Below are 57,671 nucleotides of genomic sequence, written 5' to 3' on the forward strand. Positions count from 1 at the left end.
GGGCATACGATATTGTTTCAAGTATCCGGTGTCTTTGAGTTCTTTCCAAGCGGCATCAAAAGCTTTTGAGCCTTCTTTGCATTTCAACTTGATTTTCCATATTCGTAAGTCAGCACCGGGTATAGTGATAATACTTTGAATCAGCGAGTAAAGCCCTTTGGCCTTCAGGGATAGTTTGTCATCATGTAGAGCAACATTCGATACCTGTGCGAATTTTGTTCTCCGCGGCCGGAACCGGCCCTCATTTTTCTCTATCATCGTTGTATTCCTTTCCTGATTGTATCTGATGCGTTTCTACGGGCTTGCAACCGTCCGGATGATCCGGGCCGCATTAACGGAGCCGGTCAGCTCCGTTGCTCTGCGTCTTTCTTTTCAATTCGACCTATGATGCATAGCTTTTTAATTTCAACGCTACCATACATACTGCCGATTTCTGTGGGACTAAAAAAAGGACGATACTTACTAGATCGTCTTTACTAGAAATACTCTCTGAAATGGAGAAATATCTTATTCTGCTTTTAAATAAGGCAGAAAGCTCTAAGTATGATATTGAAGAAGAGTTGATTCTTTCAATTAATGTAACGAGATTTGATATAAATCGTCGATATTCTAATTTGTCCCAGATTTGAGTGAATTCTACAAAAATAAAGAAATATATAAGTACAGCCATAAACGTGAATTCTGGATACATAGTAGTAAGGATATTAATATAAACTCCTGTCACCACAATCAATATCAAGATAATTGGGTTTATAATTGAACTTAAATGTTTAGTGATTGTCTTTTTCATATTTACATACCCTTTCTTAAACATGGAGCCGATCAGCTCCGCTGCTCTGCGTTATGCTTTAATGAACCTCTCTTACACTATCTATTCATCGCGGCGGCAATACCCACCCCAATAAAAGTGCCAATAATAGTCACCAAAATCGATATACACGGGTCAACCGACGGATAAGAATCTAAAAGGTGTTTAAGCACATTGATTACACCGGTATCTCGCAATGCCTCAAAACAGATGGCAAAAAGAATCAATAAAACAATTACCATTACAAACTTTTTTAAGATCAGCTTTTGACGAACATCTTTATCCATCGAACCACCCTTCTCCATAAATAAGCAGCCCTCCTGAATTCACCACTCAGGAGGGCTATCTTTCATCTAACATATCTTGGTACAGCTCGTCCAGCGGGATGCCGAGTACCTTTGCGATGTCACAGACCGTCCGAAAGCTGGGGTTTTGGTTGTCTCCATTTTCAATTCCGTGAATTGTGGAAACTGCATGACCTGAGCGCCGGGCCAGCTCAGATTGTGACAGGCCCTTCTTTTGCCGCTCTTGGCGTATTTTGTCGGATAACATATTAACTTTCCTTTCGGTATATGGTAAAATGAATTAATTCATAATGATGGGAATAAGAAATTGATGTCTGATTACAAAAGAGAGCATAAAAATAATGTGAAATTTTGTATTGAAAAGGTTGCCGTATCTCTCTTAAGAGATGCCGCATTTTGTGCGGTAGTTATAGCCATAGGTAATTCCCTTTTTGATAATGAAATTATTACAGCATTACATGAACCAAATGTTCAAAGGGTTCTTATAGCGATCTCTACGATCGTAGTATTGTATGAAATTAAATATGGGCGCAAACTTTGTTTTGCTCTTGATAATATGGATGTTCTAAGAGAATTGGAATATTCCGCAAATGAGAAAAGTTTATTAACTTGTGCTAGATTGATAAGGAATTTCGAAAAGCAAGTGGAGATATATAAACAGAAAATCGATATAATGAAGTCATTATCACCGATCCCGCTCACGGTTCTTATTATTGGATTTCTTATAGATAAGAATAAATCCACCGATTTGCTTTGGAATTACTACACTATTCTATTAATTGTGGTTTGTCTGTTCTATGCGATTGAATTGTATCGCTCATTTGACAAATATAAAACTAGTCAATTCCAACTCAATGATGTTCAAAATTGCAGAGATGAAATTAATTTTCAACTTGAAGGTAAGAAATGACGCCTATCCAATACTTGACGAAACACATGGTTACCATTATTCGTTTATAACGAAATTTGTTATAGCTAAAATCCCTAACATCACACAACATGTCAATTTCCAATTCTTTTTGGTGAACGGCGTACGCTTGACACATTTGATAAAGACGACTCTTTAAATCATCAATTGCATATGCAGGTGAATTTTTACATAATCGTTCAAATTCGTTTAAGAGATCTGTTGCTAAATCGTATTTAATTTGATACTTATAAGAAAGAAACCGTCGTATTTTACAGTTGGATTTCATGTCCGAAATCAGCAGAGATTTGAGTTGAGAATTTTTTTGATCTATCATTGTTGATTATTCACCTGCTCAACAGCTCCTTTTTACAAGAAATGCAGGCCGTTGTTTGGCCTGCGTTTCCTCTCTATATTCACTCCACCAGCTGTGGACCAACATGCCAATCATCATAAACATTGCCCTTGATGGTTACATAGTCACTTAGATTAGCCACAAGCATTCCGGCGGGAGTCCAGGCATCAAAAGCATAGACAGAAACTTCATACTTTCCATCTGGATACCAGAGCGGTGTAAAATGCACCCTGCGGTTATAGGTGGAGTATTTGTTGGCCTTGAATTGCAGAGTTGAGGGGTTACCGGATCGCGTCAGATCGAGTAGCCGCCAGTAGCTTTTGTACTGCCATTCAGGAAAATAGGCAACAGCGGTCTGCAGGCCGGTAATGTGTGAATTAGGAGCAGAGCCGTCCACGTCGCCAGTGACTGATACTTTTACACCATATCCAGAACGCATGGTTTTGCCGTTGGCTGTCGGAGCTTTGTCATCCGGCAGCAGGCTCATGTTGGCGGTCAGGGAAGCCGCGTAACGGTTAAACGTCCAATCCCACCAGCCTTCATCCACCCATTTTCCTTTATCCACCCATTCGCCTGTGCCATCCTCATGTGTGCGCCATACCCAATGTTCGTGCCAAACCAGGTATTCATGCCAACGCGCGCTCCAAACACCCCACGATCGGGAAAGATATTCTGGCTTGTCCGGTAACGCCGCCGCCGAAAAGCTATCATTACGATCTCTGGCAGTTGGATTCGGTGGTTCATGGGTATCCAGGTTCTCGACCTTGGCTGCGATGCTGGTAACACTCAAACTGCCTTTATTGGAGCTTACGGAAATATTGACCGTCTGTGGGGTAGAGGGGGTATGCCACTTTACCCATACCAGCTGGCTTTCATCTTCGGGGATTACTATGTTGGTCACATTGTAGGTGCTGCCGCCAACGCGGAATGTGACCTTTGCTGGACTATCCGGATCGATTTCTGAACTGGTATTTAGCTCAACCGATGTAACGACATCCGTGTCAACACGGTAAGTATAATTGGCTGTGATCACAGGATCGTCCGGCTCTTCGCCAGCATCCTCACGAAACTTGACAACACCAAGCCCAAGGGAAGAAATAATCGTGCTGTTGGATTGGGCCGATGTGCGGCTCCCGGTATATGCAGGGTACCCAAGATCAGCTTTTTCGAGAAACATCGCCAGCGGGAGGTTTTTATGCGACAGGTCTTTCATTTTTGCTCGCAGACCTCCGCTGAGCTTTTGATCATATAAGGCAGCTTCGTTTGCCGTCATGGCGTAGCGCTGGCCGCCGAAAGTAATATAGGCGATAGGCTCAATGAGCAGCTTGTAATTGCCGTTGGTAATGGTCTCATATGACGCACCGACGATTTGGGAAATTTGTTTTATTGTTTCAGAAGAACAGAAATATGATCGAATCGCATCAATATTTGCATTTCCGTTGTCCTCAATAATTGTCGGAAGTCCTTTACTTGGAACTGTGTAAATGTATTTTGATGTACTAATAGCAAGTGTAGCTCCACTCTTGTAATGTAGCTTACTCTTCTTGCCAAAATGGAAATATATACTGCTTTCGTCTTTGTTTGTCAAATCAATGGGGGTAGTGACCGGTTTATTATCGCTGGCCCGAATGACCGTAACGCGACAACCGTCTTGACCGGGATTCCAAAAATTCTTTCCGGCTTCTCCATCTCCCATGCCACCGCCACCATTATCTACATTTCCCTCGCCTTCTGCAAAAACAAAGGTAGGAAAAGCAGAGAAAAGAAGGAACAGGCACATTAGAGCTGATATAATTCGTTTCATACTTCCTCCTTGCAAAAATGAAAGAGCATGACTTTTCAGTCATGCTCTTTCATTATAACGATATTAAATTTATTCCATGATCCCTACTTGATCGCCACCGCCCCAATCACCGCTGACTACAGTACCTTCACCGCCGCCGCCTTCGTCCTTAGTCCAACCGAAGCCATCGGCCCAAATCATTCCATCTTTTTTAGTACCATTAGCTGGTTTACTCGAGGAAGACTTACTGGAACTGGAGCTTGATTTACTGGAACTATTCGAGCCGCTTTTGCTGCTGCTGGAAGAACTGCTGTTTGAAGTCTTTTTGCCGTTATCAATCACAGGCGTTTCTTTGTAACTCGGTTTTTTGCTCGGATCGGTCAGCGCCGGATTCGTGGCCTTGGTATATCCGCTGCTTGTTTCGCTTCCGGCTCCATCAATGACTGGGGCCGAGGGAGCAGAAGAGAATTTAGGAGCTATGCTAGTTAGTTCCGATGTGGTCGTGTTCTTATCGGTGTTACTGGTTTCACCTGAACCGGCACCGGCAGAAGTAGTTCCGCCGATTGTACCTGTAGAATTGATTTCTCCAATAGTCAAAGAGACATCAGACGATGCTGTGCTCTCAGTCGGTGTGAGGGGATCATCTTTTCCTCCTGCCTGTACCGCAAATGCTGTAGCCACACACAGAAAAACCGCGACGGCCGCAATAGCAATCATGTATTTCTTTTTCATAAGTTCATCCTCCATTCGTTAATTTGAGTGTATTCTGGTTGGTAGTATTTGTCAAGAAAATTCCCCTTTGTAAAAAGGTTCCGCAAAGCTTAGCAATATATGCAAGGCCTATGTCTTTCGACCGTTACAATTCATGGCCGAAAAAACCAATATATCGATTGATTATTATAAATTATTAGCATATATGTAACCATTTTTTTCCTTTTATTACATATTTAAGCAATTTAAATTTGTATAATTAAAGTTAGATTAGAAATACAAAGAAAGAGGTGCAACAAAAAATGAAAAAAATTTTATCGGTTCTGTTAGCTAGTGCAATGGTTTTTTCAGCAATGTCAACTAATGTATTTGCTCAAGAAGTACATAAGAATACTGATAAAGAAAATATAATTCTTTATCAAGATTTTGCTGAGAAAACAAAAGAGAATTTTAAAAATGGATCTTCTGTTATAGGTCAAAGTAATGGGACTTCGGTATTCAAATTTCCATCGGACTCTGGCTCTAAATTAAATTCTACTAATGATGTTATTGTTCCTGGAATAGTAGAGTTGAATTGGACAGCAACTGATGACAGCAAGTTCAATTTAAAGATTTACAATAAGACAGTTAAACACCTTATTAGCTTTGACGCAACCATAAGTACAGGTAATACCACAGAAAAGTTAAGACTTACCAATTTAGCACCAGGATTAAATAATTGGTCTGTTTATGTTCCAATGCTTACATTTAAAGAGACCATCCGAATATATTATGGAGTAACAAATGCTGATGGCGTATCATATACTGGTGGGAATTCTACGGGACTAAGACAAATACCTAATCAATTGGCTGCTTTATGGCATAATGGGACTTTCGCTAGTGTTGAAATGTCTTTAAATTATCATTTTGGTAGGCATGGTTCTGAGCTTGGAAGTAAAGATATGCTCAATTATATTCGAAGTGCAGATACTTATAGAAAAAATTTAAAAGGGGCACGTACTATTAAGCAGAATGAACCGACTCCAGGATATCGCTATATTAAAAATGGAAAATATATTGATATTGCCGGAGATTCAACAAAAGGAAAAATATTAAGCTATGGAAAATCATCATCGTAGAGAGGAATATTTATAGTATGGCTCAGCATGAATTTGTTTTAATTAATACGGTATATCCGGAAATTTTTGATACAGGCGAATTTTATCTCGATTTGCTAAATAAAAAGGAAAAAAAAGATATTTATATCATTAAAGAAGTAGTGAGTATGGATATGGATATAATGTTCTATCTTTATGATTTTTTTAAATGGATTCCAATTCGGGATTGTTCAGTTAGAACTAACAAAAGCATTGATCCAAATGGTACTTGTGTTTTTGATGTGAAGTCCCATCCTGTTTTTGAGGCTATTGTTTCAGGCTTATCTACCATTTTTTCGGTTGCCCCGGAACAGATTACCTTGTATAGAGATATTGAAATGAAATATTCTAAGGCGTATCTCTCGAATCTCTTTTCTGAGTTGAAAACAGTAGTTTCCGCTTTGCAGAAGGAACATCACTACTTGGTTCATTTGGGGGTTTAAACAGGAAGAATCGCTTTGTATGCTCGTTTTATTCCAGAAAAGGCTCTGTGAGAATATCACAGAGCCTTTTTTTAACCAAAATGAAACAAAGAAAAGGTGGTTTAGAAGGAAAATCAAGTGAGTGACTATATTAAAATTTTAGCTAATGTTCTGAAGGAGAATATTAGCTAAAATGCACAAAACATTTCCCTTACAGATATGATTCCTGTCCGGCTGGAATCCTAGCCATTTAGATAAATTGCTCAGTTGATCAAGATGAACAACTAAGGAATTTCGACATTCAACAACCTCAATTCTCTACGATCTGGCGCTCCTGGAATGGAAGTAGAAATTACGGGGGAACTCCGTTTAACATACTGATCAATAGAAGGGTTTTCAGCCAATACAAGTTTTTTAGATTTGATACTCAATACACCTCATTCTTTTTTGTTAATAGACCGAAATAATTTGTAATCAGCAGGTCGGGGGTTCGAATCCGTCCACCAGCTCCACGCTTTGGCGTTCGGCTGAACGGGACGAGCACCGGACTGTTTGAGATAAAGTAAATATGGAGGAGTTCCCGAGTGGCCAAAGGGGGCAGACTGTAAATCTGTTACGTAATGTTTCGGTGGTTCGAATCCACCCTCCTCCACCAAAGTGAAAGCCTGCATGGTTCCCAGAGCCGTGCGGGTTTTGTTTTATGCTGAAATACTCTCAAACAGAACGGGAAAACATAGAGCGCCACGGAAACGACCCGCCTGTTTCAGTGGCTCCCCAGATTGACGGAGCGGCTTTCCGATCACGGATTTTTTTGCGCGGAACCATCAGCTGATCGTTTTATGATGAAAATGCCAGCCGTATTTTTCACTCTCTGTTGCGCCATCCGGGTATGCGCGCGTGCATTGATTTCAATTGTGGTAAAAACTCTTTTAACAGAGTGTGCTCTTCCACCGTTTTAACCGTTTCCGCACTGCGTTTCGTCCGAAGAAAACCCCCGGAGGCGTCCCGCTTTTTCCCATATCCCTTCGGGGAATCAAATCGGTTGGGGGCATGGCGGCAGGCTCCTGAAATCACCCTTGCGGCGGAGTCCTCCATCGAGCGCATGACCGTTTTCAGGTCTGTCTGATTTTTCGGCAGAGTACTGTAAAAGACATGGTGAAAACGGTACAATTTGAATTTCTTTCCCGCAGCCGTAACGTTCCTTCGCGCCGCCGGCGCCGGAATACCTCCAAGCGGATAAATTCGTAATTATCATAAATATCTTTGACATAGCGCATAAAATTCGATATAGTTACGGAAAAGACTTGTTTGCGTGGGGAGGCGGTCGTATCAAAAGCTACAGTACCAATGAAGTCTGTCAGATGTGCAACGTGAGCAGAAAGCAACTGCGTTATTATGAGGAGCATGGGCTGCTCAGCCCCGTTCCCAGAAACGACGCGAACAATTACCGCTACTATACCCAGCAGCACCTGTGCGCGATTGTAGCGGCCAAAGCACTGCGAAATATAGATATGTCGCTGGCTGAAATGAAGGACATCATCTATGGCCGAAATGTTGAGGCGATCCAGAGGTCGATTCGAAAGCAAATGACTGCTTCCCGCGAGGCCTTGGAGGAAAGCATGATCCGTTACGAACAGAGCACGCTGGAATATACCAAGCTGATGGAGGCCATTTCCGCTTTAAAAATTCACGACTTGAAGGCGGAAACGGATCATCATTATGAAGTGGTGGACCGCTCGGCCCAAAGCGTGATTTCGCTGCGGTATCGCACCGATTTTGAAGACGCGGATGGCTTGGACATGGATTACCTCCCTCTGATCCAGACCAAAGCGCAATCCGTCAATGCCGCGTCTCTCAGCATCAGCGCGCTGATGTATATTACCTACGACCATTTTGACAGTGATTCCTGTTCGTTCAACAACCAGGTTCATGACTTTAAAATTGCTGTTCCGGTTGCCGATGTAGGCCCGCATATCCAGCATTGCGATCATATCCCGGCGTTTCAGGGGGTATCGGCCATCCACATCGGTTCTCCCAAAAATGAACGGCTCTACCAGACCTACATGGATTTGCTAAAATGGGCGAAAACGCAGGGATACCGTCTGGAGAACTGGTCGGTGGAAGAGTGGCTGATCAGCCCGATGATTACCAACAACTCCGACCTCTGGATGATTCGGGTAATGATCCCATTCCGGGGCACACGGATCCAGGCTTGACTTGCAGGTCGGTCTTTCTCTCTGGATTTTCTTTTTATCCGGCGGTTTCTCAAAGGGAAACATGCCCCGTGGGGGCATGTTTTGAATTGTATTCCTGCATAATTTAGCATTTCTGCGGTGAAATTTAAGGTTTTTCTGTAAAATATGAAATAATTTTAATTTTAAAATTCAAATTATTTTGATACTTGACTTATCCCCGAGGGATACCTGTAAGATAAATCTCAAGGTCGCAGACCAGAAATAACAGCGTACGGCGGAACAGTTTCAAAACGAATCACAATAATGAAACTCCGTTCCGCCAAGAGCTGCCGCCGACGAAGCCGGTGGGAATACACGTAAGACAAAGGAGTCGCTTTTCTGTACAGTTGTTGTGCAGAAAAAGTGACTCCTTTGTTTTATCCGAAAGAGCACAGAAAAGTCGGACCGAATTAAATTGAAGAGAAGACAGGAGTGGACTTGACATGCAAGCGATCAAACAAGCGGAGAAGAAAACTTACCAGCGTGATCACCAACTGACAGAGACGGTGCTGGAGATCATCGATTCCGTGCGGAGCCGCGGTGACGCCGCTCTTCTGGAACTGGCCCAAAAGTTCGATCACACGGATTTGAAATGTGTGAAGGTGGACCGCCCGACGATTGAAAAGGCCTACACGCTGGTGGATCAGGAAACCGTGAAGCACATTACCTTTGCGGCCGACCAGATCCGCTGGTTTGCCCAGCAGCAGCTGCAGTGCATGCAGCCGCTGAACGTTCCAAGTCTCATAGCGGGTGTGGAGCTGGGGCATCGTCTGGTGCCGATAGAAAACTGCGGCTGCTATATTCCCAGCGGACGCTACCCTCTGCCATCCTCCGCGCTGATGAGCGTCGTTGTCGCGAAGGTAGCCGGGGTAAAGCATGTGGCGGCCTGTTCCCCCGCCTTTCATGGCTGCGGAACGATTCACCCCGCCGTGCTGGTGGCGATGGACATTGCCGGCGCCGATGACATTTACTGCATGGGCGGCGCGCAGGCCATTGCGGCTTACGCCTATGGCACGGAGACAGTCCGGAAGGTCGATTTGATCGTCGGGCCGGGAAACAAGTTTGTCACCGAGGCCAAGCGCCAGGTGCTTGGCGATGTGGGAATCGACAGTCTGGCCGGCCCCAGCGAGGTGCTGATTCTTGCGGATGAGACCGCCAACCCCACTTTTGTGGCCATTGATCTACTGGGTCAGGCGGAACATGACCCCAATGCCAAGCCTATTCTGGTCTGCACCGATGCGGGTGTCATTGAACGGTCCATGGCGGAACTGAACCGCCTGCTGGCGGCCCTGCCGACCCGGGACGTGGCCACCATATCCTGGGAGGACAACGGGGAGGTTTACCTGGCCGACAGCATGGAGGAAGCCATCGCGCTGGCCAACCAGGTGGCGCCGGAGCACTTGGAGGTACAGACAAAGGAAGAACGGCAGGTAGCCGCCCAGCTGTACAATTACGGTTCGTTGTTTGTAGGTCATTATGCGCCGGTGGCCTTCGGGGATTTTGTCTCCGGAACCAATCACATTTTGCCTACCATGTCGACTGCCCGCTATTCCAATGGACTGTGTGTTAAAACCTTTATTAAGACGCCCTTCCATCAGTATGTCAGTCAAGAGGGCTGCAGGAACCTCTCCGAGTCCTGCATGCATTTCGCACAGGTGGAGGGACTTTACGCTCATAGAGATTCCGTCCGTCTGCGTGTGGAGTAAATCGTACAGGCGGATCGGAAACAGAAGGGAGGAATGATTGTGGCAGAGGAGCAGACGGCTTTGGAATTGCGGCACGTTACAAAGCTGTACGCCGGAACTGTGGCGCTGGAGGACGTGAGTCTTACCATCCGGCGCGGAGAGGTTCACGGGCTTATCGGCAAGAACGGAGCCGGAAAATCTACACTGGTCGGTATCATCTCCGGGCTGGTTGCCCCCAGCAGCGGGGAAATTTGGATCAACGGGCAGAAATATACTTCCTTGTCTCCTATCACGGCCAAGCATCAGCGCATCTCGATCATTACGCAGGAGCCGCAGGTAATAGAAGAAAGCACCGTAATGGAAAACTTTTTTATGCCCGGTTATCTGGATAACAAAAAGGTCATCGACTGGAGCGAGATGCGGCGCAGGGCGGCCGAGATTTTGGATCAGGCGGGCTTTCCCATAGACGTATCCGTAAAGATGCGGAATTTGTCCATCAGTGAGCGCCAGCTGCTGCTGGTCATCAAGGCATGCTTTGTGGAAGACGCGGAAATCGTTATTATGGATGAGGTGTCCGCCTCTCTCAGCCAAAAGGATCAGGCGATTCTTTACCGCATTATCGACGACCTGATTTCGGCCGGGAAAACGGTTGTTTTTATCTCCCACCATACGGAAGAGCTCCTGCGTGTCTGCGACTGGGTAACGGTGATCCGGGACGGACACAATGTGGGCAGCGTCATGCGGGGGGATCTGGACAAAAAGAAGCTGGCCTCGCTGATTGTTGGCAGCACCAATTATGATGAACAGATCATGGAAGACATGTCCGCCATGATTCAGGAGGAAGAGGCGTTTGCACTGAAGAATTTTACCAGCTACGGAAAATTCCGGAATATCAGTATGTCCGTCCGAAAGGGCGAGATCGTGGGCCTTGCGGGCTTACGGGGCAGCGGGCGGACAGAACTGATGAAAAGCGTGGTCGGGATCGACACGTATGACGGGGGAACGGTCTGGGTCGCGGGAAGTCAAAAACATTACCGCTCTCCGGCGGCAGCCCGTGACGACGGTGTGCTTTACCTGACGGAGGAACGGGAGGCGGAGGGACTGATCCCCATCGCCTCCATTCAAAAAAACCTGACCATCAGCATATTGCCTAGGATAAGCCGATGGGGCGTGCTCCAGACCAAAAAGGAAGAACAGCTGGCAGACAATTTGATCCGCACACTGGATGTCAAGGCTTTTTCCAGAAAGCAGAATATCGGTCAGCTCAGCGGCGGAAATAAACAAAAGGTGCTGGTGGGTAAGATTATGGCTTATACTCCTCTGGTCTGCCTGCTGGATGAACCTACCCGCGGCGTAGACATCGAGGCCAAGGAATCAATCCTGAACACCATTCACCGTGAGCTTCGCAAGCAATCCTGCGTCATCATTACGTCCCCCGGAGTGGAGGATCTGATCAAAATTTGCGACCGCATTCTGGTTCTGTATGAGGGCGAGATCATCGATCGGTTCTCTCGGGAAGAGTTTTCCGAGAAACAGATTTACAGGGCAATGCAGGGCGAGGTTATTCATATTGACGAGGTGAAAAAATCATGAGACTCAGAACAAAAATACAGCTGGCCTTGCTGGATAATCTGGTTTGGGTTCTGCTTGCGGTGTTTTTTATTGCCAACGCCTTCTTTACCCCCGCGTTTCTCGGTATGAAGAACCAGTTGAATATTCTTTATCAGTCCGCGACGCTCGGCCTGCTGGTGCTGGGTATGGGCATTGTGATGATGGTGGGAGAGCTGGATCTGTCAATGGAGGCCACACTGGCCTTTGCGCCCGGTGTCACGATATTGGTGGCTCAGCAGCTGGGCCTGGGTCCCGCGGTGTGTATTTTTATGACGCTGGCGCTAGGCGTGGCGGTCGGCTTTTTCAACGGCTTTTTCGTAGCCAAGATGAAAACCAATTCTTTCCTGCTGACCATGTCCAGCCAGATTGTCATGCGGGGGCTGGTGCTTTTCCTGGTGCCTTTTTCCCTGGCCGGGCTTGACAAGGGCTATACTTTCCTGGGGCGTGGGCGTATCGGGTCGCTCCAAATCGCCATTCTGGCGCTAATCGTAATCTATATTATTTTCGAGTTTGTTTTTCATAAAACCGTCTTCGGGCGCAAATTCGCGCTGACCGGCGGCAACCGCCGCGCCGCTTACATTTCCGGTATCAATACCGACCGGGTTATCATCTGTGCTTTCGTGCTGGCGGGCCTGCTTTCTGCCGTGGCCGGGCTGGTCACCGCCGGACGGCAGAACGCCGTTTCCAACAGTATGGGTGAGGGTATGGTCATGATGGCCTTTGCCGGCGCCATTCTGGGCGGCTGCAGCTTCAACGGCGGCATGGGGAAGCCTGTGGGAATGCTGGGCGGCACACTGCTTTTGGGTATGATCGACAACGCGCTGAATCTCAACGGGGTAGATGTCAATCTGGTCAGCGCAACAAAAGGCGGACTGATCTTTCTGGCAATTATTCTGGATCGGCTGCGCTTTAAAATGAGCGCCGATATCATGCACAAAGAAAATATGCGAAAGCTGGTGCAAAGCAATTCCTGACCCGGTCATTCGGGCGATCTTACCGCCTTGATTTTGTAATACGAACGATATCTGTGAATGGAGGAAGAACAACATGACAAAAAAGATGCTCACGATTTTGCTCGCCTTATCCATGCTGCTCTCTGTACTGACCGGCTGCGGCTCCGGGGGAGCTGGTTCCGGGAGCACTGCGTCCGGCCAGAGTGCTGCCGGTTCCGGCGGTTTGACAGACAAAAAAACCATCGGCATGGTGGTGAAAAATACCTCTACTGAATATATTCAGGCATTTATGATCGGCGCACAGGAGGCCTGCGATAAGTATGGCATCGAGTTGAAAATCGTGGACGGCAAGGCCGACAGCCTGAAGATCATGGACGCCATCGACACTTTCATCGTGCAGGGCATCGACGGCTTTATTCTGGCCGGGGCGGAAGACCTGGTCACGCTGGTTCCCGGGATTGAAAAGCTGAACGAGGAAGGAATCCCGGTCTTTGCTGTCGACACCTGCCCTGAGGGCGGCCACGTGGACATGTTCATTACCAACGATATCGTGGATTCCTCCCGCAAGGCTGCGGCACAGATGGTGCAGGGTATCAAGGACGCCAACGGCGGTGAGATCCCCAAGGGCGTCATCATCGAAATCACGGGTTCCCTGGTGGACATGTACACCACTGAATGTCACGAAGGCTTCTCCTCTGTGATGGAGCAGTATCCCCAGCTGACGGTGGTGCAGGGCGAGGGCCATTGGAACAATGACGATTCTCACAGTCGCACCAGTGATCTTCTGACCCGTTATGGCGACGATGTGCTGGGTATTTACGTCCATACTCCCGATATTATGGGATCCGGTGTTGTGGCTGCCGTGGAGGCCGCCGGCCTTGACCCCGCTGATTATTTCATCTCCGGCATCTGTATTGGGGTGGAAGGGATGCATCTGCTCAACGAGGGCAAACTGTATGCCGTTGTGGAACAGCCTGCCCTGGATATGACCACCATGGCTGTGGAATATATGAACAAAATGTTTAACGGCGAGGAGATTCCAAAGGTGGGCGATACAATCACGAAGGAGGGCGCACTGTGGTCCCCCGCGAAGGTGATTAATAACGAGTTCGCGGACAGCGGCGCCACCATGATTCTTCAGTCGCCTCTGGTTCCTCAGGAATGCCAGCCCTCCGACGAGCGGCTTTATGAAAACCGCATCGGCTAAACAGTCGGCAGGCAGGGCGGGCGGAAATTCCTGCCCGCCCTGCCCAACGATTCAGAAAGGAGATTCCCTATGCAGAAATTCGGCATTGCGGAAAAAAACATTTTTGACGTCAGCGGAAAGGTCGTTATTGTCACCGGCGCGGGAACCGGACTCGGCGAAAGCTATGCGCAGGCATTTGGAGAGATGGGAGCAACCGTTGTCTGTGCCGGCCGAACCCAGAGCACTCTGGAACGGGTAGCCGCAGCCATCCGTAAAAACGGGGGCGAGGCTATTGGACTGCGTGTGGATGTCACCGACCCTGATGCCATCCGACATTTTATGAAACAAGTTCAAGCCCAGGCCGGCGGCGTGGATGTGCTGGTGAACAACGCCGGCGCGGAAATCGTGGAGGATTTTCTCTCCGTCACCCCCGAGCATTTTGACGCCATTATCGGCGTTAATTTGAAGGGCGCTTATTTCATGGCCCAGGCAGCGGCCGAAGCCATGAAGGAAAAGGGAGGGAAAATGATCAATATCGGCTCTCTGGGAAGCTACATCGGCCTGGCAGAATCGAGCGTCTACTGTTCCAGTAAGGGGGCCATTGTTCAGCTGACCAAGACCATGGCCATTGAGCTGGCAAAATACAACATTCAGGTCAACGCTATCGCGCCCGGCTATTTCGTCACACCCATGACCCAGCAGTTCTACGACGATCCGGATCACCGCGCCTGGATCGAAAGCCGCATTCCCGCCGGCCGCTGGGGAACGGGGAAGGACCTGGCCGGCCCCGCACTGTTTTTAGCCTCCTCCGCCAGCGATTATGTCACCGGACAGGTTGTCATCGTAGACGGCGGCTGGCTGGCCGGTTAGGAGGGAGGCAGGAGATGAAAGCGGTAAAATTTTATGGCGTCGGGGACGTGCGCACCGTCGATACCGAGGCGGCCACTCCCCGGAACAACCAAGCGCTGATCCGGGTCTTGTACGGCGGTATCTGCGGCTCTGATTTGCACATCTACCGAAAAGGGATGTTTGTGGAGCGGCTGGAGGAAACCATGGGGCATGAATTCGTGGGCCGGGTCTGCTCCGCGCCGGCGGAAAGCGGGCTGAACGAGGGAGATCTGGTGGTCGGCGATCCCCGGGTGCCCTGCGGTCACTGCCCGGCGTGTTTGGAGGGCGACAGCCACCGCTGTGCTTCTCTGGGCTTTATTGGAGAGGTAAGGCCCGGGTGCTTTGCCGAGTATTTGGCTCTGGAGCCGGAAAAGCTGATCGTGCTTCCCAAAGATACCGACTTGAAACAGGCGGCGCTGTGTGAACCGCTGGCTGTGGCGGTTCACGCCTGCAAGGGAATTATGAGGGCCGATCCTAAGCGTGTGCTGGTGGTAGGGGCAGGGCCTATCGGCCTGTTGATCGCCTGCCTGCTGAAAACGCGGTATCAGGTGGCGCAAGTGACCGTGGCTGATTTGGATGAGTTCCGCCGAAGTAAGGCAGAGCAAGCCGGCGCGGACCGGACGGTATCCGACGGATTCAAAGCAGGAGGAACGTTTGACTGCGCAGTGGATGCGGTCGGCGTTCAAGGAGCGCTGGAAGGTGCCATGCAGGTTACTCGTCCGGGTGGCTCCATCTTTATCTCCGCAATTTACGAAACATTACCTGTAGTAGACGTCAATTATCTGGTATCCAACGAGCAGAAGCTCTGCGGAAACAACGCCTATCCCTTTTCCGATCTGCAGGAGGCCGCCCGGCTGATCGGCGGGAAAACGCTGACTTTGGATTGGCTGGTGACTCGTGTGCTGCCCGCAGATCAGGCGGATCAGGCATTCCGTTTGTTGACGGCTGCGGCAAAGACGGATTTAAAAATCTTACTGGATTTTCAAATTTAATTTGCACATCTGCTCCATCGATTTATTATACTTAAAATTTGCCGTGCTGCCCTGAGCATACCCGAACAGAAGGGGTCAAGTTGGATACGGCTGCTGGAAAAGCTGATTTCCCAGCAACGGTGCCTCTTTCGGAGAATGCGCTGCCCCGATAGCATAATCGATTGCAATAACAGGATGTAAAGCGTTTTCGAATATTATGATAAAGGAGCAGCACGGTATCGACCCTCTGTGCTGCTCCTTTTGCGTTATGACCAAAATCGAAAGTGCTTCCGCTTTCGAAAATCAACCTACATTCAGTTTTATGAAGCAGGTTGATCTGTTGACGAAGAAAATCGTATTCTGTTGTGGCATATCGTCGCAGGGGAAAGCTGACATCTGTGTGCCCCATCAAAGAAGATATGCTCTGTAATCTACACCATTTTCGACTGGCCTCGTGGCGAAACTGTGCCGGTATACGTGGTTGGTAGCAAAATCAATATCGGTTTTGGTACGGAGTCGAAGATACACTTTTTAAGCACCGTTTTAGAAACAGGTTGTTTTCCAGTGCTTATTGAAAATGTAATCATTGTAGTATGGAAGAAAATCTAAAATACTTGCTGCTTTTTCGATCAGGGGGACTATACGCATACCTGCTTTTGTCTTGCTTTTTTATTATAATATGGTTGGATTTTTTATTATAATTAACCGACTGTGCCCTTCTGTGAAATGGTATAAAGACAGGAGACACGATTTTTCGTGGCTCCTGTCTTTATACCATTTCACTTTAAGATGCTGGCTTTCATTTCGTAATGAAAAAGAATCTGAATTTTGGCTGCATCAGTATTCTGCCGCCGTTTCAATTCCTACTGCAAATCAGCCGCGATGGAACAGAATCTCACGTGTGAGGGCAGGAATGACCTCAAAAAGATCCCCAACGACGCAATAATCGGCATACCGAAAAATCCGGGCATCCGAATCGATATTGATCGCCACGATGGTACTGGAACCCAGCATCCCGGTCAGATGCTGGATCGCACCGGAAATACCGCAGGCTATATACAGCCTTGGGGCAACTGTGTGACCTGTCTGTCCCACCTGATGCGCCTTGGAAATCCATCCCCGGTCAACCGTGGTGCGCGACGCGCCAACGATGCCCCCCAGCGCAGCAGCCAGCTCGCGCAAGGGGGCAAAGCCCTCCGGCCCGCCTACCCCTTTACCGCCGGATACAATCACCTCGGCGCTCTCCAAATCGATGCCGTCGCTCGAAAGCTCCTGCAGCAACTGCAGCACCCGAACGCGGGCGGAACTGCCGGCGGCGGGCGTAAAACGGATTACCTGTACCGGCGCCGCATCATCCCTCCGGCGCTTTTGTCCGCCACCGGGGCGGACAGTTCCGATCTGCGGACGGCGATCGATGCAGACGACATCACACAGAACGCTTTCCCCCAGAACAGGACGCGTCCAGACCAGGCAATCCTTCTGTGCATCCAGCGCAAAACCGGTGCAGTCGGAGGCAAAACCGGTATTCAGCCGAGCAGCCGCCTGTGGCAGCCATTCCTTAGTAAAAACCGTAGATGCAGCCAGAATAGCCCAAGGCTTTTCCTTTTCCGCCAGATCGGCAAGCGCCGCGACAGGGTCAGCGGGAACGGCATCCGCCAGCAGCAGGCGGTCAGCTCCACAGATGCCGGCCGCCGCGGCTTCCTTTTCTGCATCACCAGAAAACGCCACGGCAGTGAGAGTTCCGCTCAGGGAATTCACCAAAGCGCGGCAATCATTCAGTAACGAAAGAGACAGCTCGCGAAAGCGTCCGGATTTTCCTGTCTCCATGAAAACCCAAATGTCTTTTTTCATGCTTTATTTCCTCACAGCACACCGGCAGCGTTCAAAAGCTGAAACAGCTGCTTGGCGGAATCCTCGCCGGTCTGCTTGCAAATTCTCACGCCCTGCATCCCACGGGAGGCAGGGCGTGTTTCGCGCACCGTTAACAGCGGGGCGGGAATTTCGGAAAGCTCCAGCATCGGAATCACTGCACGGCTGGCTTCCATGCTGCTTCTCACCGTGGGGAGCCGGGGCTCGCCAGGAAATTTGTCAAACGCCGCAACACAGGGCAGGTCCATCTCTACCAGACCGGTTCCATCCTCATTTCCCTGCCTGACTCGCAGAGCGTCGCCACACAACGACGCCTCAAGCCCGCGGCCTGCAAAAGGCAGGTTCAGGCACTGTGCCAGTTGAGGGCCGACCTGCGCAGACTGCCCATCGATAGACTGCTGCCCACAGAAGATCAGCTCTGCCGGGCCTGCTTTCTTCTCTATGAGGCGGATTGCCTGTGCCAGCAGGCGGCTGACCGCTAGAGCATCCAGCACATCTGGGTCGGGAACCACCGCAAGAACAGCGTCATCCGCGGCAATTGCCAATGCCTGCCGCAAGGCCTCGTCCTCACCGGAACGACCCAGGGAAAGAGCGGTAATATGGATGTTTTTATCCGCATCGCGCAGGCGCGCGGCAGCCTCCAGCGCATAGGCGTCCAGCAGATTCAGGCGGACGGGAAGCCTCTGCGGCGGCTGTTCTGTCTTTTCTCTTCGCCCGATGCTCAGATCGGGCACCTGCTTCATGCAGACAATAAGATTTCTGTCGGTTCCGGAGGGCTTCATCATTCACTCCTCTTCATCGATCCGGCCAATACGGCGCAGGCTCTCCATCAGAGCATCCTTTTCCTGCGGAGTGAAGTCCTGCAGTATTTCAACATTCAGTTCATCGACCGCCTTCAGGACGTCGTCCTTCATCGCCATGGCCGAAGGAGTGGCGATGACCAGAATACTGCGCCGGTTATTGGGGTCCACAACCCGGTCAATCAGATCCTGCTTCTGCATTCTGTCCAGAATACCGGAAACCGTTGAATTTTCCAAACGAAGCGCTCTGGCGATTTCTTTCGGGGTGGTGGGTCCATTCTTCCAAAGGCAGCTCAGCACGCCGTACTGTCCCGGTGTAATCCCGTAAGGTGACAGCCGCGAAAAAAAGGTTTGGAATACCTCGTGCTGAGATATTGTCAGTAAATAATTGATGCAATATCGCAATTCCATCCTGCTCTTTATCCTCCTGTTTCAAGGCGGTGAATCCGAAAACACGCTGCCGGGGCTGCCCCGGCGATTCCTTCGAAGTCCGCTCAATATGGAAATGTGCCCGTCCGGGCAAAGTTTCATGCATTCAGTATAGCGTTTTACAGGCGCTTTTTCAACTGATTTCGCAATTCATTTCCTATGTCCATTCAGACAGGAAGCAGGGGCAGGCGAATTTTTGTATTTTCCCCTGAAACCAGCATTTCCGGCATCCGCACGGATGCCGGAAATGCTGTAGCATGGTTAATATTAGGAGAACAGGTATAAACAAAGGAAAAAGTGTTTACGAGTCAGCGGAACAACGAGCCGCTGATCACCAGACGCTGAATTTCGTTGGTGCCTTCGTAAATCTGGGTGATCTTCGCATCACGCATCATGCGCTCGACTTCGTATTCACGCATATAGCCGTTGCCGCCCAGCATCTGAACCGCTTCGGTCGTAACCTCCATCGCAACGTCGGTAGCCGTCATCTTTGCCATCGCGGCATCGACGGTGAAACGTGTGCCCGCATCATGCGCCAGAGCCGCGCCGTAAACCAGCAGCTTCGCTCCCTGAATCTTGGTGTAAAGCTCCGCCATTTTAAACGCGAGATACTGCTGCTTACTGATGGGTTTGCCGAACTGCTCGCGCTCCATCATGTATTTGCGTGCAATCTCAAAGGCGCCTTCCGCAATGCCAAGACCCTGTGCAGCTACGCCGATTCGCCCGCAATCCAATGTCTTCATAGCAAGCTTAAAGCCTTCGCCGGGCTGCGCCAGCATATTTGCAGCGGGTACGCGAACGTTGTCCAACAGGATTTCGGAAACCTGCGCGGAACGAATGCCCATCTTGTTTTCAATATGTCCGATGGAAATACCGGGCGTGCTGCGCTCCACCGCAAAGCAGGTCATGCTCTTTGTGCCGACAGATGGGTCCGTCAGCGCATAAATAACATAATAGTCAGCCAGAGGGCCGTTGGTGTTAAAGCACTTGGAACCATTGAGAATATAAAAGTCACCGTCCTGTTTTGCAATGGTCTTCTGACCGGCTGCGTCGGAACCGGCCCCATGCTCGGTCAAACCAAAGCCGCCCAGATGTTCGCCGGAAAGAACAGGAGCCATGAACTTTTTCTTCACCTCTTCGGAAGCGGAAGAGTTAAAAATGGTACCACCATAAAGAGAGGTCGCTACCGAATAGGAAATCCCCAGCGAAGCATCCACTTTCGAAATTTCTTCAACAGCAAGAGCATATTCGAGGTAACCCATCCCCTGACCGCCTACCGTTGTGGGGTATGGCAACCCGATCAGGCCAAGTTTCCCCAATTTGTTAAACAGACCGACATCATAAGTAGAAGTTTCATCGCGCTCGATAGCGCCGGGTTTTACTTCCCTTTCCGCAAATTCGCGTGCAAGGGTTTGAATGCGCTTTTGTTCATCATTCAGTGTAAGGTTCATAATCATCCTTCCTTTCATTTGGTCAACCATGATTCAGAATTACCTTATTGTTTCAAAACAATTCTTATTTAAAACATTTCTGAATAAGAATTGTTTATAAGGCGAATTTAACATAAAATAAAATGCATGTCAAGATATTTTTTGAGAAATAAAACAAACTTTTTTCTTGCAAAAAAAATAAAAAGTTTTTTGATCCAGATATTACCAAAAATACGCAATATCTAGTGGTACTACCTATAAGCGCTACACTCTGCACAAAAATAATTCGCTATACGAATCCTACGACTTAGAAATGTTCTTGACACGAGATAAAATGCGTTATAAAATAGGCCTCAAAGAGAGAGGTTGTATACTTCATCTAAATTTTATATTTTTTTACGGAGGTTTTTGTTATGAATAATCTGCTTCTGGAAATTCAAAACGGCATCGCCCTGCTGACCATCAACCGGCCGAAATCTCTAAATGCGCTCAATAGCGAAACCTTAAGTGAACTGGACACCTGCCTGTCAGAAATCGAAAAACGCGAGGATATAAAGGTCGTTATTTTGACCGGTTCCGGTGAAAAATCCTTCGTTGCCGGCGCAGATATTTCTGAAATGGTAAATGCAACTCCTGTGGAGGGAAGTGCCATGGGTCAGCTTGCCAGAAAAGCCTTTGGACATCTGGAAGAGATGCCTCAGGTAACCATTGCCGCCGTAAACGGATACGCGCTGGGCGGCGGCTGCGAAATTTCAATGTCCTGCGATATCCGTATCGCCTCTGAAAACGCCAAATTTGCACAGCCCGAATGCGGGTTGGGGATTCTGCCCGGCTTTGGCGGCACGCAGCGTCTTTCCCGCCTGGTAGGGAAAGGGCGCGCCAAAGAGCTGATTTTTACCTGCGACATGATCGATGCACAGGAGGCCTACCGCATTGGTCTTGCCAACAAAGTGGTTCCGCTGGCAGAGCTGATTGATTACTGCAAGGCAATGGCAGGGCGCATCATGAAGAACGCGCCGATCGGCGTGGCCCTGGCGAAGGAAGCCATCAACACCGGCAGCGACACCGACCTGAACAGCGGCCTGAAGCTGGAAGCCAACCTGTTCGGCCTGTCCTTCTCTACACAGGATAAAAAAGAGGGCATGACCGCATTCCTGGAAAAACGCAAAGAGAAGCACTTCATCGGCAAATAATCCGAAAGCATACGGAAAATGGGTGGAAATCATTTCGGAATGCGTTCACTTTGATTCGGTTGATTTGGGTCAAAGGAAAAAATGCGGAGGAGGAGTATCATGTCAAAAAAGCCAATGATTACTGCGGCAAATGCCGCCGGCTGGGTAAAGGACGGAGATACCATTACCACCAGCGGCTTTGTGGCAAGCGTAATGCCCGAAGCACTGACCCGTGCTTTGGAGGCAAGATTTTTGGAAACCGGATCACCGAAGAGCCTGACTCTTTTCTATGCGGCTGCCCAGGGAAACCGAGACGGCAGCGGTGCCGACCATTTTGCCCACGAGGGAATGACCAGACGCGTCATCGGCGGGCACTGGAACATGGTGCCGAAGCTGGGGGAACTGGTTCTGCAAAACAAGATCGAGGGCTACAACCTCCCGCAGGGAACTCTCTCTCAGCTCTATCGCGACATTGCCGGGCACCGGATCGGCACCATTACCCATGTGGGTTTGAACACCTTTGCAGACCCCCGTCTGGAGGGCGGCAAGCTCAACGATATTACCAAAGAGGATTTGGTAGAGGTTGTGGAAATCCTCGGTCAGGAAAAGCTCCTCTACAAGGCGCTCCCGCTGAACATCGGCTTTATCCGCGGCACCTATGCGGATGAAAACGGCAACGTTATCATGAGCCACGAGGTTGCGTCCATTGAGGCAACCTCCATCGCACAGGCTGTACATAATTGCGGCGGCAAGGTGATTGTTCAGGTAGAAAGGGTCGTTGAAAACGGATCGCTGGACCCCAAGCTGGTGAAGATACCCGGAATTTATGTAGATGCCATTGTGGTGGCGCAGAACCCGAGCGAGCACGAGCAATGCGTTGGCTGCGAATACGACGGCTCTATGAGCGGCGAATACCGGGTTCCGCTGGACAGTCTGGATCACCCGCCCATGAGCGCCAAAAAGATCATCGGACGCAGAGCGGCGATGGAACTGATCCCCAATTCCATCGTAAACCTTGGGATTGGCATCCCCGAATACATTTCCATGGTGGCGAACGAAGAGGGAATCGGTGATTACATGACCCTTACCGTAGAATCTGGCCCCGTGGGGGGCGTGCCGCAAGGCGGCCCGAAATTCGGCGGTTCGGTCAATGCGGAGGCAATTCTGGATCAGCCCTATCAGTTTGATTTTTATGACGGCGGCGGCGTCGACTACGCTTTTCTGGGGCTGGCGCAGGCCGACCGCTTTGGAAACATCAATGTTTCCAAGTTCGGTCCCAGGATTGCCGGATGCGGCGGATTTATCAACATCACGCAGAATGCCAAAAAGGTATTCTTCTGCGGCACCTTTACCGCAGGCGGCCTGAAAACCCATGTGGAAAACGGTAAGCTCGTCATTGATCAGGAAGGCAAAGAGAAGAAATTCATCGATCAGGTGGAGCAGATCACTTTTTCCGGCGTCTATGCTCAGAAGGTGAGCCAGCCAGTTCTGTACATTACAGAGCGCGCCGTATTCGAGCTGCGCTCCGACGGTGTCTTCCTGACGGAGGTGGCTCCCGGAATCGATGTACAGACGCAGATTCTTGATCTGATGGATTTTCAGCCTAAAATTGACAATCGTCTGATGGATGCCCGTATTTTCTCCGACAGTCTGATGGGATTGAAATAACTGGAATATCAGGCCGCCGGTTCCCGGACTTTCAGAGCCGGCGGCCCCTGTCTTTCCCTGATAACGGTTTGTTAAAAATACGGCTTTGAAAACTGCTGAATGAGGTAGATTTATGTTCTTAGACTTTCTATTGGCTCTTCTGCCGATTTTATGGCTTGTCTTTTCCCTTTGTTACATAAAAATGCCTGCCTACAAGGCTTGCCCGCTTGCGCTGGTCATCGCGATCCTTCTGGCGCTTGTATACTGGAAAGCACCGGCAATCGAAGTGTTTACCGCCGGTTTGGAAGGAGTCGTCATGGCTCTTTGGCCTATCGCCATCGTTATCATCGCCGCCATTTTTACTTATAATCTGACGGTAAAAACCGGAGCGATGGCAAAAATCCAAAAAATGCTGACGTCGGTTTCCAACGACAAGCGTGTTCTGGTACTCATCATTGCCTGGGGCTTTGGCGGATTTATGGAAGGTATGGCGGGCTTTGGCACCTCTGTTGCAATCCCTGCCAGCATTCTGTGCGGCCTGGGCTTTAACCCGATCTTTGCAACTGTTGTATGCCTGGTTTCCAATGCGACCCCCACGGCCTTTGGTTCTATCGGCATCCCCACCGTTACGGTTGCTTCGATCACAGGCTACGACCCGATCACCACGGCAACGGTTGTGTCCCTGCAGCTGTTTATCATGGTGGTATTCACCCCTCTGCTGCTGGTGGTGATTGCGGGCGGCGGGTTGAAAAGCCTGAAAACGAGCTGGCACATTGCGCTGGTCTCCGGTTTAGGCTTTGCAATCATGCAGCTGATTACCTCCCGCTTTATCGGCGCGGAGCTGCCTGCGGTCACCGGTTCTGTCGCCAGCATGGCGCTGACGATTCTGGCGGCAAAATTTCTCTGCAAAAACACACCGGAGGAATACAAGGTTGCCCCCACCGAGGAAGCACAGGCCGCTGCTCAGGAGCACCTGAGCCTTCGCAACGCTCTGCTTGCATGGGCGCCCTTTATCCTGATCTTCGTATTTCTGCTGACCGTTTCCAAGCTGGTGCCCCCGGTTTATAACGTGCTGTCCGCAGTGAAAACGAGCGTTATCATCTATGCCGGTGAAGGAGCCTCTCCTTATACCTTCTCATGGCTGGCTACTCCTGGCGTACTGATTCTGATTGCCGCCATCATTGGCGGACTGCTGCAGAAGGCAAGCGGGTCCGATATGCTGACGGTGATGGGCCAGACCCTGAAGCAGATGTCGAAAACCGTCATCACACTGATGACGATTCTGGCAGCGGCAAAGGTGATGGGCTACAGCGGTATGACGCGTGACATCGCAGCTTTTCTGGTGGCGGTTACCGGCACGGCGTTCCCGCTGGTTGCCCCGCTGATCGGTTCGATCGGAACCTTCGTAACCGGCAGTGCCACCTCCTCCAGTGTTTTATTCGGTGCGCTGCAGGCGGAAACTGCACGGGCCATCGGTGTTCAGGAGATCTGGTTGGTTGCGGCAAACACCATGGGCTCAACGGCGGGTAAAATTATTTCCCCGCAGAATATTTCCGTAGCAACGGCAGCAACCGGGAATACCGGGAGGGAAAGCGGCATTCTACGTATTACGCTGAAATATTACCTGCTGTACATCGTGCTTTATGGGCTGATTTCCTATTTCGGAGCCGGGCTGCTCCTGTTTTTGTAACAATACAGGGTGAAAGTCCCCTGCATAATTGAATTGGATTTTTACAGATCAATCTATTCTCCATAAAGAAAAGACAGTCGCCGGAAACCTTGGCAGGGTTTCCGGCGACTGTTTTTATTTGATGATGGTATCAAAGACGTCTTACAGCGTCGGTATTCGGGATATGCCATAAGGGATGAAAGGGCTTTGTATTCGCAGCCTTTTTCGGCTAGCCTCGTAGCGAAGTGGTATCTATGAACATGATTAAATCATAAACATGTCCGACGGCAAATCTGTATAAACTCCTTGTATTTCTTTATTTACTTGCTTCACCACTCTGGATTCTGCTGCCAAGGCGGTTTTAGGGATCGACAATCATACTGCAAAAGGGGCCGTGGGAAAACCACGATTCCCTTTGTCGCTTACGAAGTATCGTTCCTATTGCCGGCTGGCAGCAAAGTGGAGCGCTATACCGACTCCCGCACCATAACGGAGATCCCGTTCGGAATCACCACCAGATGCGCATTTTCACCTTTTATTTTTCTGGCCTGCTGTAATGCGGTATCCACATCCGGTGCCCATGCAATCTTCATATCCTCCACAGTCTTCTTCTGCATGGGGTCCGTCACATAGATCACATGGTGCTTGCATAGCACCCGGCACAGAATCTGGAATTCCCATTGATCTGGCATGGTTTGATCCTGCGGTGTGGCGAGAATCTGTTCCGTCAGCTGCTGAGGAGAAACGCAGTCACGCAGCGCGCGGTAGAAGTTTTCTCCACCATGCCCGTCGTTGCAGGAGCTTACCATAATCAGCACAGCACCCGGTGCTGCGGCAGCCTCCGCGGCAGTAAGACCCTTCACACTCTGGTAAATATTCTGGTCCAGCGGGTAGCCTCCATTGCTGGAGATCACAATATCGCCGTGCTGCTCAGGTTGTACCTGACAGTAGTTCAGCAGCAGATCACAGCCCTTTCGGTGAGCGGTAATCGGATCGCCGGCAAAGGCTGCCACAACACGTTTATCTTCATCAATAATCACATTTACGATGTAGGCCAGATTTGCCATCTTTGCTGCGGCAACCATATCCTTGTGCAGCGGATTGCCGTCCAGCACGCCGGTGCGGGCATATGGAGAAGCGATAAACTGCGAGCAGTGGTTGCCCAGTACAGTCACTTGATCGCAGACTCCCGGCAGCACACTTTTTCTTCCGCCGGAAAAACCGGCGAAAAAGTGTGGCTCTATAAAGCCCTCTGCAATCAGCAGATCCGTTTGTGCGGCCTTTTTATCGATCACACACGCCGCGCCGGAAGGAAGCGTGCCAATCTGCACATTGCAGGATGCGTCCCGGCTGTCATGTATTTCGATCTTCTCCCGCTCGGCGATTTCTTCTCCCAGCTTTTCCACCAGTTCCTGCTTGCCGGTTGGGCGGTGAAAGCCGGTAGCCACCAGCAGCGTTATGTCGATATCGAGATTCCCCTCACGCAGCTCGGCCAGCATAAAGGGAATGATATGCTTGCTCGGAACCGGGCGTGTATGGTCGCTGATAATAATGGTGCAGGTCTTTTTGCCGGCGGCAAGTTCTCGCAGACGGGCAGAATCGATCGGATTCTCCATTGCGGCCAACACCAGGCCGTCCTCTGTATCTGCTGCTTTAAGTTCTCCAATATGGGATTCCAAAATCTCCGCATTGCTAAGCTCCGCATTGAGCGTGATCTGTGATGTGCCAAAAGGAATGAGTACAGACATGAAAACACCCCACTTTTCTAATTGTATCTGAACCTGTGTGTTGGAACTAAATTGGTCATTCCAAAATAGATCCCAATGCTTTAACTTTATCACAATTGAATTGAAACACAATGTCTGAAAAGATAATTCTATTTTTCTGACAAAGATGTCACCATGGATTTGTAAAATAAACCAAACACCTTTTCAGGGCTGTTGGACTGGATTTTCTTGGATTTAAGCTGCGTTTTTTTGATAAGCAGCCGGAATATGCTCACCGTTCATCGGGAATATTGCTGAAGCTAAGGAATGAAATATTGGTAGAACCAAAACGGCATGATTTTATAACATAAAATCATGGTGAAAAATACGTGGACTCTCCCAACCTTGCAAGGTGGTATATTGTGTCGGCCATGAGAGGCTTATGATATTTTAGGCTATCAATCGATCAAAATGTCATCCCCCGGAATCAATTTTGATAAAACTCGGTTTTCCGGATAGAGTTCCTTTTCACATTCGGATTTTTACGAATCTGAAAGCGCCTATACATAACATGAGGGGATTTCTTATTTGCAAAGCTCATATGCTCATGATACACTTATTTTGAATCATAGATCAATGCTCTTGTGGGCGTTTTTGCCAGTATCGATTTTAAATACAAATAATGAGGATGGATACAGATGCGAGTAGAATTTGCAGTAGTTTCCCCTTCCAGTACGATGACATCAAAATTCAGGAAGGTTCTTGCTGAGAGAAAACTCAGCTGCCCTGTTGTTCAGGCCTCCCAGAAAAACGCCATTCCCGTTGCAAAGCAGATGATTGGGGAAGGCGCAAAGATCATCATAAGCCGCGGGAACACCGCACGCATGCTGCGGAGCAACCTGGAAATTCCTGTGATTGAGGAAAAGCACACTTTTTTCGATTGCTACATCGGCTACCAGAAGGCCTTGAAAATATCGGACAAAATCGCTTTTCTTGCAACCTCAGATTCCTTTCTCAAGATTCTCAACAAGAGTAAACCTCTGCTTAAAAATGCCTTGATCTGCCCTATAGACGCTCAGCTGAAGGAAGAATATGTCAGAGCAGAGATGGAAAAGCTGGCGCACATGGGGATTGAGGTAGCAATAGGCGGGATTTCCCTGCGCGATTTGGTTACTCAGTGCGGGATTCAATATATCATGACGGAAACAGATGAAGACGCGGTAAATGACGCAATCGATGAGGCGCTGTATCATCTGAAGATTGAGGATGAGCGTTTGCGGAAAAATCACGAGCTGAAACGCAAGCATGAAATGATCCAGGCCGTCATGAACTGCACCTCAGACGGCATATTCAGCGTGGATCAGGAGGGAATCGTCACCAATATCAATGAAAATGCGCATCGCATGCTTCCGGAGCTTTCGCCGGGACAGCCGATTGACAAACTCCTGAAGGGCGATTTTTTGGATTCGACGCTCAAGCACAGAGAAACGCTGTCGAATGTGCTGATCAACACCCGCAAATCCTCTCTCATCCTGAATATTGCTCCCGTATGTATCAAGGACAGCGTAATCGGGGCGACGGTGACGGTGCAGTACCAGCATGAGATTCAGAAAATGGAACAGAAAATCCGGCATAGCCTTCTGACGTGCGGACATATCTCGGATAAAACCTTTGACGATATCATTGGAAGCAGCTCTGCATTAAGAGCCGCAAAATCCCTGGCACAGCGATACGCCGCAGTAGACAGCACTGTCCTGATCCTCGGAGATACCGGTACGGGGAAAGAGCTTTTCGCGCAGAGCATCCATAATGCAAGCAGGCGCAAGTCGGCTCCCTTTGTTGCCATAAACTGTGCGGCCCTGCCGGCCAGCGTATTGGAAAGTGAGCTGTTCGGCTATGTCAAGGGTGCGTTTACCGGCGCGCGGAGTGAGGGAAAGGCTGGAATGTTTGAACTGGCACATAATGGGACCATCTTTCTTGACGAAATCAGTGAAACGCCGCCCGATGTGCAGTTGAAGCTTCTGCGGGTGATTCAGGAACGAAAGGTGATCCGCCTGGGAGACGACCGGGTGACCTCTGTGGATGTCCGTATTATCGCGGCCAGCAACAAGGATTTACGAGAGCTGGTGCAAAACGGTCTGTTTCGGGAGGACTTCTATTACCGCATTTGTGTTCTGGAGCTTCAGCTTCCCACACTCGATGAGCGCAGAGAGGATATTCCCGATCTGGTGCGCTGTTTTCTGAAAAATCCCAAGCTGCCTTCAAAGAAAATCACGGAGGAAGCTCTCAACCTGCTGATGAAGCAGCAGTGGCGCGGGAATATCCGCCAGCTGAACAATATTGTGGAAAGGCTGGCCGTGATATGTGATACGGACACCATCACGGCCGATCTTGTCGAACACACTGTGCTGACAAAACCCCGCACACAGATGGAAGATGTTTTGCCCCAATACGGCGCCCCTGCTGCAAAAGGACCCATGACGGAGCGCGAACTGATTCGGAGTGTTCTTCATGAAAACAAGGGCAACCGGGAGCGTTCCGCCAGGCAGCTTGGGATCAGCACAACGACTCTCTGGCGCAAAATCAGGAAAATACAGGAATCGGAGCCGGGGTATTTTGAGTTGGTAAGATACTTTCATTAAGTTGCATATCGTTTCTGAATATTGCAGATTCTTTCAAACCGTTCGTCTGGAATGAAATGCAATAGATGGGATATTTAAAATTCTGCGCTGAAAAAATAAAAGCGCAGAATTTTTTTTATTTCTTTTCCTTTCGCGCAAAGCCCGGGTTTGATCCTGTTTTTTGATCAATGTCGATGGAAAGGGCTTGTACGATAAAACCATCCAGGCATAAAGTTGGCACATTTATTGCTTAAATCCTTCATTGATACTGGAACAATTTGAAGGAGGGACATGATTTTGAAGTATCAACTGGTATTTATCGGCTTCGGCGAAGCCTCGTACAACATCGCGCTTGGCCTGAAGTCGGAGGGATTTGAAAGCATGGCCGCATACGATGTGTTCGCAGAGGACCCGAAGCGGGGCGAACTGATCCAATCGCGCGCGCAGGAGGCGGGGATTCCGCTGATCGGTTTGGATGAGGCCTGCAACGAGGGGGCATGTATCGCGTCCATGAACAGTGCAAAGGTGGCGCTCTCCGTGGCGAAAGACATCATTCCCCGGCTGAAGGCAGGCCAGATTTTTGTCGATCTGAACTCCGCGGCCCCCACTGTGGAGGAAGAGATCGACAAAATCCCCCGTGCACACGGTGTGTTGTTCTGCGATGCGGGGGTTATGGGTACCGTGCCGGGGAACCGACACAAGGTCCCGATGTTTCTGTCAGGGGGCGGCGCCCAATCGTTTTATGACGCGTTTGCACCCTGCAACATGAAACTGACCGTGCTGGATGCACCGGCGGGAGGAGCATCCGCCATCAAAATGCTGAAAAGCGTGGTCATGAAGGGCCTGCCCCAGCTGATGTTCGAATCTTTCGAGGCTGCGGAAAAATACGGCGTGCTGAGCACTCTGGCAGAGTCCCTCGGTGAATCCATTAACGGAAAAACGGTTGAAAAGCTGGCCAATACGTTCATTGCGCGCACCATGATCCATGCCGAGCGCAGAAGCGCCGAGATGCGCGACGTGGTAAGCACGCTGGAAAGCCTAAAGGTGGATGCGTCCATGTCGAAAGCGACGGTTGCAAAGCTCGACGCGCTCGCAGCACAGCAATGGGCCGACAAAATAGACCCCAGCGGCGATCTCGATTACCGCGAGGCCATCAAGCTGCTGGTAAAACAGAATGAGGAGGATGGATTGAAATGAGCAACAATCAATATTGTGAACTGCCGGAGCTGATTCCGGATGAAATCATCGAGCGTGTCAAAAAGCTGAGCCCTGCACAGCTGTGCGACGGTATGGCGTCCCTTGGAATTGAGCGAAACGGCTGTATGGATGCCGATCTGCTCCCTTTGGACGACGGCAAACTGATGGTGGGTACCGCCTGCACGGTCGACACGGAGGACGGCGATAACTTTCCGATTCATGTGGCGATTTACCAGGGGAAGCCGGGATATGTCCTTGTTGTTGCAGGAAAGGGCTACACGGAGCGCGCGTATATGGGCGACCTGATGGGCGGCGCTGCGGCGGCCATCGGACTTTCCGGCATCGTCATTGACGGCTATGTGAGAGATAAGACCGGTCTGGCCGCTCTGGATATTCCGATTTATGCAAAAGGCTTTATGCAAAGAAGTCCCGACAAAAAGGGCCCGGGCGAGATCAACACGGTTGTTACCTGTGCGGGTGTGAAAGTGACTCCCGGGGATTTGGTGGTAGGCGACTACGACGGCGTAACGGTCATTCCGCGCGGGCGCATTGAGGAGGTGCTGAAGGCAGCCGAAAAGAAAGAGGACTATGAGCTCAAGCGCCGCGACGCCATCGCCAATTACCGCAAATGCAGAGAAGAAGGGCGTGAACTTCCGAACCTTGCACCCGCATGGGTTACGGAAATGCTTCAGGGCAAACCATGATGGATTAAAATGGAATCACATCGTGTTTCATGATGGAGGAGGGTATTGATATGTTGGTAGCTTTGGCATATTTCATGATTGTTTTGTTCCTCGTTCTTGTCTGTACGAAAAAGATGTCTGCTTTTGCGGGCCTGATTATTTCATCCACTGTCGCCGGCCTGCTTGCCTGTGTTGTCAATGGGGTTCCCTTTACAGATCTCTTTTCCTGGTTTAAGGATGGATTATTCTACACCCTGAGCGATTCCGGCTCTGTTAAGCTTGGAACCATCAATTCCGGCGTGATGATTCTGTTCGCGGTGCTTTACTTCAGCCTGATGATGAATGTGGGATTGTTCGATCCGCTGTGCACCTTTTTGATCCGAAAGGCAAAGGGAGACCCGCTGAAGGTTATGATGGTCGCGACTCTGACCTCCTGTGCCGTAACCCTCGATGGAGATGGGACGACAACCATACTGATCGTAACAGCCGCATTCATCCCGCTGTTTAAGAAGATGAATATGAAGCTCTCCAATTTGGCGATGATGATCATTCTGCCCTGCTCCATTGGCAATTGCCTGCCGTGGGGCGGCCCGCTGGCCAGAGCGGCTTCTGTCATCAATGTGGATGTCAATGTTCTATTTAAGGCATTTCTTCCCGTTTTGGGTGTGGGGCTGGTTTATGTGATCGTTCTGGCATACTTTCTTGGAACAGCCGAGCGCAAGCGCCTGGGTTATGTAAAGGGCGGCGGAGAGATCATCAGCGCTGCTCAGATCGAGGAAATGTGCGCGGCGATCACCGAAAACGACAAGGAAAGCAAACGCCCCAAGCTGTTTGTTTTTAATCTTGTGTTCACTCTTGCACTGATGGTGGCGATGATCATGGGTCTTGCAAGCGGAGCGCTTCTTTTCATGGTTGGCACCGGAATCGTGATAGCTGTAAACTATGGCTTCAAAGAGCAGCGCGAAAGAATTGCCGCGAACGGCGCGGACACCATTTCTGTCGCGATCATTATTATGGCGGCGGGCTGCTTCATGGGCGTCCTCAACAGCAGCGGTATGGCAACGGCCCTGGCAGCCAATCTGGCAAGCCTGATTCCCGAATCACTTGGCACCCATATCCCGATTATTTTTGCTCTCATCGGTGCCGTCGCGTGCTGGGCTCTGCCGGTTGACGCCTACTATTTTGGGATTCTCCCGGTCATTGTGCCGATTGCCGCACAGTTCGGAATCGGCGCGATGGAAATTACCATGGCGTCTATGATGGGTCAGGCGATTCGTTACGGAAGCCCAACCGTCGCATGGCTATTCCTTTTAATTGACAGAACAGAAATGAATTTTGGCGACTATTTGAAAACCTTTATGAAGTACGCAATTCCCATGTATCTGGTGTTTATTGTTACAGCTCTGGCTCTCGGATTGTTCCACCTGTAATTTTGGTGACGAAGATACGCCAAAAAGGCCCTTTGAATTTTTCAGTGCCGATGCTGCAGTATGGAACCAATGCGATCATGACAGCCTTTTTCATGGAATAAAACTTTTACACAGGTATATTTGTTTCCATGGGTGTTACATAGGAAGTATGATGATTTGCAGAGGTTGCCATGCTGTGAAATCTCCCGAATGAAGTGAGCGTAAAAAGAGCCGCCGGAACATGGTACTGTTCCGGCGGCCCTTTTTTTAATAAGAAAAACCTTCTGTGCCGAAGGTTCAGAAAAAAGCTGGGGTTGTCTAAAAACAGCAGGGAAGAGAGAACCACAGCAAATAAAAACCACCGGTGCAGCCGGTGGTTTTTATTTAGGTTCCATATATTTCCTATTGGTTTGTCTGCCATACATATTGACGCTTTGCCATTTTTTGCTCATACTTTGCTTTAATAACACCTATCAGTGAAAGGAGAGAGAAGCGTGGATCAAAAGATTGAATCTCAAATCGTTTCTGCTTTTATCATCAATCTGAAAAAAGAACGAGCGAAATACGAGCTCTGGAACGAAAAAAAGCGGAGAGATTTTATATGGAAAACTTGCGAGCGCAAATATTTTAATGAAAGATGTGTACGGCGGATTACGCAGCCGATTTCCAGCTGGCAGGACGTTTATCGTCTGTTAAAAAAGAATGGCGCTCCAGACACTTGCTATGTGCTGAGTATAAATGAAGGGTTTGATGGGGTTACGCTTCCTCTGGAGGTTGCCTTAGAGTATCTTGTTTTCAATGGACCGGCTCTCATTTCCTGCATCCATGGAAAATTGGCTTATTTGGGAGAAGAACCGACGATTGGGCCTTCCGCGAGATACTTGCTCATTCGTGAGCAAGTAATTTGATCGCAATTCCAGCGTTGAGGGCGGATCGATATTCTTACTGTGAAATCCATACGGAACGGGAGAGTTAATTGAGCTATATCTTATTAATACTTGCTTTATTTTTATTGACATTCTGCTATCTTCGGAGTTTATACTCGTGTATCATCGATTATCAGGTCAATAACAGCGCCAGACGGAAAAGAAGAAAGGGCCAAACATTGATAGAATGGATTCTTTATAGGCGGTACCGCAAGGTAATCCCACGGATTTTATTGATTACATACTTTGGCTGTCTCATTTTCCATTTGATCGCTTTTGTTTTAGCGATCCTTTTCTGGGTAAACCATTTGGAAGAAATCGCTTTTCATCATTTCAGACTGACTGTGGCGGCAGATTATGGTCTGATTTTCATTTTGGCAATTGCTTTTTATGGAAGGCGCAAAAATGGCCAGACATATGCCAAGGTAGAACGCTGGATCAAAAAGAGAAAAAGGCAAAGATAAATTCACTTTTGAGTCCGGGTACGGATCGCTCTGACGGGTCAGCAGAAATCTGTATCCCGCTCCTATCGATACTTAGGCGGCCACATATACACAGGTGGTCGAAAAAGGCGATGTTAAGAAAGAGATTCGCTTTTCCGGCCCGATTTTCTTATGATGGGAAGATCTGTTTGTCCATCTAAATTTTACAAAATTTTATATCATTACAAACAATTTTTACATATTGCAACAAAGCATTGACTAATGCGTAAAACCCTATTAAAATTGTTTTATCTCTACATGAAATTTATTTTACATATTCATGAAAATTTATTGGAGGTAAGAACATTGGAAGAAAAAAATCATAAGCCTTATATTCCGGCGGATAAGGTAGTACCTGAATTTACGGTTTATTCAGTAGCTTTAGGTATTTTGCTCGTTATTCTATTCGGCGCCGCCAATGCGTATTTGGGGCTGCGCGTAGGTATGACGGTTTCTGCCGCGATCCCCGCATCTGTTATCTCTATGGGCATCATTCGCGTGATTCTGAAACGTGATTCTATTCTGGAAAACAACATGGTGCAAACCATCGGCTCTGCCGGCGAGGCAGTGGCGGCCGGTGCGATCTTCACCATGCCTGCGCTGTTTATGTGGGCGGAGGACGGACTTACGTCGATGCCTTCTCTTATTGAAATTTCTTTAATCGCCCTGTGCGGCGGTATTCTCGGTGTTGTATTTATGGTGCCGCTGCGTACGGCGCTGATCGTCAAGGAGCACGGCGTTCTGGTTTACCCGGAGGGACAGGCCTGCGCCGAGGTTCTGATGGCCGGTGACAAAGGCGGCAATAAGGCCTCTACCGTTTTTATCGGTCTGGGTGTTTCCGCCGTATATAAGTTCATTACGGATGGACTCAAGCTTTTCCCCAGTGAGATCGATTGGAAAATCCCCATGTATAAAGGTGCCGGATTTGGTGCAGATGTGCTTCCCGCGCTGGCTGGTGTTGGTTACATATGCGGAGCACGGGTATCCTCTTATCTTCTCGCGGGCGGCGCTACCGCATGGTTTGTCGTTATGCCGCTCATTGCTCTTTTCGGCAACGATCTTGTTATCTTCCCGGCAAGCGTTTCTGTTGCGGAGCTGTGGGAAACCCAAGGAACATGGGGAATCTGGAGCAATTTTGTCCGCTACATCGGCGCTGGTGCCGTGGCGGCCGGCGGAATTATCACTCTGATCAAAACCCTGCCTTTGATTGTCCGCACGTTTCGGGACGCAATTGCCGGTTACGGACAGAGCACGAAGGGTACGCTGCGTACCGAACAGGATCTTTCCATGAAGTTCCTGCTGATCTGCACGGTAATCGTCGCTCTGGTCATGTGGCTCGTTCCGGCGATCCCGCTGAATTTCCTGGGAGCGCTGATTGTCATTATTTTTGGTTTCTTCTTTGCGACCGTTTCTTCCCGGATGGTCGGACTGATCGGTTCGTCTAACAACCCTGTTTCGGGTATGTCGATCGCAACGCTGCTCATTGCTACCATGCTTTTGAAAGCGACGGGCAATAGCGGAATCGGCGGTATGATCGGCGCGATCACCATCGGCTCCATCATTTGTATCAGTGCGGCGATTGCCGGCGATACTTCTCAGGATTTGAAAACCGGTTTCCTCGTGGGCGCTACGCCAAGGCTGCAGCAGATTGGCCAGCTGATCGGAACCATTATTTCCGCACTTACCATCGGCGGCGTTCTGTACTTGCTCAACCAGGCCTGGGGATATGGTTCGTCAGAGCTCCCCGCACCGCAGGCCACGCTGATGAAGATGGTCGTGGAAGGCGTTATGGGCGGCAATCTGCCCTGGGCGCTTGTGTTTACCGGAGTAAGCATTGCGGTTATCATTGAAATTCTTGGCATTCCCGTGCTGCCCTTTGCGATTGGGCTGTATCTGCCGATTCATCTCTCCGTGCCGATCATGGCTGGCGGTTTGATTCGTCTGTACCTGGAAAAGCGCAAGGCTTCGTCCGAAGAGGAAAGAGAAGACATGGTACAGTCCGGTGTGCTTTACAGCTCCGGTCTGATTGCGGGTGAAGGTCTCATCGGTGTTTTCCTCGCGATATTTGCCGCGCTCAGCGTCAATGTGGCACTGCCCGAGTCCCTGCACTTCGGCAATATTGCAGGACTGATTGCTTTTATTCTGCTGCTCATGACCATCCTGAAATTCACTGTTTGGAATAAAAGCCTGAAAAGATAATCAAAATGAAAACATGGCCGGGCTGTACACCATAAAAGGGTGTATGGCCCAGTTCAAATCGAACCGGGAGAAGCTTTGATGGAAAAAAGAAAAAACTATCTGGATTTTGTGCCGGTTCTGAATGCTCAAAATTCATGGGATGAAAAGGACGGCATTGTCACAGTCCACATGGTGCATAAGGGCATTCACCACGTGATCGCCCAAAAGTTATTTCATTCGCCCCGCGTAAGTCATATCGCACTGGATACCTTCGGCAGTTTTGTGTGGAAGAAAATCGACGGCGTGCGGACTGTGGGCGATATAGCGGACGAAATGAAGGCGCATTTTGGCGATCAGGCGGAACCGGTTTATAACCGTCTGGTTCACTATATGAAGATTTTGCAAAACAACCGTTTCGTTCAGTTCCAAAAGAAAGGGTGAAAACCTGACCGGCGGAACAAAGCCGGTATGATTTCTTATGGTAATTGAACAACGTACCCTTTGTGTAGAATCCAAGGATTTTGCATGACGAGTGACGGATGTTATAATAACAGGAATGAGATGCGGGAACAATTGGTTCATCCTTCAGCGGCGAACATATCCCCGCTTCAAGTTTCAAGGTTCTCTCAGCCGCCGGCAGCTGGTTGCCGTAAACGGTGTGAGGTTCCTATTATACTGTAAAGGAGCTATCGTCATGGGAGTATTAGAGCATCTGGAACCGAACAATGTTTTTCATTTTTTTGAAGAGATTTCCGCGATCCCGCGCGGATCGACGAACACCAGGGCAATCAGCGACTGGTGTGTAAGCTTTGCGAAAGCACGGGGGCTGGAATATCATCAGGACAGCTTCAACAATGTGATCATCATAAAAGAAGCGACGCCGGGATATGAAAGTGCGGAGCCGATTATCCTGCAGGGGCATCTGGACATGGTCTGCGAAAAAGAGCCGGACTGCACGAAGGACATGGAGAAAGAAGGCATTGATCTTGTGATCGATGGCGACCGGATCCGGGCCAAGGGCACCACGCTCGGCGGGGACAACGGTATCGCTGTCGCTATGGCGCTGGCGGTGCTCGACTCAAAGGAATTGTCGCATCCCCGTGTCGAGGCGATTCTCACTATCGATGAGGAAATCGGTATGCTGGGCGCCATCCAGCTGGATATGTCGCCGTTAAAGGGCAGAAAGCTCATCAACCTTGACTCCGAGGAGGAAGGGATTTTCACCGTGAGCTGCGCGGGCGGCAATATGACCCGGTGCCGTTTGCCCATTGTACGCGCACCGTATTCCGGCACTGTGCTGAACATCACGGTGGGCGGTCTGCTCGGCGGCCATTCCGGTGCGGATATCGACAAAGGGCGCGCCAACGCAAGTATGCTGCTGGGCCGCCTGCTGTATGCCGCAAAGAAAAAATCCGATTTCTGTTTGATCTCTGTAGAGGGCGGCAAAAAGGACAACGCGATCCCGCAGCAGTCAGAAGCGCTGTTGGTCGCCGCCAATGCGGATCTGGTTCGTGTGATTGCAGCGGACATGGAAACAGCTTTCAAATCGGAATACCAAAAGAATGATCCGGGCCTGTTTGTAGAAGTGAAAGATGCGGCGACAGAGCGTGTTCCTATGGATGAAACCGCGACCCGGAAGGTGCTCCATATGCTGACCTGTATGCCAAACGGCATTCAGGAAATGAGCGCCGACATTGAAGGGCTGGTTCAAACCTCGCTGAATCTTGGCATACTGGCAACCGAAGAAGAGGAGCTGCTTGCCTCCTTCTGCCTGCGCAGCAGTGTTGCGACACAAAAGCAGATGCTGGTTGACCGCCTGGCTTGCGAAATGGAGCTGCTGGGAGGAAGCATTCAGATTTTCGGGGATTATCCGGCATGGGAATATAAGCACGAATCGGCGCTGCGCGACCTGATGGTTCGGATTTTTCAAAAGCAGTATGGCCATGATCCGGAAATTTCTGCGATCCACGCAGGACTTGAGTGCGGTATGTTTATGGGGAAGCTGCCCGATCTGGACTGCATATCGATTGGCCCGGATATGTCGGAGGTTCACACCTATCGCGAAAGCATGAGCATTTCGTCCGTTAGCCGCGTGTGGGACTATCTGATTGAAGTTCTTCAGTGCCTGAAGTAAGGCGGATCGAGAAAGCTCCATGGTGAAAACTGTGGGCTTTCGCCGAAAACATGGGTGCAATCCCGAATGAGAATCTGTTTTATTTAGACTCTCTGCCAATCATTAAAGTAACTTCAAAGGGAAACGAAAGTGTTGAAAATTACGGTGACTGTGGGCGCTGCGCTTAAGGACTTTAACTTTGCTGCTGGCCTTTTCAGTAAAGACACTCATCTAAAGGCAATCGAAGGAGCTGAAAATGCCGAAAGACCATCGTACAATCGTATCTGAAAAAACTGGATCACTGCCGGCGAAAAGTCGGCAGTGATCCAGTTTTTCATTCGCTTGCTTTACTATCTAAATTGAAAGCGCGGGGTAGGTTTCTAAAATCACCTTGGCGGTGTTGGCACCCTCAGTGCCTTTTGTCCCAAAGAATTCCTGACCAGGATAATATCTTTGGCAGCCTTACTTGAGCACAGCGCCTTCCCAAACGCTGCCGACATACTTTTGATACCGCTTCAGATAATCGCTGTCAGTCTTTGTCAGGGTCGGGCTCCAACTCTTTCTCCGTTCTTCCATCACTTCCTCCGGAACTAACAGCTCCAGCTTACGGTTTGGAATATCAATCGAAATCAAATCTCCGTCCCGTACCAGGCCGATCGGGCCCCCGACAGCGGCTTCCGGGGAGATATGCCCAATACACGGCCCATGCGTTGCGCCGGAAAAACGGCCGTCTGTAACCAATGCTGTCGTATCACCCAGCCCCAGGCCCATCAGCTGAGTCGTAGCCAGAAGCATTTCGCGCATACCCGGGCCGCCCTTGGGCCCTTCATTTCGAATCACGATGACATCGCCATGATGAATTGCACCCTTCTGGATCGCCTCGATTGCCTTTTCTTCACTTTCGAATACACGAGCCGGGCCGGTATGGCATTTCATTTCTTCATTATGGATACCGTTTTGCTTCACAACGGCACCTTCCGGAGCCAGGGAGCCCTTGAGAATCGCGATACTGCCCTCCGCGTGGAATGGTTGATCCAAAGTAGTCAGAACGTTTAAATCACGGGTTTTATGGCCGGGCAGGATATCCCTCCATGCCTGCCCGGTTACCGCAGTGACGTTCACGTCAAGCAAGCTCTGAATCTCACCCATGACGGCAAGAACACCGCCGGCGTTTTCCAGATCCTGCAAGGAGTATTTACCGGATGGGCGCACATTGACGATTTGGGGCGTCGCCCTGCTGCAGGCTTCAAAGTCATCCGGCCCAATGCTGATGTTGAATGCACTTGCGATTGCCGGAATATGAATCGTTGTATTTGTAGAGCCGCCGAGTGCCATGCTCACCTTAATCATATTGATGAAGTTTTCGCGCTTTATGTAATCTCTGGGGCAGATATTCTCTTTTACCATCTGCATCAGGCGTATGCCGCTTTTCCTTGCGATACGCAGCCTGTCTGCATGGATGGCCAAAACGGTGCCGCTGCCGGGCAGAGACAGTCCCAAAGGCTCCATTAGACATGACATGGTATTGGCTGTTCCCATCATTGGGCAGCTTCCGGGGCCTGTGCACACCGACATTTCCATTTCTTTGTATTCATCCTCGGTGATTTCACCGCGGAATAAGCGGCCGGCAGCTTCACGCACACGAAATGCGCCTTCCATCGGTTCCCCGCGGTAATTACCGGTGACCATTGGCCCTGATGTGACGATTACACTGGGAATATTGATTCTTCCAGCCGCTATTGCCATTGCAGGAACGATTTTGTCGCATCCGGCCAGCAGCACCAGACCGTCCAGCCGTTGAGCCTGAGCCATTACCTCAACAGAATCTGCGATGATGCCACGACTGGGTAAGACATAATGCATACCATCGTGCCCCTGTGTACAGCCGTCGCATATGCTGATCGTATTAAATTCAAATGGACGGCCACCTTCAGCGATGATCCCTTCTTTCACAGCAGCACTAAGTTCGCGCAGATGCTTGTGGCCGGGATGCATTTCATTCCAGGAATTCACGATCCCGATAAAGGGCTTTTTTAATTCGTCTTCGTCTATGCCCAAGGCATATAAGAGCGTACGGTTGCCGGCGTTGTTTAATCCGCCGACCATCTCGTTGCTGCGATACGGCTTCTCCAGCATTGCCATGTTACCTACTCCTTTTTAATTGCTGACTAAATGCAATTTGGTGTGCAGGATGATTTGTTTTCAAGAAAAGATGTTTATTTGATATTTTAAAAATCAATAAACACAATCTCGTCTTGTATGAGAAAATCTCTGACACACCTGCATCTCTGAAATTTGAGCTCTGGTTAAAAACGAGCACTTGTGTACAAACAGGATCAGCTCGTAATCCCCAACCACCAGACCACAAATTCATCGTTGCCCATGCCGAACAGCTCGCTCTTGGTCGGTTTGCCGGAGGCTACCTCTATGATGGCCTCAAAAATATCCTCACCCATCTCCTCGAGCGTTTTCTCTCCGTCGATGACGACACCGGCGTTCATATCCATATCATCCTCTTGCCGTTGAAAAAGAGGAGTATTGGAAGAAATTTTCAAAGTGGGGAAGTGCTGTGCTCCAAAGCAGGAGCCACGCCCGGTGGTAAAAACACATAAATTGCATCCGCCTGCAAATAGGGCGGCGGCAGCCATTGGATCATAGGCCGGGGCGTTCATGATGACAAACCCCTGCTCTGTAATCTTTTCACCGTAGTCAAAAACACCGTTAAGAGGGGTGCTTCCGCCTTTTTTAGCGCCGCCCAGCGCCTTTTCCAGGATATTAGTAAGACCTCCGGCGTTATTACCCGGAGTTACCTTACCGTTGATTTGAGCATCGCGTCCCTTGCAGTAATCCAGCCACCAATTCATCAAATCGATTAGCTTTTGTGCCACTTCGGGGGATTTGGCCCGGCGGACAAAGGCTCCCTCTATTCCAAATAACTCTGTGATTTCTGTCAGAACGGCAGTGCCTCCCTGTTCGATCAGCAGATCCATCGCCTTTCCCAAAGCCGGATTGGCGGAAGAGCCGGAGAATGAATCGGAGCCTCCGCACTCCATCCCGATTTTTAAGTGGCTGATCGGAACCGGCTGGCGTTGACACTGGTTGGCAATAGGGAGCATGGCTTCCACCATGGCAATGCCTTGCTCCATTGCTTTTCTGGAGCCTCCAACTTCCTGAATGACCAGGCGGCCCAGCAAAGGGCCGGGGGTCAGTTCAGCTTCCTCAAAAAATGCATCGATGTTATTGGATTCACAGCCCAATGCACATACGACTGCGCCCGCTATATTCGGATTTTTGATGTGACCCCCCAATATCCGCCGAAGATAAGACATGGGTGTGCCCGTCTTTTCCAATCCGCAGCCGGAACTGGTGATAAGCGGAACAATGGCGTCTACATTCGGGTAATCCTTCAGCCTTTCAGGAGTAAAGTAATTTGCGATTTTTCGTGCCACAGTAGCAGCACAGTTGCTGCACACGGCAACAGCGATGCAGTTGCGCGTGCCAACCTGCCCGTCCGGGCGCACATATCCCTGAAAGGTACGGCACTGCTCAGGGGGCAATAGATTCACCGGATGGTAGTCCCGGCAAAACTCGTACTGTTTTGATACGGAATCAAAGTAAATCGTTTCGTTGTGCATGTGGGTTCCGGCCTCTACATCCCGGGTAGCATAGCCGATCACCGTATTGTATTTTAAAATGGGTTCATTCTGGCGTATCGTGCGGGATGCGATTTTGTGCCCAATTGGAATATCGCTCTGGACGGTAAAATCTTCGTCAGGTATATAGGTGCCTGCTGCAACAGGCTCCCGTGCCACCACAATGTTATCTGCGCTGTCTAAACGAATTACGGGGGATTTTTTCTCTGTAGTCATTCCATTCTCCCTTCGCGCGGCTTTATGTAATGAATTGCTTCTTCATGCGCGTCTTCTTTTATTGAAAAAGGCAAAGGAAATGCTGAATACCCTTTGCCTCTCTCGCTTTGCAGTAAGCACTATTTAGAGTGAATATATTGAATCACTGCTCTGAGGCCCATTCTTTCCCTTGCCAAACAGGGTGATCATAAACCGACGGATCCGCTACGTACTTCCACTTTTCACCGCGGCAAACGGCTAAACAGCCTTTGACACACATTTGTGCCATTCTGATAACCGATTCCCGGCTCAGTGCGGCAGCATGCGGGCTGAGAATCAAGTTCGGAGCTTGGAACAAAGGGTTGTCAGGCGTGGGGGGTTCGGTGGTAAAAACGTCGATGCCCGCTCCGGCTATTGTGCCGGATTTTAGTGCCTCTACTAAATCTTCCTCATTGATAATTCCGCCCCGGCCACAATTGATAATGAGAGAGGTTTTCTTCATTGATGCAAGCTGTTCCTTGGCAATCAAATTACGGGTCTGCTCTGTGAGCGGAATATGAATCGTGACCAAATCGCTTGCTTTCAGCAGCTCTTCATAGTCGGAAAAATACAGTACACCCAGTGATTCGATTTTTTCCCGAGATAAAAACGGATCATACCCGGCAACCTTCATGCCGCATCCTTGGCACAGCTTTGCCATTTCACGTCCAATAGCCCCTAAGCCCAGGATACCGACTGTTTTTCCCTCCAGTTCAAAAGATTTTTGTGCATCGCGGATTTCCCAATTTCCGGCGCACATCTCCCGATGCGCATCCATCAGGTTTTTAGACAGCGAAAACATCATGGCAATGGCATGCTCGGCTACGCTGCGGTTATTGGCGCCCGGGGTAATGATGACGGGGATACCGTGAGCCGTAGCTGTCTTTACATCCACATTATCGTATCCGACCCCTGTGCGCCCAATTACCTTTAATTGCGGGCTGTTTTCAATGACGTGGCGGTCACACTTGCCGACGCGGACAAGTAATGCGTCCGCATTCTGCATCTGATCCAGATATTCATTTGGGTCAGGATGATTTGCGGTATAAACCTCCGCCTTTCCGACCAACAGCTCCATTCCCTCAGGGGAAACTGCTTTTGTCATAACAAATTTCATCTCACCTTCATCCGCCTTTCCTAAAATGAATTGAACCATGCGATCCAGCTGCTTTTAATACTTGAGTTTTCTACCAGTGGAGTATGCAGTAAAGAGCAGTACCGGAACGGAATCCGTAAAAATGTATAGCAATGCAGTGTGGAGTAAGCATTGCTATACACCTTTCTTTATACGTAGAGCGCTGGCCAGCATGATAATCACTCAGGTTCATACTAACACAGAAGCCGGTTCCCCTCCAAATGTGTTTGGAGGGGAATTTGCAATGATTCCTTTATTTCCCTGATATTTCTGAGTCGTTGCCAAGACCGGAAATGACACCGGTCGAAGCCGGACCGTGTTCGTGAAAATGGCTGATTACTTCAGTGCCGCTTCCGGCTCGGCACTCCCCGCCAGAGCGGCGGCGCGCTGCTTATTGATCTGGTGAATCCGCCAGGGAGCAAAGATCAAGCCGCCGACGATGAAGGTGGGGATACGAAGGAACGAAATCACCTGGTAGCCTTTTGTGACCAGAGCGACGATGCCGATCTGCGCCAAAAGCAGCGACAGACCCAGAAGGATGATTCCGAAAATCATGTCCACAATCGCCTGATTGTACTTCTTCTTTGGGTTGAACCAAGGCCCGAAACGCGCACAGACAGCTACCACATCCGACATGGAAACATAAGCCAGGAACAGGCCGATACTGTAGATCAAGGACAAAATACCGGTGGAACCAAAACGCTCCACGATCATGTCGTAAATCGGAATCACGCTGTCGCTGATCCCGGGCATGCGGGACAGAACGGCAAGAGAAACGATAAACAGCATAAATCCATTGAGGAAGCCGCCGAAAATAGCCATCACCTTGCAGTCGTTTTTGCTAGTGAATTTTCCTGCAATCGCTATGTAAGCACTGCAGAATCCGACCTGCAGACCGGTATACCACATCATATCACCGATTGCCGATCCCGTTGAAACGTTGAATGTCTCTTTGGTCTGTACGATGTTCACGACACCGCCCCAGTTTTCTTTGAGCAAAACAAACGCCACGACAAGAATCGCACCGGTCATGATGATTCCAAGAGGCAGGTCGATTTTCGCCATTACGGTCGCGCCGAACATGGAGATCGCGACGACAATCAGCAGGCACACAAACGTCCCAAGGGTATAATTCATACCTACAGACTGATTCAGGAAGGTTCCCGCGCCGGCCAGTACCGCGCTGCTGTTTACCAGAAGGGAGATCAAGACGATCACGTCAAAAACGATCACCATAATTTTTCCGACAGCTTCTTTTTTGGAATACAGCGAGTATGCGACATCTTTATAGCTGTCAGCTTTAATTAACCGCGAATACTCTCCCATATAGTAAAAAACGAAACCAAGAATAATGAATGGGACTAACGTGGTGACAAGCGATATCCATCCGGACCTTGTAAAATATTTTAATAGAGTTAAACCGGAGCAAAATCCCGCCCCGCAATGATTGCCAAACCATGCAAAAGCGGCGCCGAGCGCTACAAACCACTGGATTTTGGCCTGATTGGTTTTAATCATCTTCACATCTCCTCAATAGTATATTACCTGTATCGACAGGCTTTGAAGGGCTGCTTTTAGCAAAGAAACACACTCTTTTTTACCTCATATTTTCTTCAGCGGATGGCTTCCGAATTCCTCCCCCTTTCCTGATTGTCCCTGGGGTCGTTTCGCCGTGTCCTACCTAAGCTGTTTTATAGATTGTCCCTGTATTGTATTTTAGATTCCATTGCCGGCCGGTCTTTTCTTTTTTCCTCCGCAGTCGGGAAAGAAAAGATTCAGACTGTTTTAACTGAAAGGAGACTGATAGGCAGCCGGATCGGTTAACGCTGTCCATCCCAAGCATGGCCGTTTTCGCCCTTGCGATAAGGCGGTACCCCTTTTATGTATGACACCGTGAACGCTGCGCAGATCGCGGTGCTTTCACCGGAAACGAAACCGGGCGGTTACAGCCCTTATTTTTTGTCGGCCGTGGAATAGTCGTACCAGCCTTTTCCGGTCTTTCGTCCAAATTCGCCCTTCTGGAACTTTTCTATGACCAGCGGGCTGGGTTTGTCGTATTCGTCGCCGCTTTCGGCATAGCGGTCCCGGCGCACATAGTAGTTGACGTCGATGCCGGTCAGGTCCATCAGGCGGAAAGGTCCCATGGGGTACCCCAGCCCCTTTTCACAGGCGGTATCGATATCCTCTACCGAGGCGATGCCCTTCTCCAGCAGAGAACAGGCCTCATGAGTTACCGCTGCGTTGATGCGGTTGGCTACAAAGCCGGAAATCTCTTTGTTGATCACGATGGGAGCTTTTCCGGTGTTAACGGCAAAGGCTTTGACGGTCTCGATAACCTCCGGTGCGGTGTGCGGGCCGCGAACCAGTTCTACAAGCTGCATCACCAAAGCTGGGTTGAAGTAATGGATATTCAGCAGCCGCTGGGGGTTCTGAGTGACGTCGGCCAGCTTGGAGCTGACGAGATTGGAGCTGTTGGTTCCCAGGATCGTGTCCGGCTTGCACAGCTTGCTGATCCGCCCGAACAGTTCCCGCTTGATTTCCAAATCTTCGATAATGGCCTCAATGACAATATCCGCCTGGGCAGCCGCCTCGTCCACATCCTGGGAGAAGGATAGGCTGGCCGAAATCTGGTCGGCCTCAGACTGCGTAATGCGGCCCTTGGCCACGCGGCCCGACAGATAGTCGGCGGCCCATTTCTGTGCCTTTTCCACCGCGTTGGGGAACGAGTCGCACAGGATGACCTGATAGCCGCTGGCACGGCCATTGAGAGCGGTGTTCATGGCGATCTGCTGACCCATGGCTCCGGCGCCGATCACCACGATGGTTTTGACCTGCTCAATATTCATTTGACACACCTCATTTTAATATAGAAATTGCGAGATTGGAATCACAGCTTTTCAATCATCGTGGCCATGGACTGACCGCCGCCGATGCATAGGGTGGCCAATCCGTACCGGCCGCCGGTACGCATAAGATTATGTAGCAGGGTGACGATCAGGCGGGTGCCGGTGCTGCCCAGGGGATGGCCCAGGGCGATGGCTCCGCCATTGATGTTGACCTTTTCCGGATCCAGACCCAGGTCCCGCATACAGGCCACCGCCTGGGAAGCAAAGGCTTCGTTCAGCTCTACCAGGTCCATTTGCTCCACGGTCATCCCGGTGCGCTCCATGATTTTGCGGGTAGCGTACACCGGGCCATAGCCCATAATGGCCGGGTCCAGGGCGGCTCTGGTAATACCCACGATTCGAGCCAGGGGCCTGAGTCCCGACTCTTTCATTTTGCGCTCGGACATCAGAACCAGGGCGGAGGCGCCGTCATTCAGGCCGCAGGAGTTGCCCGCGGTTACGGTTCCGTCCGGCTTGACGATGGGCCTGAGGGCGGCCAGAACCTCCATGGTGGTGCTGGGGCGGGGGAACTCGTCGGTGTCAAACACAAAGTTTTTCTTTTTTTCTTTCACCTCCACAGGAAGAATTTCCTCTTTGAAATAGCCCGCGGCAATGGCGGCCGCCGCCCGGCGCTGGCTCTCGGCGGCAAATCTGTCCTGCTCTTCCCGGGTGATGTGGAAGCGCTCGGCCACATTTTCCGCTGTTCTGGGCATGCTCAGAGCGGTACCGTAAATGGATGCGGGCTGGGCTGTGGTACCCGCCTCTATATTGGAATCCACCAGCGTCAGGGGGCCGTCTCCCCAGCGCTCGTGGCGCAGGTAGTGGGGCGCACGGCTCATATTTTCGGTGCCGCCGGCCACGATGACGTCGGCCTCGCCGCACCAGATTTCCTGACAGCCGCTGAACAGGGCCTGCATGGCAGAGGCGCACAGGCGATTCACGGTAAAGCCGGGCACGTTCTCGGGCAGACCAGCCTCCAGTGCGGCGCACCGGGCGATGTTGGAGGCCTCGGTGCTCTGCCGCACTTCACCTAAAATGACCTCATCTATCCATTCCTTGTTTACACCGGCGCGCCGTACCGCTTCCTGAATGACCAGTGCGCCCATGGTATGGGCCGGTACGCTTTTCAGCGTACCGCCGTATTTTCCCACGGCGGTACGGACGGCGCCCATGATATAAACGTTTTCCATTTCCATCAAGAGATTCCCCTTTCACAAAGTCCTGCCGCAGTACGGCGGGATTCATTGATACACAGTTTCTATCAACGTGATAAAGCAATCTCTGTGCCAATTCATTTTTGCACCAAGGAAAATAAATAAAAGGAATCCGGGAACCTCCGTGCTTTTTGTTTGGAATTCCGATGTTTTCTGGACGCGGGCCAACTTTTTCGCACCGAATTCCATCCATCAAAAAGTTTTTCGCTGTTGTGCTGAAACCGATCACCGCATCGATCTATAGGGTAATTCCTTTGTGAAATGCACATATCATTGTGCATTTGCACTTATTGTGCAATTTTATTGCACAATTTTTTATTTATCTTTATATTAGGAAGGCATTCACCTGCGAGTTAAAATCCGAAAGAGTTTGTGGGCATAGCCATTTCCGTCCAGATTTTTAAAATCGAATAAAATATGTGCCTCCCAAGCCGGGTCGGCCTGCCGGAACTTTTCCGGTGGCCCCCGGCCTTTTTATGCAGAAAATTTTAAAACAGGATGAATCACTTGGCACGCTTATTGCTGATTTACCCTGGGTAGAAGCACATAGAGGGTCTGCCTCTGCTGAATCAATGGAAAGGAGATTGGAAGACAGTGGGGATGAAATTTGAAAATATTCTCTACGAAATCCGGGACGGCATCTTATATCTGACGCTGAATCGCCCGGAGGTTCGCAATGCCCTTACCCCAGAAATGTGGGGGGATATCAGCGCTGCTGTTCAATGCGCCCGGGAGGATGACCAGATCAGAGTGGTGATTGTCACCGGAGCAGGAGAGAAGGCTTTGGCCAGCGGCGCGGATATCCGCGAAATCCATGACCGGGATTATTTGAAAATGCTGCTGGGCACGGCGCCGGCGGCTCTGAAAAACCTGGAGGATCTGTATAAGCCTGTCATCTGCGCCATTAACGGCTACGCTCTGGGGGGCGGCTGCGAACTGGCCATGGCCTGCGACATCCGGATCGCGACCAGGCGCTCCAGACTGGGGCAGCCAGAGGTTGGCCTGAGCATCATCCCCGGCGCGGGCGGAACCCAGAGGCTGAGCCGGCTGGTGGGGTTAGGCAAGGCCAGGGAGCTGATCTATACCGGAAAAATCATCACCGCGGAGGAGGCCGAGGCCATCGGCCTGGTCAACCAGGTGACCGAGGACGACCGGGATGCCCTGATAACCGCGGCGGAGGAAATGGCACGCCAGATCATGGCCAAAGGGCCGGTGGCGATCACGATGGCGAAAATGGCCATCAATCTGGGCTATGAGACCGACATCAACACCGGCCTGATGATTGAGCGCCTTGCTCAGACCATCGCGTTCAGCACCGAGGACAGAAAAGAAGGGACCGCCGCTTTTCTGGAGAAGCGTCCCGCCCAGTTCAAAGGGCGCTGAACCGCCGGAATATCAAAGGCACCGGTACGCTGGTTGCGCCGGTGCCAGAATCAAGCAGCAAAAATTTAGGGAGGAATTTTCATATGAAACCAATGGAAAACATTCGTGTGGTAGAGCTGTCCACCATGCTGGCCGGCCCGATGACCGCCCGGATTCTGGCCGAATGGGGCGCCGATGTCGTCAAGGTGGAATCGGTCAACGGCGACGCGTGGCGCAAGCAGGCGGGCACTACGCTCTCCCCCTGCACGAAAGATGCAAACCCCAACTTTGATGTGCAGAACATGAACAAGCGCTTCGTCTGCCTGAACCTGAGGACAGAGGCAGGACGCGACGCCATGATGAAGCTCTTGTCCGGGGCGGACATCTTTATCACCAACTACCGCGTTCAGGCACTGGAACCCATGGGACTTACTTACGAGCAGCTCAAGGAGACATTTCCCCGCCTGATCCATGCTTCCGTTTTGGGCTACGGCAGCGAAGGCCCGGAGAGTTCACGCCCCGGGTACGATTACACCGTGTTCTTTGCCAGAACCGGCCTAATGGCCGACCTTGCCCCGGCCGGCGGCCCGCCCCTGATCCCTGTGGGGGGAATTGGCGACCACAGCGTGGCCGTCGCCTTGTCTGGGGGCATCGCCGCCGCGCTTTATAAGCGATCTGTTACGGGGGAGGGGGATAAGGTGGATGTCTCCCTGCTGCAGGCCGGCACCTTTATCAACTGCACGGGCATTTTAAACGGCTTTAACGGGCGCAAACTGCCCCGGGACCGTTATGACTGCGGACACGCCGGCAGCAATACCTACCAGGGCTCCGACGGGGAATGGTTTTACCTTGCCATCATCGATTACCGGCGCTTCCCGGAATTCTGCCAGGTGATCGGCATGCCCGAGATTGCCGCAGACCCCAGATTCTCCACCTCAGATGTGTATTACGAGAACAGAGGCGAGCTGACCAAAATTTTGGACAAAAAATTTGCGGAACAGCCAGTTTCTTACTGGCATGAGCTGCTCGACGCCCACGATCTCCCCCATGAGGTTTTGCATCACTTTAAGGACGTTCCCTATGATCCGCAGGTGCAGGCGAACCATTACACCTATTTCCACGAATACTCGGATGGAACCAAGACCGTGTTCTCCAATGGCCCGGTCCACTTCGGGTCGATCGATCCGTCCGCGATCCCCTGCCGCATCTCCGGCTCCATCGGACGGGATACGGACGAGGTTCTGAGAGAGATCGGCTATACGGATGAGCAAATCCATGCTATGCACCAGTCCGAAGAAATCAAATAACTGCCAGAAAGGAGGTTCGGCGCCTATGTATACACTGGGAATCGATATCGGTTCTACCTCCAGTAAGGCGGTCATTCTGCAGGATGGTGCTGTGCTTGCCGCTCACGTGGTAGAGCCGCTGGGCACCGGTACGGTAGGCCCTGAGCGCGCTCTGAAAAAGGTGTTTGAGCTGTGCGGCCTTTCGCAGCAGGACATCAACTATACGGTAGTGACAGGTTACGGCCGGATGAACTGCGACTATGCCGACGAGCAGATCAGCGAGTTGAGCTGCCACGCAAAAGGAATTCACTTTCTGCTGCCCACTGTACATACCGTCATCGACATTGGCGGTCAGGACGCCAAGGCGCTGAGCATCACGGATAAGGGCCAGCTCACTGCATTTCAGATGAACGACAAGTGTGCGGCGGGCACGGGGCGTTTCCTTGACGTAATGGCTCGGGTTTTGAACGTAGAGATCAGCGAACTGGGGCCTCTGTCCCAAAAATCCAGCCATCCGGTCGGCATCAGCAATACCTGTACGGTTTTCGCTGAATCGGAGGTGATCTCGCAGTTGTCTTCCAATGTCCCCATCGAAGATATTGCGGCGGGGATTCACAGCTCGGTGGCCAAGCGCGTAGCCGGCATGTCGCTGCGCCTGGATCGGACTCCCGATGTAGCCATGAGCGGAGGGGTCGCCCTGAACATTGGCGTGGTTCATGCCATGGAGCAGGAGATGGGATGCCATATCCTGGTCGATCCGCTGTGCCAGTCGGCAGGCGCCATTGGCGCTGCAGTTCTGGCATGGGAAAAGCGAAGAAAAGGAGAAGTTGATGATCATGAGTGAACAGACAACCGCGGCGGAAACCGCCGCTGCAGCACCGGCGCCCAAGCCCAAGCGCCCAAAACCCAAGTCAATGATTCTGCTGGGCGAGCAGACCCAAACATTGTTTGACAATGCCCAGCTTGCTAAAGAGCGAGGCGAAAAAGTGGGGTGGTCCGCCTCGATCTTCCCCCAGGAGATCGCGGAGACACTGGGCCTGAACGTACTTTATCCGGAAAACCACGCCGCCGGCATCGCGGCCCGTCATCAGGCGGACCCTTTCCTGCAGGAGTGTGAAGGGCCTTTGGGCTACTCCAACGACCTGTGCGCATACGCCAAGCTGAACCTGGCGTATGCTGCCGTCCTGAACGGCGAAAGCGTAGTGGAGCTGCCCGACGGGGGCAAAATGGTCAAACCCGACTTCCTGCTGCTGACCAACAACATCTGCAATCAGCTGACCAAGTGGTACGAGAATCTGGCCAGACAAATGGACATTCCCATCTTCTTCATCGACACCTGTTACAACCCCTACGATTATGTGACGGAGAGCCGGGTACGTTATGTCCGCGCGCAGATCGATCAGCTGATTCAGGACCTGTGCGCCTTTACCGGAAAGTCCTGGGATGAGGAGCGGTTCCAGAGGGTGATGCAGATTTCCCAGCGCAACAGCTATCTGTGGGAGCGGGCCAATGACCTGCTCGACCGCAAGCCCTCCCCCCTGAGCGGATTCGAGCTGTTCAACTATATGTCCGCAATGGTGTGCAACCGGGGCAAGGAATCCTCTACCGCCGTTCTGGAGCAACTCAACGCCGAGATCGAGCAGCATATTGCCGAGGGAACCTCCACCTTCCCGGTGGAGGAACAGTTCCGGGTCTCATGGGACGGTATTGCCTGCTGGCCCTATCTCAGCCACAATCTGCGCACGCTCAAAAAGTACGGCATCAACATGGTTGCCTCCAGCTATGGAAAGGCATGGGCGATCGAATATGAGGACCTGGACGGCATGGCCCGGGCCTACTGCTTCGCCTCTACCAACGGCGACAATGCCACCACCATGATCTCACGGCGGCTGGAGGCCCTGCAGAAGTTTGGCTGCGAGGGTACCATTTACCACGTCAACCGCAGCTGCAAGGTGATGGACTGTCAGATGATGGAGGTACAGCGCCAGCTCTCTCAGCTGGCGGGAGTGCCCTTTACCTCGTTCGACGGCGACCAGGCGGACTACCGCAACTACAGTGAAGCCCAGTTTGAAACCCGCATCCAGGGGCTGGTAGAAGTCATGGAGCAAAATAAGGAGGCGAAGCGCAATGACTGATCTGAATCAAAACCTTTCTATACTGCAGCAGGCCTGCGCCAATCCTCGCGGCCGACTGGAGCACTATCTGGAGCAGGGCAAAAAGGTCGTCGGATGCTTTCCTTATTACGCCCCGGAAGAATTGGTTCACGCCTGCGGAATGATCCCCATGGGGATGTGGGGCGGCCAGACGGAATGGAAGCTTGCCAAAAGGTATCTGCCTGCCTTCGCTTGTCCCATCATGCAGTCCAATATGGAATTTGGCCTGAGGGGTACATATGAGGGCATGTCCGCCGTCATTATCCCCGCCATCTGCGACACGCTGCGCTGCATGACCCAGAACTGGCGCTTCGGCGTGCCCTCCATTCCCATGATCCCCATTGTCCAGCCCCAGAACCGCACTTCTCCCGCCAGCGTGGATTACCTGATCAGCGAGTTTGAGACTGTGCTGGCCATGCTGTACACCATCACTGGCAGGATGATGAACGAAGCCGCCCTCGGCCGTACCATCCAGATTTACAATGAGCACAACGCCGTCATGCGGGAGTTTTCCGCTGTGGCCGCGGAGCACCTGGATGTGATCACTCCCAAGGTTCGCCACGCGGTGATGAAAAGCGCTTCTTTCTATGAGAAACAGGAGCATACCGCGATTGTCCGCGAGATTGTGGATGCGCTCAAGCAGCGTCCGGTCTATTCCTACCCCGGCAAAAAGATCATTCTCAGCGGTATAGCCTGCGAACCGGATGAGCTGCTGGACATTCTGGCCGAAAACCAGTTTGCCGTAGTGGAGGATGACCTGGCTCAGGAGATGCGCCAGTACCGCACCGACATTCCGCTCAAAGGGGGCGGCGGCCTGAAGCGGCTGGCCCTGCAGTGGGGCAACCGATGCAGCTGCAGCCTGATCCACACGCTGGGCAAGCCCCGGGGCGGCATGATGGTCGATCTGTGCAGAGAGACCGGGGCAGAGGGAGTCATTCTGTGCATGATGAAGTTCTGCGATCCGGAGGAGTACGACGAGCCCTATCTTGAGGCGGATCTGCGGCAGGCGGGCATCCCGAGCCTGTCTATCGAGGTGGACCAGCAGAACGGCAGCTTCGAGCAATTGCGTACCCGTTTGCAGACCTTCCGGGATATGATGTAGCGACAGCCGATTCCCAAATAATTTATTGTAAATACATTCCATTTTCTTGGCCTTTTTGCATGATTTATGATATGATATGCATGACTTTTGATCCGATGGGAGGCATGGTCAGATGCAGGATTTTTCGTCCTTTCAGGAGTTGTGCCAGGAATTGCCTTTTACAGAAATTCTGGACAATATCGACACCGGAATCGCCCTCTACGACGCGCAGGGGAATTTCCTTTTTATGAATACCGTCATGGTCAACTGGCGGAATATTCCCCGAAAGGAATACCTGAAAATGAACGTCCATGACTTCAGCCATGTTCTGGATGTGTCCGTGTTTGACCTGGTTTGCCAGGAAAAGCGCCGGGTGAGCCGCCTGCAGTACTACAAAGATTTTCAGCAGGTGGACGGCCCCACGCGGATGCGCATCGTCATCGGCACGCCGATCTTTGACGGTCAGGGCAACGTGAAGTATGTCGTCACCACACTGCAGGATGTTCAGGCCTTTGAGGACCTGTATCACACTCTGCTCAACGATCACAAAATCCTTGCATCCAGAGAAATAGGCCAGGCGGAAAAGATCAGCATCGTCGCCAAGAGTCAGAAATTCCGGCAGCTGCTTTCGGTAGCCGAAAGCATTGCGCCGCTGGACTCTACAGTGCTGATTTATGGGGAATCCGGCTGTGGTAAAGAGGTCATCGCCCATTATATCCACGAACACAGCGACCGGAAAATCAAACCTTTGATCACCGTCAACTGCGCCGCTTTTCCGGAAAATCTGATTGAGGCGGAGCTGTTCGGCTATGAAAAGGGAAGCTTTACCGGCGCCAATCGGGAGGGCAAGACAGGCCTCGTGGAATCTGCCGACGGCGGCACCCTGTTTCTGGACGAACTCAACTCTCTCCCCATGAACGTGCAGGGTAAGCTGTTGCGATGTCTGGAGGAAAAGAGCGTTCAGCGGATCGGCGCCACCCGGGCCAAGAAGGTGGATTTTCGCCTGATCGCCGCCACCAATCAGAATCTTGGGGAAATGGTGAGCAAAGGCACCTTCCGTGAGGATCTGTACTACCGCATCAACGTTATTCCCCTGACCATCCCGCCGGTGCGGGAGCGCAGGGAGGACATCGTTCCCCTCTGTCTGTATTTTCTGCACCATTTCTGTCAGAAGTATAATCTGCAGAAAAGCTTCTCCGACGAGGTGCTGGAGGAGGTTCGAAACTACAGCTGGCCCGGGAACGTCCGGGAAATCCGCAATTTTGTGGAGCGGATGGTCGTCATGACCCCGCACGCCACCCGCGAGATCAACAGCATCCCCTCCGGCATGCTGTCCAACCAGACGGATACCCGCCCGACAGTATCCCCCCAATCTGCCGTGTTCTCCGTCGCGCAGAGCCAACCAAGGCAGCGTTCCGATGGTCCGAGCCGGGATGAGGTGCTGGCCGCCTTGGCCACCTGCGGCAACCATAGGGAAAAAGCAGCGCAGTATCTGGGAATCTCCCGCCGAAAGCTGCAGTACAAGATTCGGGAGTACCACCTTCCGTCCCGCTGTCAATATCAGGATGAGGATGCAAAATAATTTTTAATATGAAAAAGCGTCTCCTGTTTTTGAAAAACAGGAGACGCTTTTTTGAGAGAGTATTATGGGTATTAAGATCATGCGGCTTTCGCCATGCCGTGAAAAAAACGAGAAGAGAAAACATAAAGAAAGGACTGCCGGTACTGTTCCGGCGGTCCTTTCTGTTTCTCAGACGATTTTCTGAATTCGGATTTTTCGTGGCGGATTCTTTTATCCCTTTTGACCTTATCATCTGGTTAAAATCCAATCAAAATGATTTACCTTGAAAGACATAGTCACTTTGATTTTAAATGGAAATCACGAAAGCGTTTTGCCGTCCGTTTCAACAAGCGCTTTTTAATTACCGGCGAATATATTTCTGATATTTATTTCTCAAATCATTCAATTGATTGATCCTTGCCATGGAATCAAAGGATTCCATGGCAATTTTAATGATCAGGCTGTCAACAACGGCCATCAAAGAGACCATGGAATGATATTCCGTTGGCTCCCCCCGGTAGCAGTAGAGAAAGGCTTCCGAATTCTGGAGCCCGTTCGCCAGAAGATCGCTGAAAATCACGCAGGAAAATCCCACATAGCTCTTTTGAGTAAGCAGTACCGTCGTTTCTGCCAAAACGCGGCCAAAACAGAAGATGAGAACCAGATCTTCCTTTCGGATATTATTCAGGGATTCATATAGGGCTGACCCACCCTCCATCAAGATCAGCTCGATTCCGAATCGGCGCAGGCGGTATTTCATCACATGGGCGATCCCAAAGGAAGCGTCCGGTGCGAAAACATAGATTTTCTGCTTTTGTGCAATCAGGTCCGCCGCCGTTTCAATCGCCTCGGGCGATATCAGCTTCATCGTTTTTTCCAGTGTGTTCACCAGCATGTCGATGTTTTTTACCATCCAGTCAGAGGGCGCCCGGTCTGAGCCGGTCAGAGAAGAAAGGGTGTTTTTTACCTTTGAGGCCGGGGTGGTGCTGCTTTGGGAGAGCTGTGCCCTTTTAAACTCCTTGAAATTGTCAAACCCGATTTTCGGCCAGAACCTGCCGACAGTCGCGAGGCTTACCCCCACTTTTTTAGAAATATCGCTTGCCGTTTCGCAGTAAAGCGCAGTTTCGTTGCTCATCAGATAATTCAGGATCAGATGGTCTGCTTTGGTAAAGCCTTCTTGATTGATATCGGATAAATGGATCATACGGATTCCCCCTTCTTTTTTTTATTATAAGGGTTTCCCTCAAAAATGAAAGTAATTTTCCAATAAAAAATTTATGAAAATTATTAATCATAGCATAACGGTTTGATAATGTGATTTTAATGTTGAGGGAATATGATGAATTCAGCATTGAGAGGGGGGACAGCTGTGAATCCAATTTATTTTTCTTCCACGCTGATGTGGAATGCGGCCCTGCCCGAACTGTTTCAGGCTGCCTGCACGCTTGGCGCACAGGGAATCGAATTTTGGGCGCAGCAGTTTGAAAGCCGGGACTATTGTGAGAAGGAATGCCATCGATTGATGGATGAATGCCAAATCGAGGCTTTTGTCCACAGTAAAACATGGGATTTGAATTTCGCTTCGATGAACCGGTGCATTCGGGAGGCTTCGATCCGTGAAATCAAGGCTTCCATCGATCTGGCCGGCAAGCTGCACGCCCCGGAAATCACCGTGCATCCGCCGCGCGAATCGCTTTGCGGGGAGCTTCCCTTTTACCGGGAGCTTACATATCAGGGCCTGACGGAGCTTCTTTCGTATGCGCGCGGCAAGAATGTGGACGTATCGCTGGAGGTGATGGAGAAAATCCCGAAGGAATTGATGACCTCACGCCGGCAGATTCAGGAGCTGACGCGCGACCTGTACCCGGAATTTTCTTATACGGTAGATGTGGCCCACTGTGACGATGCAGCAGAGGTACAGGATTTTCTCTGGAAGCTTCCCCGAATATCAAAGCTGCATATCAGCAACCGCCGCGGCAGCAAGTACCACACACTACTTTCGGATGGGGATTTTTCGTTCCCGGAGCTGTGGCCGATTTTAGAGGACAGCCATCTTCCTATGGTGGTAGAAGGTCTCGATCGATCAAAGGAATATACCATGCTGTACGAAAACATGAAATATATCCAAACAATCAAAAGGAGAGTCTGAAATGAAATCAAACAAAAAAATTGTGGCGGGAATCCTTGCTTTGTGTATGCTGGCGGGCTTTGCAGGGTGTTCCGGGACCGGCACCACTTCCTCGCAGGGCGGCGCGGCGCCGTCCGCTCAGAATTCCTCTGCGCCACAGCAGCCGGAGAACCTGAAGGGAGAGGTAACGCTTTACACCTCTCAGCCGGAACAGGATGTACAGGCCCTGATCGAAGCGTTCAACCAAAAGCAGCCCGACGTAAAGGTGAATGTGTTCCGCAGCGGTACCGAAGAGGTCGTCAGCAAAATCCTTGCGGAGAAAAAGGCCGGCGCGGTCAAGGCAGACCTGCTTCTGGTTGCCGATGCAGCCACCTTTGAAGCCCTCAAGTCCGAAAATCTGCTGATGAGCTATGAGTCCCCCGAGCTCAAGGGGATCAGCAGCGATTATTACGATGCGGAACATACGTATACCGGCACCAAAATCATTTCCACGGGGATCGTCATCAATACCGACATGGTCAAAAAAGCGCCGGCCGGCTACAAAGACCTGACGGACGCTTCCTACAAGGACAACCTGATCATGCCGAGCCCGCTGTACTCTGGCGCCGCCGCTTATAACCTTGGTGTTCTGGTCAGAACAGACGGTGTCGGCTGGGATTTCTACAAATCCCTGAAAGCAAACGGAGTTTCTGT

The 57,671-nt window shown here is 50.5% G+C and carries 45 protein-coding genes, 1 tRNA gene and 1 pseudogene (1 of these 47 running past the window's edge); 30 read left to right on the plus strand and 17 right to left on the minus strand.

Going from position 1 to position 57,671, the window contains the following annotated elements:
- From TY09_RS18740 to TY09_RS19015, 3 genes and pseudogenes are all read right to left on the minus strand, one after another.
- Positions 1–258: pseudogene (locus TY09_RS18740) on the minus strand (RNA replicase); the annotation flags it as partial.
- A 609-nt stretch (positions 259–867) separates the two neighbouring features.
- Positions 868–1,113: a hypothetical protein gene (locus tag TY09_RS07125; protein WP_042432490.1), complete on the minus strand. Its 246-nt coding sequence runs from the start codon at positions 1,111–1,113 to the stop codon at positions 868–870.
- A gap of 37 nt (positions 1,114–1,150) precedes the next feature.
- A complete protein-coding gene (locus TY09_RS19015; protein ID WP_042432492.1) occupies positions 1,151–1,360 on the minus strand; it encodes a helix-turn-helix domain-containing protein in 210 nt (69 codons plus the stop codon).
- Between the two features lie 63 nt (positions 1,361–1,423).
- On the opposite strand from TY09_RS19015, the gene TY09_RS07135 reads away from it, so the two are divergent.
- On the plus strand, positions 1,424–2,023 hold the full coding sequence (locus tag TY09_RS07135; RefSeq protein ID WP_042432495.1) for a hypothetical protein: 600 nt from the start codon (positions 1,424–1,426) through the stop codon (positions 2,021–2,023).
- A gap of 413 nt (positions 2,024–2,436) precedes the next feature.
- Here TY09_RS07135 and TY09_RS07140 read toward each other — a convergent pair whose 3' ends face one another.
- Entirely contained in the window at positions 2,437–4,179 is a 1,743-nt protein-coding gene (locus tag TY09_RS07140; RefSeq protein ID WP_042432497.1) for a hypothetical protein, read from the minus strand.
- A 69-nt stretch (positions 4,180–4,248) separates the two neighbouring features.
- A complete protein-coding gene (locus TY09_RS07145; RefSeq protein WP_042432499.1) occupies positions 4,249–4,890 on the minus strand; it encodes a hypothetical protein in 642 nt (213 codons plus the stop codon).
- Between the two features lie 281 nt (positions 4,891–5,171).
- Between TY09_RS07145 and TY09_RS07150 the strand changes: the two genes are divergently transcribed.
- The 10 genes from TY09_RS07150 (at position 5,172) to TY09_RS07200 (ending at position 15,976) form a co-directional block, all read left to right on the plus strand.
- Positions 5,172–5,987 carry a hypothetical protein gene (locus TY09_RS07150; RefSeq protein ID WP_042432501.1) on the plus strand — a complete coding sequence of 272 codons (816 nt, stop codon included), beginning with the start codon at positions 5,172–5,174 and terminating at the stop codon, positions 5,985–5,987.
- A gap of 17 nt (positions 5,988–6,004) precedes the next feature.
- Positions 6,005–6,448 (plus strand): hypothetical protein, encoded by a 444-nt coding sequence (locus tag TY09_RS07155; RefSeq protein ID WP_042432503.1) that lies wholly within the window; start codon positions 6,005–6,007, stop codon positions 6,446–6,448.
- Between the two features lie 549 nt (positions 6,449–6,997).
- Positions 6,998–7,082 (plus strand) — tRNA-Tyr (locus TY09_RS07160).
- A 649-nt stretch (positions 7,083–7,731) separates the two neighbouring features.
- On the plus strand, positions 7,732–8,643 hold the full coding sequence (locus tag TY09_RS07170; protein WP_276325293.1) for a MerR family transcriptional regulator: 912 nt from the start codon (positions 7,732–7,734) through the stop codon (positions 8,641–8,643).
- 461 nt (positions 8,644–9,104) lie between these two features.
- Positions 9,105–10,367, plus strand: a complete 1,263-nt coding sequence (gene hisD, locus TY09_RS07175) for a histidinol dehydrogenase (RefSeq protein ID WP_042432508.1) — start codon at positions 9,105–9,107, stop codon at positions 10,365–10,367.
- A gap of 33 nt (positions 10,368–10,400) precedes the next feature.
- Entirely contained in the window at positions 10,401–11,939 is a 1,539-nt protein-coding gene (locus TY09_RS07180; RefSeq protein WP_242841451.1) for a sugar ABC transporter ATP-binding protein, read from the plus strand.
- Complete coding sequence (locus TY09_RS07185) at positions 11,936–12,931, plus strand: ABC transporter permease (protein WP_042432512.1); 996 nt, start codon at positions 11,936–11,938, stop codon at positions 12,929–12,931. Before TY09_RS07180 ends, TY09_RS07185 begins: the two co-directional genes overlap by 4 nt.
- 73 nt (positions 12,932–13,004) lie before the next feature.
- A complete protein-coding gene (locus TY09_RS07190) occupies positions 13,005–14,117 on the plus strand; it encodes a sugar ABC transporter substrate-binding protein (RefSeq protein WP_042432515.1) in 1,113 nt (370 codons plus the stop codon).
- Positions 14,118–14,186: 69 nt separating this feature from the next.
- Positions 14,187–14,966, plus strand: a complete 780-nt coding sequence (locus TY09_RS07195; protein ID WP_042432520.1) for an SDR family NAD(P)-dependent oxidoreductase — start codon at positions 14,187–14,189, stop codon at positions 14,964–14,966.
- A gap of 14 nt (positions 14,967–14,980) precedes the next feature.
- A complete protein-coding gene (locus TY09_RS07200) occupies positions 14,981–15,976 on the plus strand; it encodes a (R,R)-butanediol dehydrogenase (protein ID WP_042432523.1) in 996 nt (331 codons plus the stop codon).
- Positions 15,977–16,828: 852 nt separating this feature from the next.
- Here TY09_RS07200 and TY09_RS07205 read toward each other — a convergent pair.
- From TY09_RS07205 to TY09_RS07220, 4 genes are all read right to left on the minus strand, one after another.
- Positions 16,829–17,806: an electron transfer flavoprotein subunit alpha/FixB family protein gene (locus tag TY09_RS07205; RefSeq protein WP_042432526.1), complete on the minus strand. Its 978-nt coding sequence runs from the start codon at positions 17,804–17,806 to the stop codon at positions 16,829–16,831.
- A gap of 11 nt (positions 17,807–17,817) precedes the next feature.
- On the minus strand, positions 17,818–18,609 hold the full coding sequence (locus TY09_RS07210) for an electron transfer flavoprotein subunit beta/FixA family protein (protein WP_242841452.1): 792 nt from the start codon (positions 18,607–18,609) through the stop codon (positions 17,818–17,820).
- On the minus strand, positions 18,610–19,035 hold the full coding sequence (locus TY09_RS07215) for a MarR family winged helix-turn-helix transcriptional regulator (protein WP_009061001.1): 426 nt from the start codon (positions 19,033–19,035) through the stop codon (positions 18,610–18,612).
- Between the two features lie 326 nt (positions 19,036–19,361).
- A complete protein-coding gene (locus TY09_RS07220) occupies positions 19,362–20,504 on the minus strand; it encodes an acyl-CoA dehydrogenase family protein (RefSeq protein WP_042432530.1) in 1,143 nt (380 codons plus the stop codon).
- A 392-nt stretch (positions 20,505–20,896) separates the two neighbouring features.
- Here TY09_RS07220 and TY09_RS07225 point away from each other — a divergent pair, with 392 nt between their 5' ends.
- From TY09_RS07225 to TY09_RS07235, 3 genes are all read left to right on the plus strand, one after another.
- Complete coding sequence (locus TY09_RS07225) at positions 20,897–21,676, plus strand: enoyl-CoA hydratase-related protein (protein ID WP_042432538.1); 780 nt, start codon at positions 20,897–20,899, stop codon at positions 21,674–21,676.
- Positions 21,677–21,775: 99 nt separating this feature from the next.
- Positions 21,776–23,323, plus strand: coding sequence for an acyl CoA:acetate/3-ketoacid CoA transferase (locus tag TY09_RS07230; RefSeq protein ID WP_042432541.1), 1,548 nt, complete (start codon positions 21,776–21,778; stop codon positions 23,321–23,323).
- A 112-nt stretch (positions 23,324–23,435) separates the two neighbouring features.
- On the plus strand, positions 23,436–24,992 hold the full coding sequence (locus TY09_RS07235) for an L-lactate permease (RefSeq protein ID WP_042432545.1): 1,557 nt from the start codon (positions 23,436–23,438) through the stop codon (positions 24,990–24,992).
- A gap of 446 nt (positions 24,993–25,438) precedes the next feature.
- Here TY09_RS07235 and larA read toward each other — a convergent pair whose 3' ends face one another.
- Positions 25,439–26,719 carry a nickel-dependent lactate racemase gene (gene larA / locus TY09_RS07240; RefSeq protein ID WP_042432548.1) on the minus strand — a complete coding sequence of 427 codons (1,281 nt, stop codon included), beginning with the start codon at positions 26,717–26,719 and terminating at the stop codon, positions 25,439–25,441.
- A 656-nt stretch (positions 26,720–27,375) separates the two neighbouring features.
- Here larA and TY09_RS07245 point away from each other — a divergent pair.
- From TY09_RS07245 to TY09_RS07285, 8 genes are all read left to right on the plus strand, one after another.
- Positions 27,376–29,319 (plus strand): sigma 54-interacting transcriptional regulator, encoded by a 1,944-nt coding sequence (locus TY09_RS07245; RefSeq protein ID WP_042432551.1) that lies wholly within the window; start codon positions 27,376–27,378, stop codon positions 29,317–29,319.
- A 270-nt stretch (positions 29,320–29,589) separates the two neighbouring features.
- Complete coding sequence (locus TY09_RS07250) at positions 29,590–30,495, plus strand: DUF1932 domain-containing protein (RefSeq protein WP_042432554.1); 906 nt, start codon at positions 29,590–29,592, stop codon at positions 30,493–30,495.
- On the plus strand, positions 30,492–31,199 hold the full coding sequence (locus TY09_RS07255; RefSeq protein ID WP_042432557.1) for an S-adenosylmethionine--2-demethylmenaquinone methyltransferase: 708 nt from the start codon (positions 30,492–30,494) through the stop codon (positions 31,197–31,199). Before TY09_RS07250 ends, TY09_RS07255 begins: the two co-directional genes overlap by 4 nt.
- Before the next feature lie 50 nt (positions 31,200–31,249).
- On the plus strand, positions 31,250–32,608 hold the full coding sequence (locus tag TY09_RS07260; protein ID WP_009061046.1) for a CitMHS family transporter: 1,359 nt from the start codon (positions 31,250–31,252) through the stop codon (positions 32,606–32,608).
- Positions 32,609–33,081: 473 nt separating this feature from the next.
- Positions 33,082–33,495, plus strand: a complete 414-nt coding sequence (locus TY09_RS07265) for a hypothetical protein (RefSeq protein WP_042432559.1) — start codon at positions 33,082–33,084, stop codon at positions 33,493–33,495.
- A 758-nt stretch (positions 33,496–34,253) separates the two neighbouring features.
- The gene (locus TY09_RS07275) at positions 34,254–36,194 is read left to right on the plus strand and encodes an OPT family oligopeptide transporter (protein ID WP_411918381.1); all 1,941 of its coding nucleotides are present in this window, start codon (positions 34,254–34,256) and stop codon (positions 36,192–36,194) included.
- A gap of 78 nt (positions 36,195–36,272) precedes the next feature.
- On the plus strand, positions 36,273–36,614 hold the full coding sequence (locus TY09_RS07280; RefSeq protein WP_042432564.1) for a PqqD family protein: 342 nt from the start codon (positions 36,273–36,275) through the stop codon (positions 36,612–36,614).
- A gap of 253 nt (positions 36,615–36,867) precedes the next feature.
- Positions 36,868–38,307 (plus strand): aminoacyl-histidine dipeptidase, encoded by a 1,440-nt coding sequence (locus tag TY09_RS07285; RefSeq protein WP_042432567.1) that lies wholly within the window; start codon positions 36,868–36,870, stop codon positions 38,305–38,307.
- Positions 38,308–38,748: 441 nt separating this feature from the next.
- Here the strand turns inward: TY09_RS07285 and ilvD are convergent, their stop codons facing one another.
- The 6 genes from ilvD to TY09_RS07315 form a co-directional block, all read right to left on the minus strand.
- Positions 38,749–40,428 (minus strand): dihydroxy-acid dehydratase, encoded by a 1,680-nt coding sequence (ilvD, locus tag TY09_RS07290; RefSeq protein ID WP_242841453.1) that lies wholly within the window; start codon positions 40,426–40,428, stop codon positions 38,749–38,751.
- A gap of 194 nt (positions 40,429–40,622) precedes the next feature.
- Positions 40,623–42,155 carry a UxaA family hydrolase gene (locus TY09_RS07295; RefSeq protein ID WP_042432570.1) on the minus strand — a complete coding sequence of 511 codons (1,533 nt, stop codon included), beginning with the start codon at positions 42,153–42,155 and terminating at the stop codon, positions 40,623–40,625.
- Between the two features lie 142 nt (positions 42,156–42,297).
- Complete coding sequence (locus TY09_RS07300) at positions 42,298–43,290, minus strand: hydroxyacid dehydrogenase (protein ID WP_042432649.1); 993 nt, start codon at positions 43,288–43,290, stop codon at positions 42,298–42,300.
- A 354-nt stretch (positions 43,291–43,644) separates the two neighbouring features.
- The gene (locus TY09_RS07305) at positions 43,645–44,826 is read right to left on the minus strand and encodes a hypothetical protein (RefSeq protein ID WP_009062458.1); all 1,182 of its coding nucleotides are present in this window, start codon (positions 44,824–44,826) and stop codon (positions 43,645–43,647) included.
- A 434-nt stretch (positions 44,827–45,260) separates the two neighbouring features.
- The gene (locus tag TY09_RS07310) at positions 45,261–46,154 is read right to left on the minus strand and encodes a 3-hydroxyacyl-CoA dehydrogenase family protein (protein WP_042432573.1); all 894 of its coding nucleotides are present in this window, start codon (positions 46,152–46,154) and stop codon (positions 45,261–45,263) included.
- Positions 46,155–46,195: 41 nt separating this feature from the next.
- Positions 46,196–47,389 carry a thiolase family protein gene (locus TY09_RS07315; RefSeq protein ID WP_411918384.1) on the minus strand — a complete coding sequence of 398 codons (1,194 nt, stop codon included), beginning with the start codon at positions 47,387–47,389 and terminating at the stop codon, positions 46,196–46,198.
- Positions 47,390–48,007: 618 nt separating this feature from the next.
- Between TY09_RS07315 and TY09_RS07320 the strand changes: the two genes are divergently transcribed.
- The 6 genes from TY09_RS07320 (at position 48,008) to TY09_RS07345 (ending at position 54,871) form a co-directional block, all read left to right on the plus strand.
- Entirely contained in the window at positions 48,008–48,790 is a 783-nt protein-coding gene (locus TY09_RS07320; protein ID WP_042432576.1) for an enoyl-CoA hydratase/isomerase family protein, read from the plus strand.
- A gap of 83 nt (positions 48,791–48,873) precedes the next feature.
- Positions 48,874–50,076: a CaiB/BaiF CoA transferase family protein gene (locus TY09_RS07325; RefSeq protein WP_042432578.1), complete on the plus strand. Its 1,203-nt coding sequence runs from the start codon at positions 48,874–48,876 to the stop codon at positions 50,074–50,076.
- Between the two features lie 25 nt (positions 50,077–50,101).
- Positions 50,102–50,899: an acyl-CoA dehydratase activase gene (locus TY09_RS07330; protein ID WP_042432581.1), complete on the plus strand. Its 798-nt coding sequence runs from the start codon at positions 50,102–50,104 to the stop codon at positions 50,897–50,899.
- A complete protein-coding gene (locus tag TY09_RS07335; protein WP_187119591.1) occupies positions 50,892–52,190 on the plus strand; it encodes a 2-hydroxyacyl-CoA dehydratase subunit D in 1,299 nt (432 codons plus the stop codon). The genes TY09_RS07330 and TY09_RS07335 overlap by 8 nt, the downstream gene beginning before the upstream one ends.
- Entirely contained in the window at positions 52,183–53,310 is a 1,128-nt protein-coding gene (locus TY09_RS07340) for a 2-hydroxyacyl-CoA dehydratase subunit D (protein WP_042432584.1), read from the plus strand. The genes TY09_RS07335 and TY09_RS07340 overlap by 8 nt, the downstream gene beginning before the upstream one ends.
- A gap of 112 nt (positions 53,311–53,422) precedes the next feature.
- A complete protein-coding gene (locus tag TY09_RS07345) occupies positions 53,423–54,871 on the plus strand; it encodes a sigma-54 interaction domain-containing protein (RefSeq protein ID WP_009062470.1) in 1,449 nt (482 codons plus the stop codon).
- A gap of 340 nt (positions 54,872–55,211) precedes the next feature.
- Here the strand turns inward: TY09_RS07345 and TY09_RS07350 are convergent, their stop codons facing one another.
- Positions 55,212–56,054, minus strand: a complete 843-nt coding sequence (locus TY09_RS07350) for a MurR/RpiR family transcriptional regulator (RefSeq protein ID WP_042432588.1) — start codon at positions 56,052–56,054, stop codon at positions 55,212–55,214.
- Between the two features lie 165 nt (positions 56,055–56,219).
- Between TY09_RS07350 and TY09_RS07355 the strand changes: the two genes are divergently transcribed.
- Both TY09_RS07355 and TY09_RS07360 read left to right on the plus strand, forming a co-directional pair.
- The gene (locus tag TY09_RS07355) at positions 56,220–56,999 is read left to right on the plus strand and encodes a sugar phosphate isomerase/epimerase family protein (protein WP_042432590.1); all 780 of its coding nucleotides are present in this window, start codon (positions 56,220–56,222) and stop codon (positions 56,997–56,999) included.
- Position 57,000: 1 nt separating this feature from the next.
- A protein-coding gene (locus tag TY09_RS07360; RefSeq protein WP_042432593.1) for an ABC transporter substrate-binding protein crosses the window boundary here: on the plus strand, positions 57,001–57,671 show its 5' portion. The gene runs 394 nt beyond the window's last position; only the first 671 of its 1,065 coding nucleotides appear in the window; the start codon lies at positions 57,001–57,003; its stop codon lies off the right edge, out of view.

Source organism: Faecalispora jeddahensis, from assembly GCF_000577335.1.
Classification (GTDB): domain Bacteria; phylum Bacillota; class Clostridia; order Oscillospirales; family Acutalibacteraceae; genus Faecalispora; species Faecalispora jeddahensis.

Excerpts from the sequence above, each read along its gene's own strand:
- TY09_RS07180 (WP_242841451.1), top strand. The coding sequence starts at position 10,401 with ATGATTGTGGCAGAGGAGCAGACGGCTTTGGAATTGCGGCACGTTACA.
- TY09_RS07325 (WP_042432578.1), top strand. The coding sequence starts at position 48,874 with ATGAAACCAATGGAAAACATTCGTGTGGTAGAGCTGTCCACCATGCTG.
- TY09_RS19015 (WP_042432492.1), bottom strand. The coding sequence starts at position 1,360 with ATGTTATCCGACAAAATACGCCAAGAGCGGCAAAAGAAGGGCCTGTCA.
- TY09_RS07195 (WP_042432520.1), top strand. The coding sequence starts at position 14,187 with ATGCAGAAATTCGGCATTGCGGAAAAAAACATTTTTGACGTCAGCGGA.
- TY09_RS07155 (WP_042432503.1), top strand. The coding sequence starts at position 6,005 with ATGGCTCAGCATGAATTTGTTTTAATTAATACGGTATATCCGGAAATT.
- TY09_RS07255 (WP_042432557.1), top strand. The coding sequence starts at position 30,492 with ATGAGCAACAATCAATATTGTGAACTGCCGGAGCTGATTCCGGATGAA.
- larA (WP_042432548.1), bottom strand. The coding sequence starts at position 26,719 with ATGTCTGTACTCATTCCTTTTGGCACATCACAGATCACGCTCAATGCG.
- TY09_RS07295 (WP_042432570.1), bottom strand. The coding sequence starts at position 42,155 with ATGACTACAGAGAAAAAATCCCCCGTAATTCGTTTAGACAGCGCAGAT.
- TY09_RS07280 (WP_042432564.1), top strand. The coding sequence starts at position 36,273 with ATGGAAAAAAGAAAAAACTATCTGGATTTTGTGCCGGTTCTGAATGCT.
- TY09_RS07275 (WP_411918381.1), top strand. The coding sequence starts at position 34,254 with ATGAAATTTATTTTACATATTCATGAAAATTTATTGGAGGTAAGAACA.
- TY09_RS07190 (WP_042432515.1), top strand. The coding sequence starts at position 13,005 with ATGACAAAAAAGATGCTCACGATTTTGCTCGCCTTATCCATGCTGCTC.
- TY09_RS07135 (WP_042432495.1), top strand. The coding sequence starts at position 1,424 with ATGTCTGATTACAAAAGAGAGCATAAAAATAATGTGAAATTTTGTATT.
- TY09_RS07315 (WP_411918384.1), bottom strand. The coding sequence starts at position 47,389 with ATGGAAATGGAAAACGTTTATATCATGGGCGCCGTCCGTACCGCCGTG.
- TY09_RS07150 (WP_042432501.1), top strand. The coding sequence starts at position 5,172 with ATGAAAAAAATTTTATCGGTTCTGTTAGCTAGTGCAATGGTTTTTTCA.
- TY09_RS07330 (WP_042432581.1), top strand. The coding sequence starts at position 50,102 with ATGTATACACTGGGAATCGATATCGGTTCTACCTCCAGTAAGGCGGTC.
- TY09_RS07300 (WP_042432649.1), bottom strand. The coding sequence starts at position 43,290 with ATGAAATTTGTTATGACAAAAGCAGTTTCCCCTGAGGGAATGGAGCTG.
- TY09_RS07125 (WP_042432490.1), bottom strand. The coding sequence starts at position 1,113 with ATGGAGAAGGGTGGTTCGATGGATAAAGATGTTCGTCAAAAGCTGATC.
- TY09_RS07215 (WP_009061001.1), bottom strand. The coding sequence starts at position 19,035 with ATGGAATTGCGATATTGCATCAATTATTTACTGACAATATCTCAGCAC.
- TY09_RS07210 (WP_242841452.1), bottom strand. The coding sequence starts at position 18,609 with ATGATGAAGCCCTCCGGAACCGACAGAAATCTTATTGTCTGCATGAAG.
- TY09_RS07235 (WP_042432545.1), top strand. The coding sequence starts at position 23,436 with ATGTTCTTAGACTTTCTATTGGCTCTTCTGCCGATTTTATGGCTTGTC.
- ilvD (WP_242841453.1), bottom strand. The coding sequence starts at position 40,428 with ATGGCAATGCTGGAGAAGCCGTATCGCAGCAACGAGATGGTCGGCGGA.
- TY09_RS07185 (WP_042432512.1), top strand. The coding sequence starts at position 11,936 with ATGAGACTCAGAACAAAAATACAGCTGGCCTTGCTGGATAATCTGGTT.
- TY09_RS07305 (WP_009062458.1), bottom strand. The coding sequence starts at position 44,826 with ATGATTAAAACCAATCAGGCCAAAATCCAGTGGTTTGTAGCGCTCGGC.
- hisD (WP_042432508.1), top strand. The coding sequence starts at position 9,105 with ATGCAAGCGATCAAACAAGCGGAGAAGAAAACTTACCAGCGTGATCAC.
- TY09_RS07320 (WP_042432576.1), top strand. The coding sequence starts at position 48,008 with ATGAAATTTGAAAATATTCTCTACGAAATCCGGGACGGCATCTTATAT.
- TY09_RS07140 (WP_042432497.1), bottom strand. The coding sequence starts at position 4,179 with ATGAAACGAATTATATCAGCTCTAATGTGCCTGTTCCTTCTTTTCTCT.
- TY09_RS07245 (WP_042432551.1), top strand. The coding sequence starts at position 27,376 with ATGCGAGTAGAATTTGCAGTAGTTTCCCCTTCCAGTACGATGACATCA.
- TY09_RS07285 (WP_042432567.1), top strand. The coding sequence starts at position 36,868 with ATGGGAGTATTAGAGCATCTGGAACCGAACAATGTTTTTCATTTTTTT.
- TY09_RS07260 (WP_009061046.1), top strand. The coding sequence starts at position 31,250 with ATGTTGGTAGCTTTGGCATATTTCATGATTGTTTTGTTCCTCGTTCTT.
- TY09_RS07350 (WP_042432588.1), bottom strand. The coding sequence starts at position 56,054 with ATGATCCATTTATCCGATATCAATCAAGAAGGCTTTACCAAAGCAGAC.
- TY09_RS07310 (WP_042432573.1), bottom strand. The coding sequence starts at position 46,154 with ATGAATATTGAGCAGGTCAAAACCATCGTGGTGATCGGCGCCGGAGCC.
- TY09_RS07145 (WP_042432499.1), bottom strand. The coding sequence starts at position 4,890 with ATGAAAAAGAAATACATGATTGCTATTGCGGCCGTCGCGGTTTTTCTG.
- TY09_RS07220 (WP_042432530.1), bottom strand. The coding sequence starts at position 20,504 with ATGAACCTTACACTGAATGATGAACAAAAGCGCATTCAAACCCTTGCA.
- TY09_RS07225 (WP_042432538.1), top strand. The coding sequence starts at position 20,897 with ATGAATAATCTGCTTCTGGAAATTCAAAACGGCATCGCCCTGCTGACC.
- TY09_RS07205 (WP_042432526.1), bottom strand. The coding sequence starts at position 17,806 with ATGAAAAAAGACATTTGGGTTTTCATGGAGACAGGAAAATCCGGACGC.
- TY09_RS07200 (WP_042432523.1), top strand. The coding sequence starts at position 14,981 with ATGAAAGCGGTAAAATTTTATGGCGTCGGGGACGTGCGCACCGTCGAT.
- TY09_RS07250 (WP_042432554.1), top strand. The coding sequence starts at position 29,590 with ATGATTTTGAAGTATCAACTGGTATTTATCGGCTTCGGCGAAGCCTCG.
- TY09_RS07340 (WP_042432584.1), top strand. The coding sequence starts at position 52,183 with ATGACTGATCTGAATCAAAACCTTTCTATACTGCAGCAGGCCTGCGCC.
- TY09_RS07335 (WP_187119591.1), top strand. The coding sequence starts at position 50,892 with ATGAGTGAACAGACAACCGCGGCGGAAACCGCCGCTGCAGCACCGGCG.
- TY09_RS07230 (WP_042432541.1), top strand. The coding sequence starts at position 21,776 with ATGTCAAAAAAGCCAATGATTACTGCGGCAAATGCCGCCGGCTGGGTA.
- TY09_RS07345 (WP_009062470.1), top strand. The coding sequence starts at position 53,423 with ATGCAGGATTTTTCGTCCTTTCAGGAGTTGTGCCAGGAATTGCCTTTT.